Origin of the sequence: Methanoculleus sp. (assembly GCF_020696975.1) — an archaeon.
Taxonomy (GTDB): Archaea; Halobacteriota; Methanomicrobia; order Methanomicrobiales; family Methanoculleaceae; genus Methanoculleus.
In genome coordinates this window covers 1-56,283 of record NZ_JAJGBK010000024.1, presented here as the reverse complement: position 1 = coordinate 56,283, position 56,283 = coordinate 1, and the positions used below count along the sequence as shown (strand labels likewise).

Here is a 56,283-nt window from a genome sequence, read left to right as displayed (position 1 = left end):
CCCGGTCGCCCTTCTTGATGCCGTATTTGAGGAGGATGTTCGCGGCGCCGTTCGAGAGGTATCTGAGGTCCCGGAAGGAGTACTTCCGCTCATTTCCCTCCTGGTCCACCCAGATCATGGCAAGTTTGTTCCGGTCGGTCTCGGCCCACCGGTCGATCACGTCGTAGCCGAAGTTAAAGTGCTCGGGGACGTCGATCTTGAAGTTGGCGCAGGCGGCCTCGTAATCGGTCATGTTCGGCCCCAGAACACTTCCCGGCGGTGCCCCCACGGGGACCGCGGTCTGCACGCCGTTCCCGGATGCACCATCAAGATGGGTCATGCAGAGTTCGTTGAGCCATTCTGACCGCGACATCCCGCGGAATTCGCGCATCCTGTCGATCGCCTTCACGAGGTTGTCGTCCATCGTGACCGAATATCGCACCATGTATACACATTTGTGGTGCAGAATATCATCTTTTTGATTTGATGTGCATCACATCCCCGTGAATCGTGATCGGTCTGGTGCATTCGGCCCCTGCACGAGCCGGGAGATGGTCCGGCCGGGCGGAGGAGCGCACCGGCAACTCACCACCACGTTCAAATAGGGATGGTGCAGATCCGGGCCGCATATGGCAGAACAGACTATCCTCATTACGGGTTCGACGGACGGCATCGGGAAGGCGACCGCACGCACCCTGGCCGAGCAGGGTCATCGCGTGCTGCTCCACGGCAGGAACCAGGATAAGGGCCAAAGAGTCCTCGCGGAACTGGAGGAGGCCACCGGCTCGGACCGACTGAGCCTCTTCATCGCGGACCTCTCGGTCCAGGAACAGGTCCGGGGTCTTGCGAAAGAGGTCACCGGGGCGTACGATCGGCTTGACGTCCTCATCAACAACGCCGGGATCTTCCAGCCGGAGCGGGAGGTCGCGCCCGGCGGGGTTGAGATGACATTTGCCGTGAACTTCCTCGCGCAGATCCTGCTCACCCACGAACTCCTCCCCCTCCTCACCGGGAGCCCGTCGGCGAGGGTCGTGAACGTCGCGTCGATCGCCCACCGGAGCGTGCGATCGGTCGACTGGGAGAACCTCCCCGGGTTCCCGGACTACGATCCCTACGACGCATACGCCACATCGAAGGTCGGGGTCATCGCTTTCACCGCCCGGTTAGCCCGGACTCTCGAAGGGACGGGAGTGACGGCGAACTGCCTCCACCCGGGGGTGATCGACACGAAGCTCCTCCGGGCCTATACCCACGGCCGGGACGGCGGCGCCCCGCCGGAGCAGGGAGCAGAGGTGGAGGCGCATCTTGCCCTCTCCCCGGATGCCGGAGAGGTGAACGGCAGGTACTTCGAGGAGACCCGGTGGACCCGGCCGTCGTCCCTCACCCTCGATCCCGGAATTCAGGAGCGGTTCTGGGAGATGGGGCTCGACCTTGTCGGGATAGAGCGGTGGTGACGCGAAAGCATGATAACGGATGAAGGAGAGCGGTAACCCGCCCGGGTATCCGGGCAATCGAGCACCTGGAGGGAGAACCACATGAAACGCAAACTGAAAGGCGACGAGAAAGAGGAGACGAAGGAATACTGGTGCGAGATCTGCGGCGCGGCCTGCGACGAGATCACCGAAGAGAACTACCCCGACCTGGAGAAGGCCCGGACGCTCTGTCCCGACTGCAAGAAATCCTACGAAGAGTCCTGCAGGCTGCGGTGACCGGGAGTGGCGGGCTACCCCTGCATCCGGAACCGGGGTTGTGCCGGAGGGGCAGCACGCTATGAGCCGGGAGGGAGTTGTGCGGCCAGGATCCCCCGGTCAAGTTAGACAGAGTTGTATCTCTCATGACACCGACGACACCTGCAGGTGGGCATAAGACATTGCCATCAACCCTGGCGGAGGGCGACGGCATCCTCATCGTCGACGCCGACCTGACGATCGTGCAGGCCAACCTGCCAATGCAGAGCCTTCTACGTATGACGCCGGAGGAACTTCGCGGAGCAGACGCCTCCCGGGTGGTGCAACGGCATCTTGCGCCGCTGCTGCCGGAGGATGGGGCACCCGGGCAGATTGTTGCCCTCCTGGAGGACGGTCCGTGCCCGCCGCTCACCCTCGATCTCCTCATCCCGGGGCCCGGCGTCCGGCGGGTATCCGTCACGGCGAGCACGGTTGAGACAGCCACTCTCGCCCTCCGGCTCCTCGTCTTCCACGACACCGGCGAGGGGTATGCTGACCCTGCCCGGAGCACCCACGGGGAGTCCTCCATGGCCATCTTTGCCCAGGACCGTGACCTCCGTTACCTCCGCGTCTGCAATCCGGAAGGGCCCGCCCTCCTTCCGGATTTCGCTCCCGGCAAGACAGATGCTGATATCTTCTGCCCGGAGGAAGCCGCACGGCTGACCGGACTCAAACGCCGCGTCCTCGAGACCGGGAAGATCATGAAGGGGGAACTGCCCCTCACCGTCAACGGGGCCGTCCGCACCCTCGAACTGACGCTTATGCCGATGCGGGACAGCGATGGAGGGATATACGGCATCTGGGGGGTCCTGCTCGATGTCACCGACCGACGGCGGGCGATCGAGGCGCTCGCAACGAGTGAACGGCAGCTCGCAACCCTGATGAGCAACCTCCGGGGTATGGCCTATCGATGCTGGATAGACCGCGGCTGGACGATGGAGTTCGTCAGCGAGGGGGCGAAGAGGATCACCGGTTACGCCCCGGGGGACCTCGTCGGCAACCGCCGGGTCGCTTATGGCGACCTCATCCACCCCGACGACCGGGAGCGGGTCTGGCAGAAGGTCACCGCCGGGATCGCGGTGGGCAAGCCATTCCAGATGACCTACCGGCTCATCACCGCGTCCGGCGAGGAGAGATGGGTCTGGGAGCAGGGACGGGGGGTTCCCGGTCCCCGGGGCGGGGTCGCGGTGGCCGAGGGCTACATCACCGATATCACCGACCGTGTCAGAGCCGAAGCTGCCCTTGCAGAGAGCGAGGAGCGATTCCGGAGCATCTTCTCCACGAGCCACGCGGTCATGCTGATCATCGATCCCAAGACCGGCGCCATCGTCGACGCGAACCCTGCGGCGAGCGCCTACTACGGTTACCCGCTCGATACCCTCACCGCGATGCGGATCACCGATATCAACACCCTCGAACCGGATGAGGTGCTCCGCGAGATCCGAAAGGCCACGGACGGCGGGGAACGGCACTTCTCGTTCCGGCACCGGCTGGCGGACGGTCAGGTCCGCGACGTGGATGTCTTCAGCGGCCGGGTGGTCATTCACGACCGGGCGCTTCTGCATTCCATCATCCACGACGTCACCGAACGCCGGCGGGCCGAGGAGCAGTTCCGGGCGCTCCTGGACGCCACGCCAGACGCGGCCCTGCTCATCGACCACGGCGGGACCATCCTTGCCCTGAACGAGGTTATGGCGGCACGGTTCAACAAAAGCGTTGGCGAACTCCTCGGGGCGTGCATATACGATCTCCTCCCCCCGGAACTGGCAGCGGTCCGGCGGGACGCGGTCGAACAGGTCCTCACCACGGGTAAGCCTCTTCAGTGTGTCGATGAACGTGTGGGAATGGTCCTTGAGAACATCGTCTTCCCGATCTCCGGCGGGCGGGAGGATACCCGCCGGGTGGCGATCATATCCCGCGATGTCACCCGGCAGCGAGAGTTCGAGCAGATCCGGCAGGAGGCGTTCGACCGCATCGAACAGAATATCGAACAGTTCGCGATCCTCAGCGACCACATCCGCCAGCCGCTCCAGGTGATCCTCGGGATGACGTGCCTGCTCGAGGACGAGAAGGGGACCGGAGTGATCCAGGAGGAGGTCCGGCGGATCAACGAGTACATCCGGCAGCTCGATCAGGGCTGGATCGAGTCAAGGAAGATCCGGAAGTTCCTCCGGCGGCACGAACTGGTGTAGGACGACGTTTCGGGCTGGCGGTCGCGGAGATGTGCCTCGACGTCCAGGGCTGTGATGAGGAACCCGTGCGCCCCTGATTGGTCGAGCATCACGGCGGTCTCTTCATCATTCACACGCAGACGTCACTACAGCGTATCAGCCCCCCGGCATACGACTCGATGAGGGCCCGCTCTGCAAGACAGTCCAGCCACGCCTGCGGTATCGCGGACGCCCCGTAATACGCCCCGGCAAGCTGCCCGTAGATCGCCGCGGTGGTATCGGCGTCCTCCCCGAGGTTCACCGCGAGAAGGCATCCTTCTTCAAACGTGCTGCTCCTGCTGAACGCCCAGAGCGCCGCCTCAAGCGAGGCAACGGCGTAGCCCCGCCCCCGAATCTCGGGCGGTTCTTTGTGGAGGTAGGACCCCGCCGCGACCGCATCAACCTCGCCGGCGAGCGGGTGCTCCTCCCAGTAGCCCGGGAGCGGGGAGTAGCGTTCCGAAAGCAGCACCTCTCTCGGCGCACCGGCAAGGGCTCCGACGATCAGCCCCCCGAAGAACCGGCAGGCATCGACGACCACCCGGAGTGCGTGCGTCGTCCGCGAACTCTCCCCGGAGATCTCGATTGCCCGGGCGGGATCGGCGGCGTAGAACATCGGGACCGGGCAGAGCCGCATCAGGGACCCGTTGCCCGCCGATCGCTCGTCGGTCAGCCCCGGGAAGGGCTCCCGGGAGAGCATGAACCGCTCGAGCGCACTCCTGGTCGTCGTCCCGATATCAAAGCAGGTCCCCGTGCTCGAGAGGTGTCCCTCCCTGTACCAGCGCACGTAGCGCTCCAGCTGATCGACGGGGTCAAACCCCTTCTTCTCGATCAGGCTCTCGGCGAGGCAGAGGGCGAGGGACGTGTCGTCGGTCCACTCTCCGGGCTTGAGGTTATGGTATCCGCCGCCGACCATCCCGGTGACGGGCGCAAACGTCCCGGGCGGCCGGAACTCGACTGGTGTCCCGAGCGCGTCGCCGGCGGCGAGGCCGAGCAGGCAGCCGCGGTAGCGCTCGATCCTTTCCATGGTGTTCTTTCAGGCAGCCTTCGGCGAAGACAGTTCCGGTTTGTGCCGATCCAAATAACAACCCTCATCCCTCCTCCATCACCAATCTCTCACCAGGAGAGATTGCCGGATGTCCCCCGCCGTTTTATACCGCCAGTTGCCCGGAGAGGGTCTCGATGCGTTCGTCACAAAGTTTCAGAAAGCCGCTGCCTGCGACCCGTTCGGTACCCTCCTCATCGTCCCGACCTCCCACCTCGCCCGGTGGGTCGTCCGCCGTCTCGGCGAGGGGAGTGTCGCCATCGTCGGCGACACGATCACGACCCTCCAGGGGTTCGCCAGGAAGGTCTTTGACGATTATGCGGTTTCGGAGACGCTGATCTCCGGGACAGAGTCCCGGCTCATCCTCACCCGGCTGCTTGCCGCCGGCCGGTACCCGCTCCTTGACGGTCCCGGGACCGTCGAGGAACTTGCGACGCTCTTTTCCGTCCTCATTATGCGGAAGGTCAACTACCCGGCCGCCCTCGGCGACCTTGCAAGCGAAAAAAGCGCCGAGATCGCCCATCTCCTCGATACCTACCTCCGGTTCCTCGACGGGCATGGTCTTGTCGACGAGAGCACGCTCGTTGCCCGGGCAGTCCGGCTGCTCGCCGACGCGGGCGGGGGGTTCCGGACGGTCTATGTTTACGGGCTCTTCGAGCCGATGCCGCTTGAGCGGGACCTGCTCCTTGCCCTGCGGGATGGGGCGGAAGAGTTCCACTACTCGATGCCGTATGCCCCGAACCCTGCGGTCTTCTCGGACGACGGTGAATGGCTGCACCCGGATACGGTCATCTCCGGGGGTGCGGCAGACGACCGTCCTTCACGGCTTGCCGGGCTTTTCGCCCATCGGGAGCCCGTGGACTGCGGGGAGTTCATCCGCATCGCAGAACGGCGGGACCGGCTCGACGAGGTCCGGGCGATCGCCCAGGAGATCCACGACCTGTTTGTCGCCGGAGTCCGGCCGGACGAGATCGCGGTCGCGTTCCCCGACCCCGATACGGCGGCGCCCTATGTGGAGGAGGTCTTTCCCGACTTCGGGATCCCGTATGTTGCATCCGTCGGCCGGCCGCTCTCCGCATCGCCGCTCGTCCAGACACTTCTCTCGGCCCTCACCGTCCCGGCCCGCGGCTACCGACGGGAGGACGTCGTCGCCCTCACGACCTCTCCGTACCTGTTGAACGTCGGGGGCTGCGAGATTGATATCCTCTCCCGTGATGCCCGGATCACCGCCGGGGCGGCTGCCTGGGACGAGCGGTTCACGGCGCTCGCCCGCACCCTCGAAGAGGAGAGGGCAAGGCCGGATACGCCGGAAGCCGCGAGAGCCCGGCTGATAGCAAAGATCGCCGCCGTCGAGGCGACGCGGGACAGGGTCAGGGAGGTCATTGCTGATCTCTCGGCGCTCGAGGGAACCAGAACGATCCGGGAGCACCTCGCGGCCTACCGCTTGCTTCTTGACACGTGGCAGGCCCCGGCAATACCGACGGAAGGCGATCCCGAACTTCTCGAGGACGAGGCCCGTGACCTCCGGGGGTTTACGGAGACCCTCGCAGCTCTCGACCGCCTCGCCCCGCTGCTCCCGGATGAGAGGATGCCGCTTGCGGAGTTCTCCTCCCTTCTCGCGCTCCTCCTCACCGGGACCAGGACCGGACGGCGACGGCAGGCTAACGCCGTCCGGGTGGTCGGCATCCGTAAGATTGCACACCTCGCTGTCCCCTACCTCTTCATCGGCGGCCTCATCGAGGGCGCGATGCCCCGGCTCACCACCCGTCTCCCGTTCACCACCGATGCCGAGACCCGGCGCCTTCCGACGCGATCGAAAGAGGAGATTCTCAGAGAGGAGCGCTACCATTTCGTCGCGGCCCTCCTTGCCGGCCGGAGACGGCTCTACCTGAGTTACCCCACGGCCGACGGTGCGGCACCACTGGTCCGTTCCGGGTTCGTCGACGCCGTCCAGGGGACCTTCTCCCCGGCTGTGTGGGGGAGCGAAGACTTTTCGGCCTCGAAGGTCGCTTCCGCCCGGCGGGCCGGCGCCCTCCTCGCCTGCGGTGAAGTGCCGGCCGGGATGCCGCCGGGACTCACGGTCCGCGAGGCCATCCACCGGCTCAACATCGAGAACTACCACCGGAAGGGCGGCTACAACTCCCCGTATGACAGCATGCTCGACGGCGACCCGGCAATCGCTGCGGCGCTCGCAGAACAGTTCGGCGAAGGGGCCGTCTTCTCCCCGACGGCGCTCGAGACCTACGCTGACTGCCCGTTCCGGTTCTACCTGGAACGGGTCCTCGGGCTTGCGCCGCTCCCCGAGCCCGATCCCGACCTGACGGCACAGGAGCGGGGGGCTCTCGTCCACAGGATCGCCTACCGGTTCTACGCCGCCTGGAAGGGCGACGGCAACGGCCCGGTCACCGAGGCGTGCTACCCGGACGCCCTCCGGCGGATCCTCGACGGCGGCCGGGAGGAGGCAGACCGGTTCGGCTTCGAGAGCCCGGCATGGGTCGCGGATAAGGAGCACCTCCTCGGGTCGCCCGCGGCGGGCAGGGGCCTCCTTGAGCGGTTCCTCCGGCATGAGGCGGAGAACGCGGCTTCCCGCTTCGTCCCGCAGGCCTTCGAGGTCTCGTTCGGCCTCCCGGTGGTGCCAGGGGAGGTCGACCCCGTCTCGATACCCGACGCGGTCGCGATTCCGCTCGGTGACGGGATCCTGCGCCTGCGGGGCAGGGTCGACCGGGTCGACGTCATGCCTGACGGGCGGTTCATGATCACCGATTACAAGACAGGCACCTCTCACCACAAACTCAAGGATATTGTGGCGGGGAGAGCGCTCCAGCTCCCTCTCTATCTCAGGGCGGTCGAGACCCTGACCGGGATGGAGGGCGTTGGAGGTACCTACTACACCCTCCGGCGCGGGGAGGTCCGGAACCAGCCGGTCTTCTGGGACTCGGGGCTAAAGGACTGCTTCGCCTGCTTCCCGGGTTCGCAGAGAAACAGCGTCGAGGACGTCCAGGATCTGGTCAGGATCACTCTCTCCCGGGTGCAGGACTACCTCGCCGGGATACGCAGTGGATGCTTCCCGCCCCGGTCGGATGCAGGCCCCTGCCCGGCCTACTGCGGCTATAAGACAATCTGCCGGTTCGACGCCTTACGGCTGCTTGCCGCGGCCGAGGGGGTGATGCCCGATGGGACTGACTGAACGCCAGCGACAGGCAGCGCTCGACCACTCGGTGAGCAAATGTGTCACGGCAGGGGCGGGGACGGGAAAGACGCACGTCCTTGTGCAGAAGTACCTCAACCTGCTCGAGGCCCGCGTCGATGTCGGGAAGATCCTCGCTCTGACCTTCACCGAGAAGGCGGCCGGCGAGATGAAGGTACGGGTCCGCCAGGCTATCGCGGAGAAGGAGGGCGAACGGTGGGACACGATCCGCGACGAGTTCTTGTGGGCGAAGATATCGACCTTCCACTCCTTCTGCGCCTCCGTCCTCCGCGAGTTTCCCATTGAGGCCAATGTAGGACCGGCCTTCGCCGTCCTCGACGAACAGGAGGCATTCCGGCTCAGGGAGGAGGTGATAGAGAACCTCATCCACGGCAACCCGCCCGCAACGTGCCGGGACGCGGTGATCGGCGCCCTCCGGGCGGTCGGGCCTTACGAACTCAAGACCTATCTCGAACGGTTGTACTCGCGCCGGGAGGCTGCGGAGGCGTTCTTTGCCGCTCTCAAAGAGAACGAGGAAGAAGTGCTCGACGCCTGGCGGACGGCCGTGGAGCAGCACCGGGCGGAAGCCCTTGTGGCCTTCCTCAACCGTGCCGCCCCCTCGCTTGAGACGCTCCAGGACCTTGCCGCCCGCTACCCCGGAGAGCGTGACCCGGCAGGGGCCTACCTCCGCGCGATCGAGCCCTGCCTTGCCGGAACGGTCGCCGCGATTGCCGAGGTCCACAAAGACCCGCGATTCCGGGCGAACATGGGACGGAAGGCGAACTGGGTTGGGGACGACCTTGAGCGCCTCCGGGCGGCCTACCGGAACCTCGATGGGTGCATCAAAGACCGCGCCGGAGCCTGTACGCTCGCCATCGACCCGGCGGACCCCTTCACCCGGGCGACGCTCGACTTCCTCCGCGACCTGGGGGCGGTCTTCAGGGCCTTCCTGGAAGCGGTGGAGGCGGAGAAGAGGCGGCGAAATGCCCTCGACTTCGACGACCTGGTGAATCGGACCCATCGACTCTTCCGTGACCGCGAGGATATCCTCACGGCGCACTTCCGGGACCGATTCCGCTTCGTCCTTGTCGATGAGTTCCAGGACACCGATCCCGTCCAGATCGCCATCCTCCGCGCCGTCCTCGGCGACCCCGACCGGGATCCCGCGAATCTCTTTGTCGTCGGCGACCCGAAACAGTCCATCTACCTCTTCCGGGAGGCCGACGTGACGCAGTTTTCGTATACCCGCGACCTGATCGAGCAGGATCTCGGCGGGGAAACGATCGCGCTCGACGTCAACTTCCGCAGCACGCCCGAGATCGTCGGGTTCACGAACGCCATCTTCGGCGCACTGATGGCGGAGCCCGAATACCCGTGGGAGTTTCTGTATGAGCCGCTATCCGCGAACCGGCGCGATGATACCGGCTCGGTCGAACTCCTCCTCTGCCCGAGGATCAAAGAGCGGGCAGCTGGCCGCCGGGCGGAAGCGGAGATGGCGGCAAGAAAGATCCGCGCCGTCGTCGAGCGGGGGGAGAAGCGGGTTTATGAGAATGGAGAATCCCGGCCGGCCGGGTACGGCGACGTCGCCATCCTCCTCGAACGGCGGACGAACCTCGCCTACTACGAGTGGGCGCTCGAGCGCTACGGCGTCCCCTACCACGTCCACGCGGGCCTCGGGTTTTACGAGCGCCAGGAGGTCTACGACATCTACAACATCCTCCGGTTCCTCGTAAACGAACTGGACGATGCGGCGCTCTACGGCCTCTTGCGGTCACCCTATTTCGGGTTCTCCGACACCCGGCTTTACCATATCGCGCGGGCGCCGGGGACTTCCCTCTGGGAGCGGCTGCAGACCGCGGCGGAACCTGCGGCGGCAACCCTCAATGGCTGGCTCTCACTCTCCCGCAGGCTCCCGCCCGCCCGTCTCCTCCGCCGGATCGTCGATGAGTCAGGCATCTTCGTCGTCTTCGGCGGGATGGCCGGGGGCGAGCAGGCCGCGGCAAACATCGAGAAACTGATCGCCATCGCGAGGGAGGCCGATGGGCCCGGGCTCCCGGACTTTGTCACGGAACTCGGGCGCTCTATCGACGACGCGCAGCGGGAGGGGGACGCCCACCTCGAGATCGCATCTGCCGACGCCGTCTCGATCATGACGGTCCACGCCGCAAAGGGCCTCGAGTTCCCGATCATCGTCCTCCCCGACCTCGGAGAGACGCCGCGGTCTGATGGGAGCACGATCATGGTAGAGGACGGGCTGCTGCTCGGGGTCTCGATCCCGAACCAGGCAAACGATCACAAACGCGAGGAGACGCCCATCCTCCAGATCCTCAAGGACAACCACCGGCAGAAGGAGGAGGCGGAGCGCAAACGCCTCTTCTACGTCGCAGTCACCCGGGCAAAAGACCACCTCCTCCTCTGCGGGGAGATGCCGGCCGCCGTCCCGAAGACCCTCGCGGACGGGAAGACCCGGATGGCCTGGCTCGCGCTCTGCCTCGGCCTCTCCGAGGAGGCCTGCACCCGGGGCGAGACCGTGCTCGCCCTCCCTGATGGCAGGGCGCTCTCCATCCCGATCACCCTGGACCCCGCGGCGATTCCCGTCGACATGCAGGAGACCGCCCCGGTCTACCTCCCGTTGCCGGACGATGTCACCGTGGCGGCTGTTCCGGCGCGCGCTCTCCCGACCGCCGATGAGGAGTGCGTCTACTCGGCAAGCGAGGTCGAGGAGTACCTCTGCGGCACGGGTGAGGTACGGCCGACAGGGTTCGCCGCCGGCGAGGACACCCTGATCCGCGGCCTCGTCGTCCACGAGGTCTTCCGCGGCCGGGACCCTGCCGCGGTGCTACGGCGCTACGGCATGGATCCCGGCCGGGCAGGGGAGTACCGGGTGCTCTACGACCAGTTCCTTGCATCACCCCTGATGCAGGACGTCGTCAGCGACCACCGCGAGGTGCCGTTTTTGGCGCGGGTGAATGGGTTTACGTTCCAGGGAGCCATCGACCGGCTGATACAGCGGCCGGACGGCGTCTGGGTGCTCATCGACTACAAGACCGGGGCTGGTGGGAGCGTCGACGAGTATGCGGTCCAGATGACGATCTACCGTCACGCGGCCAGGCAGATCCTCGGCGAGCCGGTCGTTCCCTACCTCTACTTCGTCGATGCCGATAGCTGGGTGGAGGTCGACGTGGACGAAGAGCGGGTCTTTGCCGAGATCGCCCGTGCGGTCAAGAGAATTGAAGAAGGGAAGATCTGACGGCCGGGGTGGCCTCCGGTTTCCCGGACTCTCCGCTCAGTCGTAAAACCCCATCGCCAGGTAATCGTCGTCCGAGAGTTCGTCCCAGAGTTCGAGGACGACCGAACCGTCGTCCAGGACGTCGCCGGGGATCACCCAGTCGGAATCGAATTCCCTGATTTCTTCAACCCTCTCCGGGGTTCTCACGAGCACTTTCATGGTGGTGTCACCGTTCTATCGGTTGATACGGCTGACCGCTCCGCCCCTCATCCCGGGCAGGGCAGGCAAGTTCGCAGGCACGGCAGTGATCGATCCGTCCTCTCCCTGAAGTTTTATCGGCGTTCATCCGCGCCAGGCACCGCTCCCGGCTGTACCTGCCGGTGCTGAATGCGTCCATCGGGCAGGCATGGATGCAGCAGCCTTCACAGCCGGCACAGGGAAGGGTTTGCTCCGGGAGCGCCGGCTCGAGGCATTCCAGATCCACCCAGACCGCCCGGAACCGAACCCTCGGCCCGTAGCCCGGGACGAGGACGAGGTTGTTCTTTCCGATCCGCCCGACGCCCGCCAGAGAGGCTGCATCTTTGAGATAGATCCCGCCGTCCTCGAGCTGGTAGGGGACGACCCGGGCCCTGACCCCGTAGGTCTCATGCAGCCAGCGCCCGAGTACTCTCCCGATGTCTCTGAGAATCCGGTCCCCGGGCGTCCCCCGGCCCGCTTCCCAGAGATCGAGTTCGGGGTGCGCCGGGTCGTGGTAGAGACCGAGGATGATGTAGGTCCCCCGGTCCGTCTGCGATCCCCGGTAGCCGTCCGCGACTGCGGAAGGACAGGCGATGAGCCTCTTCGCAGGAACCGCACCCGCCACATCCGCCCCGAGTTCACGCGCTCTCCGGAGAGCCGCACTGATGATCTCCCTGTCGTCGGGCATTGGAGAGGGTATGGGGGCGAGGGGTGAAGAATGAACCGGTCATTCGCCGTTTTAAATTCGGGATATCGTTTCATCGCTGACGGGGCCGTGAACCCATTCTGATCAGCACCAGGGATGCAGACCGCCTGCGCACTACCGGGATCAGGGTCACGAAGCCGTGAGTGAGCGGCGCCACGCTGCCGGATGCACCTTGAGGTCCGGGGAACCGGGGAGGATTACAACCCCAGGTCGGAGAGGCCCGGATGATCGTCGGGGCGCCGTCCCGGCGGCCAGTGATACTTCCGCTCCCCCTCGGCGATCGGCAGGTCATTGATGCTGGCATAGCGGCGGCGCATCAGCCCATGCTCATCGAACTCCCAGTTCTCGTTTCCATAGGAGCGGAACCAGTTCCCTGAATCATCGTGCCACTCGTATGCGAACCGAACGGCGATACGGGCCTCGTGAAACGCCCAGACCTCCTTGATCAGGCGGTAGTCAAGCTCCTTCGCCCACTTCCGCTGCAGGAACCTGACAATCTCCTCGCGACCGTTCACAAACTCCGCTCTGTTGCGCCAGACGCTGTCAGGGCTGTACGCAAGCGAAACCCTCTCCGGATCACGGGAGTTCCAGGCGTCCTCGGCCATGCGAACTTTCTGTACCGCAGTCTCGTACGTGAACGGCGGTAACGGGGGTCGACTCTGCTCGGTCATACGCGTATCGATTCCCGCGGAGGTGATAAGAGTATGGTCGGACGGCATCAGCGCACCTCTCGTGCGGGCGATCGAACAGGGGGGCTGAAACGCTGACCTGCGGTATCGTACCAGGAAATCAATCACAAATCAGACTTAAATTGAAAATTGGGACGCCCCGGCCGGGATTCGAACCCGGGTCGAAAGCTCCGGAGGCTTTCAGGATATCCACTACCCTACCGAGACTGCCATATTATATTGTTTCCTATAGTATAAAAGGTCAGCGGAGAGAAGGGGTTCAGGCCCTCCGTGATTCATAGAGATGCCAGATCTTGCAGGCTCCTTCGTGGCTGACCATGCAGGGACCGACGGGGGTGCGCGGGGTGCAGACCTTCGAGAAGAGTCTGCAGTCGGAGGGCCGGGCGACGCCGCGCAGCACTTTGTCGCAGATGCAGGCGGAATGCTTGTCCACGTGCCGGATCGTGATATCGAACTTCTTCTGCGCGTCGTAGCCCTCGAACTCCGGCTTCAAACGGAGGCCCGAGGCCGGGATCACGGGGAACCCGCGCCACTCGACGTCGAACGGTTCAAAGACCTCGTACATCAGGCGCTTCGCCTTGACGTTCCCCTCCCGCGAGACCACGCGCGGGTAGGCGTTCTCCACCCGGTGCGCGCCCTCGCGGACCTGCTGCACCGCCATCAGAAGGCCGAGGAGAATATCCTCCGGCTCGAACCCCGCGACGACCTGCGGGACGGGGAAACGCTCGTACTCCTCGTAGCCCATCACCGCGCAGACGTGCCCGGGAAGTATGAACCCGTCAAGCGATGCCTCTCCCTGACCAAGGAGCCATGACATCGCGGGCGGAACAAGCCGGTGGCACGAGAGGATCGAGAAGTTCTCCGGCGGGCGGGAGAGGATCGTGGCGGCGACTGTCGGCGCGGTGGTCTCGAACCCGACCGATATGAAGACGACCTCCCGGTCAGGCTCTTTCTGCGCGATCTCGACCGCCTTGTGGACGCCCTGCACCACCCGGACGTCCCCGCCGCTCGACTCGAGCGAGCCCTTCGTCCCCGGGACGCGCAGCAGGTCACCGTAGGTAGCGATGGTGCAGCCCTTCTCCACAAGGTCGAGCGCGGCATCGATCTCGCCCTGTGGCGTGATGCAGACGGGGCAGCCCGGCCCCATCACGATCTTCAGCCTCTCAGGGAGGACGCTCCGGAGCCCGGCGCGCGCGATCGCCGCCTCGTGGGTGCCGCAGATGTGCATGAGCGTGATGTCCCGGTCAACGAGAGCGTGCAGCGTCTTGAGTATATCCTTACCGACCGCCATGGATCCTCATACAGATCTCTCGCCGGTAGGGCATATTCATGCCGGTGGCGATACCGGGCGGATTTACCTCACCCGGTAAAATATCCCTCTCTCCTTCTGCACGGGCTCGACCAGCCCGCGGGCCTCGAGGGCGCGGAGGTGCTTCGCGACCTCAGCCGGGCGGAGGGCCGTCAGGGCGGCAATATCGGCGGAGGTGCAGGGCCGGCGCCGGATGGTCGCAAGGATGACCTCACCGGCATTCTCGGCCTCTGGCGGCGACACCCGGCTCGTGCACGCCTCCCCGATCACCTCCCCGCCGAGCAACGACGCGATCCGTTCGAGGTTCAGGGGCGACGCCGGCCGAACCCGGATATCGGCGCCGGGTCGATCGAGGGTGTTCACCTGGACGCGGTCGGGAGCGATGGCGTCAACCGCGTCCCTCAGACGAGAGAGTTCTTCCTCTGTATCATTGAGACCGGGAACGATGAAGATCTCGAGCCAGACCTCGCCGGGAAACTCCCGGGCAAAGGCCACAATTCCTGCGAGCACCCTTCCGGCGGTAAGGCCGGGACAGGGGCGGTTGATCCGTGTAAAGACCTCTTCGGAGACCGCATCAAGCGACGGCACCACAAGGTCCGCCCGCATGAGGGCGGCACGAACATCGGGGTCGGGAAGGAGCGCGCTCCCCGTCAGGACCGCGACCCGGTAACGGGGGTAGCGGTCTTTAATGAAGGCGATGATCTCGCCAATCCCGGTATGAAGCGTCGGCTCTCCCGAGCCGGCAAACGTGACGTAGTCGAGGTCCGGCGCCGTCGCAAGGAAGGTGTCGACCTCCGTGATGACCCGGTCGGTCGGGACGTACTCGCGCCGCTCGCAGGTGAGATTGGTCGTCCGCCCGCACTCACAGTAGACGCAGTTGTAGGCGCAGGTCTTCTGCGGCACCAGGTCGATCCCGAGCGAGATGCCCAGGCGCCGGGAAGGGACCGGGCCGAAGAGGTAGCGGTATGCCATAGACGAGGTACCGTCTGGAGCGAGGGGGCATCAGGGTTCTCTTCGCGGCACCCTCACGTCTCTCCGATCTTGAGCATCCTCTTGCAGAAGTGGTCGATCGAGGTGAAGATCGCCCGGTTGACGCCGTCCGGACGCACTGTGGTCTCGGCGGTGGCGAACCCGAGCAGGTCGGAGTAGTAGTTCAGCGAGGGGTATTTTCTGCGGAACTCCTCAAGACAGAGGGCTGCCTGCCCTCGTCTCCCCCGGAGGAAGGCATATGCGTAGTCGATGAGGCAGAGGACATGGCCCGGCATCTTCCTCTCATCGGCAAGCCGCCGGAACTCGTTGAACTCTGCCTCGCGGGGGAGGTAGAGAGCGGTCCGGAGACCGTAGTAGACCGGCTCGGGGTCGTCGGGGAACTTCTGGAGCATGTCGCGGATGAGGCCCAGGGCATCGCCAAGGTCGCCCTGCTCGAACTTGAGGTGGTAGGCCTCCCGGTAGAAGAGGATATCGCCGGGGAACCGAATGAGGCCGATCTGCAGCATCTTCACCAGCGCCACGGTGTTGTTCTCCTGTTTGGCCCGCAGAATTCCGATTTCCAGGTACCAGCGGTTGTCGGGCATCCATTCGGTCGCAAGGAAGATCATCATCCAGAACGGCTCGGCAAGCCACGGGTCCTGCTCGAGTTCCCCTCTCGCCAGCCGCTGGAGCCCCGGCCGCAGCTGCCCGAGTTCCTCCATGTACTGGCGCGCGGACTTTAGGTAGTTCCACCGTTCCGCGACCGAGTAACCGGGCTCGTTCGAGCCATCTTTATAGAGGATGTAGTGACAGTAGGCGTACCAGCACCCCACAGCAGTGTCATGCTTGCGGTACGGCTGGAGGTAGGCCGCCGCCGCAAGCGGCATACCGATCTTCATTAACTTGGCAGCCGCCGCAAGGTGGACGCCGGCCTTCCGCTCTTTCTTCCGCTTCATCCCACAGGCGATGTCGCAGGCGCGGTTGAGAAACCTCACGTCCCCGGCCCGTTTGCTGACGGTAAAGACCCGGTAGACGATTGCATCGATAAACTCGTCATACACCTGATTGGTGATAGGGACGCCAGCACGGTCGAGGATCGTGACGACGTTGCCGAAGAAAGAGGCGAAGTTCTCGTCGATGGCTTCGGCATTGGACTCGATGTAGGAGAAGATCTCGGCCTTCGCTTTCTCAAGCCGGTTCGAGACAACAACCTCCGGGACGAAGCCATCAGCCATGGATACCTGTATGTGGCGCCGGTAGCATAAACCATGCGAAATGATCTTTCCCGCCGCCGGAGAAGTGCCCGGGCAGGGATACGAGCCGTGCGACCTGGAGGTCCCTGTTCCGAATCTATATCATCTCCGGGTCGGAACATTCTGTATGTTCGGCGTCTCCACTTACTGTCTTCATCACGAGCCGCTCGCGGTGGCACTCGAAAGACTTGCCCCCATAACCAGCTGTGTGGAAGTGATGGATGAGGGGCTGCACCACCTTGAGAGCGCAGAACCGCTGGAGAGTTACTCGTACCTCTACTTCATCCACGCGCCGGCCCGGGGGGTCAACATCGCAAGCATCCTGGAACCCATCCGGCGGGGGAGTGTCGAGGTCCTGACGCAGACGTTCGCCATCGCCGCGGAGGTCGGGGCGGACGTGGTCATCCACCCGGGCTACTACGCGTGGGTCGAGGAGCGGGACCGGGCGCTGGAGAGGTTCCGGCAATCGCTCGACGAACTGACGGCAGCGGCCGAGGACCTCTCGGTGACGTTCTTTGTGGAGAACATGGGCAACTGGGAGTACTTCTTCCTGCGCTCCTGCGAGGATCTGGCGCTCATCGACGGGATCGGGTTTGCGCTCGACGTCGGCCACGCGAATCTCAACGGATCCCTGGACTGCTTCCTTGCCCACCCAACAGCGCACTACCACCTGCACGACAACAGTGGTGACGAAGACACGCACTCCCCGGTCGGGGCCGGAACGATTGATTTTGCCGCCGTGATGGAGGCTGTGCGAAGGAACAACGTCATCCCCATCGTCGAGGTGGAGACTCTCGACGGGGTGACCGCCAGCATCGGCGCGCTGGAAGCGATCAATGCTGCCGCGCGGGGCGAATAAAGTTGGTCAGACCCGGTCCATCCCCCGGGATCAGCCGTAACCTTTTATAAGGAAAAACTCCAACATAATTGGTGCGTCACGCCTCAGTGGCTCAGCCGGTAGAGCGCGTCCTTGGTAAGGACGAGGTCGCGAGTTCGAATCTCGCCTGAGGCTTGGATATTACTTCTTTTCAAAGTTAAGGACCAATTTAAGCATATTTGTCGCGGAGAGGACCTCCTCTCTACTGGCAAAACCTCATATCTCGTGGTGGCAAAGAGATATCATCAGTAAATCCCGGGGGCGATCGATGATAAAAGGATATCAATCCGTCAAGCCCAAGGTCCTGGCCCTTCTTGAGCGTGAGCTCCCGACCCTCCGGGAGAAGTATGGTGTTGAAACAATCGGTATTTTCGGTTCCGTATCGCGCGAGGAGGACACGCCAAGATCGGACGTGGACATTGTATACTCGTTTCATCCGGAGATGGACACTTATGAAAATCTACTGGACTTAGGGGACTTTCTCGAGGATCTACTTCAAAGAAGAGTGGATCTGGTTTCCGTTGAGTGGATGAGTGAGAGATTCCGTACATGCGTGATGATGGAGGCTATTTTCTGCACGCGTGAGAGGGACGCAGCATGAGAGAGTTGCGGTTGCGATGCTATCTTACAGATATTTATGAGCAATCTGAGAATATCATGAAGGCAACCGAACGAATGAGTTACGAGGAATTTCTTGGAGATTCACTGTATAACGCGGGTGTCATCAGATTTTTCGAAATTATTGGCGAAGCTGCAAAACATGTTCCGGATGACTTCCGGGGTGAATATCCGGACATTCCATGGAGAAAAATCTCAGGACTTCGGGATAGGCTGATTCATGACTATCCAGGCGTGAATCTAAACTATGTCTGGACTCTGGCAACTGTGGAAATACCTGTTTTGCATCGGCAAATTGGAGATATTCTCACTGGTTGGGATAAATGACCTCTACAAATAAGATTTTCAACGGGCTCATTTAGAGGCATGCTCTGGAACTCCATCACATTTACAGTGAAATGGGGGCCCTGCCAGACAAACCGATCAGGCACCTGTGGCACCCGTACAAGACGGCGACACCCTCCTCCTGCACTTGACCAGCACCGGCCCCGATACCGAGGCTTTTGCGTATGCCCGGTCGGGCAAGCCGGGCCATTACGACCCCATCTCTGGAAACTACGTGTCTGGCAGCCTCGTCGCCGACGGCCAGCGGGCGACGGTGCATGCCGGGATCGCGTTCGTCACCATCGCTTCACTCCGGGTGGAGATAGCGGAGGAGAGCGCCACGTGGGGCGACCTTTATGCGGTGCAACCGTTCTCTTCGACTGTCCTCTCGATGACCATAGTGGGAGGCCAGGTCCGGGGCGTGCTGGAGCAGGAATGAGAGGCCCCCTTACCCGTATCCGAGCCTTCGTATACCTTCGACGAGAGAAAGCCCGCGGGCAGCAGGATCTTCGAGGTCCAGGTGGACGAACCCCGGCTGCCGCTTGAGTATTCCCCACTTGTCAGCCTGCACGGCGTAACTGAAACCGCAGAGCCCAGGGAGGATGAGACAGAACCGCCACCCCGGGGCTGCGCGCTTCTGATGTTATAACTCGTGCACGGCTTTCCACCGGGCTGCGCACCGGTCGATGCTTCTGCTCCGAACGTTCTGTTCGCCGCATATTACTACGCGCTGCCCCCGCCCTCTGGGGGCAGGGGTTACGAAGAAGAAACTCATGGGTTCTACTCTGTGAGAAGAGAAGGGCCTTCTACGATTGAGAAAGCAGGGATGAGCAACCGTCATCCGCCCACCCGCACCGGCGGCCAGGCACCCGTTGGATCCTGGAAGGGTTGCGCAACCCACGCCCCCAACCCATCCGCCCCGACATCGTGATGGTTAAAGCACTGCCCCGACAAACCAATCATGCACCCATGGCACCCGTAACAGACGGAGACACCCTCCTCCTGCACTTCACCAGCACCCGCCCCGACGGCGAGATCTTTGAGGATACCCGGTCAGGAGAGCCAGTCCGGGTCACCCTCGGAGCGAAGCAGATCAACCCCCTCTTTGAGGAGGCGCTGATGGGGAGAGAGCCGGGCGAGACGGTGACCGTGGTGCTGCCCCCGGAGAAGGCCTACGGGAAGTTCCACAGAAAACTCGTCGTCACGATAAAGCGCACGAAACTGAACCTCGACCACGAGCCGGTCACCGGCGAGTTTCTGAAGGTCGAGGTGATGGGCAAACCCTGCCGGGTGACCGTCGTCGACGTGGACGAGAAGAGGATCACCGTCGACGCGAACCATCCGCTCGCGGGAGAGACGATCACCTACACGATCACCGTCGCGGCAATCCTCCCCCGGGACGCATAAATCCCGCGCCAGAGTGGGCGTCATCCCGCATCCGCCGGCTAAACGCCCCGTTCTCCCTTCCCCGTCCGGAACTATTCCGGCTGGTATTTATCCCGCCCGAGGAGACCTCTTCTCATGGCAGCCGGTTCATCCACAGGCGGCAGATCGTCACGGCAACAGGCGTTCGTCGGCTTATGCGTACTCCTGATCGTCATTGTTGTCCCTATTGCACTCTCGGGTTACCCCTCCCCTGCACCGTCTCCGGCAACAGAACCGGTCCACGTCAGGATCCTCGCGGTCAACGACTTCCACGGACAACTGCCCGCCGGGCAGAAACTCGACGGCGAACCGGCCGGAAGCGCACCGGTGCTTGCGTCGTATCTCAAGTGCGCGACTGCGGATGCCGGTGAGGCAGCCACGTTCATCGCGCTCCCGGGGGACGTCGTCGGCGCGTCGCCGCCGGAGTCCGGGTTGCTGCTGGACGAGCCCACCCTGCTCTTCTTCAACAGCCTCGTGGACGACGGTCCGGAGGTGATCGCAACCTTCGGCAACCACGAGTTCGACCGGGGCACGGATGAACTCTTGCGGACGATCCACGGCGGGAACGGCGCGACAAACATCACCCACCTGGAGGATCCCTACCCGGGTGCAAGGGCTGAATACATCTCCTCGAACGTGGTCTGGAAGACGAACGGCACCCTCCTTGCCGCCCCCTATACCATCCGGGACGCCGGCGGCGTCGATATCGCGTTCATCGGTGCCACTACAGTGAAGACCCCCTCGATCCAGAGGCCGGTCAACGTCGAAGAATTCACCTTCAGAGACGAGATCGAGTCGATCAACAGTTACATCCCGGAGATCCAACAGAAGGGGGTACATGCGATCGTCGTCCTCCTCCACGAGGGCGGCGAGCAGGACCCCTACGACGGCCCGACCCGCGAAGAGGGCAACGTGACGGGCAGGGTCGCCGGGATCGTCGCCGGGCTCGATGCGGATGTGGATATCGTCCTCTCGGGCCACACCCACGCATTCACGAACGCCTACCTGGAGAACGCCGGCGGAAACCCGGTGCTGGTGACGCAGGCATACAGTTACAGCAGGGCGTTTGCCGACGTCGACCTCGTCGTCGATCCCGTCACCGGCGAGGTCACCCATACATCGGCACGGATCGTCCCGGCATACAGGGGCAGACCGCCGGGTATCGATCCCGATCCCGAGGTCTCGTCGTTACTCCGGATGAGCGAGGAAGCGGTCGGGCCGCTGGCGAACCGGGTCGTCGCGACCGCATCGGCAGATATTACGCGCGAAAAGACCGATGCCGGCGAATCAGCACTCGGCAACCTCGTCGCCGACGCCCAGCAGGCGGCGATGGGCGCCGATATCGGGTTTATCACCACCGGCTCGCTCCGGGCGGATATAGCGGAGGGCAACATCACATGGGGCGACCTTTACGCGGTACAGCCGTTCTCTTCGACCGTCCTCTCGATGACCATGACGGGAGGCCAGGTCAGGGACGTCCTGGAACAGCAGTGGGAGACCCCGCTGCCGCCCCACAACCTCGCCGTCTCCGGGTTGTCGTATGTCTTCGACGAGAGAAAGCCCGCGGGCGGCAAGGTTACCGAAGTCCGGGTGGGCGGCGTCGCGCTTGACCCGGACGCGGAGTACACGGCAGCCATGGTCGACTTCCTCGCGACCGGCGGTGACGGGTATACCGTCTTCACAAAAGGGACAAATATCGTCAACGGCCCGCTCGATGTCGATGCACTGGTCGCATATATGGAAGCCTTTTCGGAGCCGGTGGATGTGAAGGCGGAAGGGAGGATCACAGTGGCCGGATAAAAATGGGTTGCCTGTTCGCAGGCAGCCCGCCCGGGCAGCAACCGGCCCAACCTATAAATAACGCCCCGTCGCATGAGCCCCCGGAGGTCATTCGACATGCCCGAATTTGCGCAACCGTTCTCCGGGAACCACATGGAGCGGAAACTGGATCACGGAGAACTCATCCGGACGATCCGGTTCTCGATCGCCGCCGAGTACGAGGCGATACAGTTCTACGTCCAGATCGCTGAGTCGACCGACGATCCGCTGGTCCAGAAGGTGATGCGGGATATCGCGGACGAAGAGAGGGAGCATGCGGGAGAGTTCCTGCGTCTCCTGCGGGAGATTGAGCCCGCTGAGGAGGAGTTTTACCGGCACGGTTACGAGGAGGTCGAGGAGATGATCGAAGAGGTGAAGAAGGGCGGGAAATGAGTCCGTCCGCCCCTGATCGCTGTCGCTGTGATGACGGTTCCGGCCCCCTTATTCCGGAGGCAATCCGCTAACTCCGTTTACCGGGAGGGAGAAGACAAGGGTTCCGGCATCGGTTTGGGGCCCCGCCCGGGTGGCGATCGCTTCCATGATGCCGCACTTGAACTCGTTCGTTGTGAGGATCAGGATCAGGTCCTTCTCGGGCAGGATGGTCACCCCAAAGAACTTCTCCATGCCATCGAAATCGGTGCCCCGCGCCGGGATGACGGTTCCCCCCGTGGCCTTTGCACTCTTTGCCGCCTCCATCACAACATCCGAGAAACCCCGGTTTGCAACCGCTATAATCAGATCGTGACCCATATCCTGTTCCATACGACGTTCTCCATCCTCTTTCTCTGACGAACCTATCAGGTAATCCACCGTTCTTGCCCCGCACACGCTCCCCACAGGCAGCGTAAAGACGATGCCACGACCGAATTTGCCCGGGATCAGTCCGTTGCGCATCTTATCGAGCAGGACGTTTGACGGCTCCAGGGCCATCGTGCTGATAAGGATTGTCTTCTCGGTCTCGCCCAACCCCAGATAGTTCAGGATCTTCGAGTCCGCTGTGCCTTTTCCCCGGGTCAGGAGGTTGAACGTCACACCCTCACCCGTAACGAGGCTCATCACCGTTTCATCCTGCCCCCGGTCAAAGATGGCGATCATAACCACCAGCGGCCCACCTCCGGATGTCTCGTCCAGCATCCTTACCCCTCGCACCTTACAGGTCGATTATCTCTACATCATCCTTGTCAAAGGTTACTCTCCTTGCCGTGGCCCTGGCCCGTCGTACCTTCATCCTGTAGAATAATCCTATGATCTGTACGGTGATCAGCGGCATCATGGCCACCATGGCGATGATCCCGAAAGCGTCTGTCAGTATGTTGCCGCCCAGAGCTTCGGAGACCCCCATGGTGAGCGGGAGCAGGAATGCTGCCGCCATGGTGCCTGCGGCAATGCCGCCGGAGTCAAACGCGATTGCAGTAAAGAGCTGGGGCGAAAAAAACGTCAATGCCAGAGCAACAGCGTAGCCAGGCAGCAGGAAGAGCCAGATCTCAATGCCCGTCAGGATGCGGACCATGACAAGCGCCAGCGCTATTCCTACGCTTACGGAGAGGCTCAGCATCATGGCCCGGCGTGAGATTGCGCCGCGGGTGATCTCGTCGATCTGGGTAACGAGGATCTGCACGGCAGGCTCCGCGGCAACAATGAAAAAGCCGATGACGGCACCGAGCGGGATTAGAATCCAGTTGTACGGCAAAGACGTGAGGGCATGGCCGAGATACGTCCCGGCAGGCACAAAGCCTATGTTCACCCCAGTCAGAAAGACCGTGAGTCCAACGAGGATATAGATGATCCCCACGCCGATCCGGATCAGCCGGGTTCTGGAGAGTTTTAAGTTTATCACCTGATATATCCCGAAGATCACCACAATGGGCAGCAGAATGAGTGAGACTTCCCTGAAGAACTGGAGCAGCCCTTCAGCATACAGTCTCGCGAGTTCTGCCGTGCTGCTCACCGTGGTGGTAGGCTCGGAGGCGTAGCCAGTGCCTGCGGGGTCAAAGAGCAACCCCATAATCAGGACCGCGAGAATCGGCCCTATCGAGCAGATGGCGGTGAGCCCGAAACTGTCCTCAGACCTCTTCTCCCCGCGGACCGCCGAGATGCCGGCACCCAATGCAAGGATAAAGGGCACCGTGATGGAGCCCGTTGTAACACCGCTCGAATCGAAGGCCACAGCCAGATAATCCAGCCCGGTAAACGCAGCCAGGATAAAGGCCAGGGAATACAGGACGATAAACATATGGGAAAGCCGAATCCGGAAGAGGATCCGGAGCACGGCAAGGACCAGAAAGACACCCACACCAAAGGCGACTGTAGCCACAAAGACTGGATCGGGCACGGCAGGAACCTGCCGGGTCAGCACCTGCAGGTCGGGCTCCGCTGCCGTTAAGGCCGCGCCCAGCACAAAACTGGTGAGGACGATCAGCCGGAGATTCCGCGATTCGGTCAGTTTTGAACCTATCAACTCCCCCATCGGCATAACGGCCGTATCGGCACCGAGTGTGAAGACACTCATGCCCACGATAAGCAGAACGGCGCCTGTTGCGAAGAGCGCCAGCGTGCCGAGAGGCAGGGGAGTCAGGGTAAGATGGAGCAGAAAGACGATGCCGCAGATCGGGAGGACTGATTGTACTGACTCTTTGAATTTTTCAAGCAGAATGTGCCGCATCCCCTGCACCCCCTTTTAACTCGTCACGGATCAGAAGATCGAACCCGGCCAAGATGAACCTCCAGTCCGATAAACCCAACATATACCATTGGGTCACGGGGCCCGATACCCGGATATCAACCCCTTCGGGCTATTTTCCGGAACACATGGAGTGCAGCCCAAAAGGTGGTACGGGCGAGGAGATTGACCACGCCAGAGAGTTCCTGCGCGAGAGGGGGCGGGAAACGGGGCGATACTCGCTCATTCACATAGAGGAGTGTATCCTGTCCGTTAGATCTGCAGAGCGCCCTGATTAAAAACCGGAGCCCCTGCGTGTATCTAAATTATTTCTCCAATCACCCTACAGTAGAAATCCTGTAAAATAGGCTATCAGAGTTTTTTCTAGATCGATAGGTATATCCCACCAATCTATCAACTATGATCTATGCTCAGCATCGTCCCGGATATCGGCCCGGAGGCGTTCTCTCTGGTCATCGTCCCGGCATTTATCTTCTTTGCGCGGATCTGCGACGTTACCATCGGGACGATGCGGATCATCTTCGTCTCGCGGGGGATGAAGATGGTCGCTCCGGCCCTCGGGTTCGTCGAGGTCTTCATCTGGATCATCGCTGTCGGCCAGATCTTCCAGAACCTCACAAACCCCCTCAACTACTTCGCCTATGCGGCCGGGTTCGCCACGGGGAACTATGTCGGGATGCTCGTTGAGGAACGGCTGGCGATGGGGCTTGCCATCATCCGGATAATCACTCAGCGGGACGCGACCAACCTCATCGACTACCTCCGCGCCGCCGGTTACGGTGTGACGGTCCTGGACGCGCAGGGGAAAGTAGGCCCCGGCAAGGTCATCTTCTCCGTGGTCAAGAGAAAGAACATCAAGGACGTGGAGAACGCCATCCACGAGTTCAACCCCAAGGCGTTCTACTCGATCGAGGATGTCCGGCGGGCAGCAGAGGGGACGTTCCCGGTCGTTGTGCCGGGCCCGACCCCGTTCCCTTTCAAGAGAGTCATCCGGAAGGGGAAGTGACCCCGGGGTAGGTTATCTGGTAGACGGCGTTCGCCCGGTCGTCCGAGACGAGGAGCGACCCATCGTTTGCCGCCTCGACATCCACAGGCCGGCCCCACGCCGCCCGGCCCTGGAGCCAGCCCTCCGTGAAGACTTCGTAAGAGGCAGGCGTGCCGTTCTCAAGGCTGACCATCGTCACCCGGTACCCGATCGGCTCCAGCCGGTTCCAGGACCCGTGCTCGGCGATGAAGATCCGGCCACGGTACTCCTCCGGGAACTGGTCGCCATCATAGAACCGCATGCCGAGCGCGGCAACGTGCGGCCCGAGTTCCTGCTCCGGGGGCGTGAAGTTTGCGCACGCCTGCCCCGCTCCGAACTCGGGGTCGTGGATCGACCGTCCGTGGCAGAAGGGGAACCCAAAGTGCATCCCGCTCTCCGGCGCCCGGTTCAGTTCATCCGGCGGGACGTCATTGCCGAGCCAGTCCCGGCCGTTGTCCGTGAACCAGAGTTCATCGGTCTCCGGATGCCAGTCGAATCCCACCGTGTTCCGGATGCCCCGGGCGTAGACCTCGAGATCGGTCCCGTCAGGGTTCATCCGGAGGATGGTGCCGAACCGCTCGTCTTCGGGGTCGCAGACGTTGCAGGGCACGCCTACCGGGACATAGAGCTTCCCGTCGGGCCCGAAAGCGATGAACTTCCAGCCGTGCAGCGCATCACCCGGGAAGGCGGTGCTCACGACCGCTGGTTCCGGTGGATCCTCCAGGTTCGCCTCGATATCATCGTAGCGCAGGACGCGCCCGATCTCGGCGACATAGAGGGAGCCGTTGTGGAACGCGACACCGTTCGGGGAGTCAAGGCCACTCGCAACCACGATCACCGCATCGCCCCTTCCGTCGCCGTCGCGGTCGGGGATGGCGTAGACGTTCCCGGGGCCGCGGCTCCCGACAAAGAGCGTCCCGTTCGGTGATATGGTCATCGACCGTGCCCCGGTGACGTTCCCTGCATAGAGATCGATCTCAAACCCTGCAGGCAGGGTGATTGTATCGAGCGGCAGGGGGCCGGCGCCCCCACCCGGCGGCAGCACGACGGCAACGACAATACCGAGAAGGGCGAACACCGCAACGGCGGCAAGAATGATAACAGTCCGGCGTGACACAGGTCATCTCCGGAGCCCGGGATGGCCGGGAGCGTATATAGGCATTACTCTGCAGGTATCACCCGACCCCGCCCTTCACCGCCTGAACCGCTCCCCGGTGTTCATATAGGCAATCCCTCCGACGATGACCACCGCAAAGAGGATCCACGATACGCCGGCCAGTTCGTCCGGTGCACCTGCAACTGTTGGGAGCAGCCCGCCGGCGAGGAGGACTGCGGATGCAACAACCAGGAGGTTTCCCACGAACCGGGTCAGCGCTACTTCATCGTATTTTGCCCGTTCCTTGAGGGGTGCGGTATTGTAACCCGCAATGAGGCAGCTCGCGTTGAAGGCCCGGATGATGATGCCGAGGAAGAGTGTGACCACTCCGGCAAGGAGGTTTGCAATCCACATAATCTGCCGGGATCATGTCGGCTCCTGGACGCTATACTCTTCCGGTGCTCTCCGGGCGCGCAGGCTGTCCCACCCGCACAGCACCGATCCTGCCGCCGGGGCCGGTCGCGCCTGATCGTCCGCGCTGCTTGACGGGGCCGTGGCGGTCCCGGCGCCCGCAGAAAGCCACCCGGACGGATGCGTAAGTTTATCAACTCTCCCGGACGATTCACACGTGTTGCCGACCGGCATTGGGAGATAATCGGATGATAACCATTGTTGCCAAATGCACTGCACAACCGGGCAAGGCAGACGAACTCGTGAACCATGCCCGGGACCTGGTCCAGGCCAGCAGAAGCGAGACGGGAAACGTCTCCTACGACTTTTATACAGACATCGGGAACCCCGCAAAGTTCACGTTCATCGAGGTCTGGAAAGACCAGGCCGCGATCGAGTTCCACAACAACACCCCCCACTTCCTAGGTTTTGTGGAGAAAGCCGGACCGCTATTTGACGGTCCGCTGGACATCGCCCTGTACCAGAAACTCACCTAGATGGTGGGTATCCCTTCACTTTCTTTCCGCCGGATCATACATCCGGCACCTGCCTGGGTGTTGCGGCCCGCCACATCCCGGGGGATGCTACATCCAGGTTAAGTTTCCCGGCAATTCCGCGCACCTGCTCCGGCACCTCGGTTATCTCTTTCTCGTCCCCGTGGACCACGGAGTAGACCTCCGAGAGCTTCAGGAGAAGCCCATGCGGCGAGAGGTATGCGGAAAGGCCGGCCTGCCGGATCCTGTTTTGGATGCGGCAATAGAGGTAGAAGCAGAGGAACCCGACGAAGACGTGGCCCAGGACCGCCGTTGTGTCGCGGAGGTAGGGCTTGTCCTCCAGGATCAGGTTCTTGAATACGGCGAAATGATCCTCGATAGCGTTCCGCGACTTGTACAACTCGTAGATCTCCTGCGGCCGCGCCGTGATCGAGGAGAGGAGCAGGATCCTGCCGGCACGCTTTATGCGCTGGTTGAGGGTCTCCCTGTCGATCTGGCCCTTCTCCAGCAGGCGGTAGAGGGTCTTCTTCTCTTCCACGGCAAGGTCGGCGTCCTCATAGAGATAGAGCATCAGCCCGTCAACCTCGCGTCTCCCGGCACGGATGAGCTGTTTGTGGTAGAAGAAGTGATCGGTGAGGTGGATCCGGGTTGTATACCGGGCGCTGTTGCGGCGCTGGAGAGCAACGAACGGGATCTTCGCCTCGCGGAGGAGGGCCTCGTTCGCCTCCGTGATGAACCTCCGGTCGAGGATGAGGGTCGTCCTCGCGGTATCCATCCCGGCGAGGGACCCTATGAGGGCGGCGACATCCTGGACGGAGCCCGGCAGTGCCCGGACCATCACAGGAAGGCCGGTCTCTTTCCCACAGGAGAGCATGATGATGACCTGCCGCATCCAGACGTTATCGGTATTCTCGGCAAAGTCGGCAATGTTGAGGGTGTCGGAGTGGGAGAAGTGGAACGAGAGGTCGTAGATGAACTGGTGTTCCGGCGATGGGAGGTGCTGGAAGACTGCCTGCTGGGCGGCAGGGTCGCTGCCGACCGTAGCGAGCACCCCGGAGAGGGTGCCAGGGTCACAGTCCGGGGCAAGCGTGAGGATGTTGTCGAGTTTCCCCCAGGCGTCTTCGACCCGGGAGAGCGGGGTAAACCCGGCAATCCGGGTAAAGACGAGTGCGACAATCTCCTGCCAGCAGGTGGGGAATGCCTGTTTGAGCACGGGAAGCACCTCGTTGAACTCCTCCGCCATCAGGGCGGCATTCCCGTACTCGTACACGTTGCGGGGCGGTATCAGGGAACTTGATGTTTTTCTCCCTTTGGCGATGAAGCCGTGCTCTCTCGTGAGCCGCCCGAGGTAGGTGCTCACCTTCTTCGGGGATCGGGTCGTCCGGTCGTAGACGCTCGTCGAACGGTAAACGTAGGGTTTACCCTGGATCTCCTTGATCTCAAGACATTTCGCACCCTTCCGCCGCTGCTCTTTCAGCCACGCACGGACCCACTCTTCCATACCAGGGGTTTTTAGGGATTATATTTTAAATAGATGTTCCCCTTCTGCACTGGCAGTTCCATCATCTGCCGGCAAAATGAAAAATATATTCCCTAACATATCGGGAACCTGGTTTCACATCAGGCACCGCCCCATACGAAAATAGAGAATCATTGAGCGGTTATTGTGCAAAAGCACCAGAATGCTTCGGGTGAAATCAGTATACTCCAAATAAGAAATTATATATGGGTGGGCCGGATATTGGACTATCATGTCGGTTGTACATCCGGTCGTGGTTCAGTTGTCGATCGGAAGCGTACCGATCGGCACAGGTCCATGAGCAACGCTCATGAGGCCCGCGTGAGCCAGAGGCTCACGGACAGACAAATGGATGGACATACCATGGCAAAAACAATTAAAGGACTTGCGATGCGCAAGATCGGCGAGATCGGATGGATCGAGAAGGAAGCACCCAAGTGCGGTCCGCTGGATGCACTGGTTAAGCCGCTTGCAGCTGCACCGTGCAGCTCTGATATCCACACCGTGTGGGAGGGAGCAATCGGGGAACGCACTGACATGATTCTGGGCCATGAAGCCGTCGGAGAAGTCGTTGAAGTCGGTTCAATGGTGAAAGACTTCAAACCCGGCGACCGCGTTATCGTCCCGGCAATCACTCCCGACTGGATGACCATTGAAGCGCAGGCAGGATTCGCGACGCACTCCGGTGGCATGCTTGCCGGCTGGAAGTTCTCGAACTTCAAGGACGGTGTCTTTGGCGAGCTCTTCCACGTCAACGAGGCGGATGGAAACCTCGCGAAGCTCCCGGACTCCATCCCGGTAGCAGAAGCGACCATGATCACCGACATGGTTCCGACCGGGTTCCACGCAGCAGAACTTGCTGACATCAAACTCGGCGACACCGTCTGCTGTATCGGTATCGGCCCTGTCGGACTGATGAGTGTTGCCGGTGCAAACCTGATGGGTGCGTCCCACATCCTTGCGGTCGGCAGCAGGCCGGACTGTGCAACCGCAGCACGAGGCTACGGCGCGACCGATATCATCAACTACAAGAACGGTGACATCGTCGAGCAGGTTCTCGAGAAGACCGACGGCAAGGGCGTCGACAAGGTCTGTATCGCCGGCGGCGACGTGAAGACCATGGGCGAGGCGGTCCGCATGGTCAAGCCCGGCGGAAAGATCGGAAACGTCAACTACCTCGGCTCGGGCGAGAACGTCCTTGTTCCGCGTGTCGAGTGGGGCTGCGGTATGAGCCACAAGTTCATCCACTGCGGTCTGATGCCCGGCGGCAGGCTGCGGATGGAGAAACTCGCAAGCCTCGTTGAGACCGGCAAGCTCAACCTCTCTCCGATGCTGACTCACAGGTTCAAGGGCTTTGAGAACCTCGAGAAGGCTCTGCTCCTGATGAAGGACAAGCCGCGCGACCTCATCAAGCCTGTCGTTGTGATCGAAGAGTAAATACTACCACAATCTTTTTTGAAGCGCGCCCAGAAACGAGGACGGTCCAGAACATCCACGGTACACACCGCGCTCGTCGCATCATGCGCTCTCACGCAAACCGCCGGATGCCGGCAAGCGGCGGAAGGACCACCGCCTCGCCGTCGACCTCCACCACCGGCTGCAGAGCACCCACGTCCACGCGGCGGAGGATGGGCGAGAGGAAGTCTCGGCCCCGCGCATAGTTGATCATGACGCCGGGCGAGAGGGGGTTATAGGCCGGCATCACGACGAGGTCTTGCCCGGAAACCACGCCCCGCCCGTAGAGGAAGCAGGGGAACCGGGCGAGATCGATCTCGATCGCCGGGTGGTCGTGGCCGATGACGAGCGTCCCGTGGTCATCGACCTCCCTATCGCCGTGGACTACCGTGTAGCCGCCGTGGTCGTAACGGTCGACCGTCCCAGCAACCAGAGGAAGCATGGTATCGTGCGACCCACGCACAAGGACGACCTCGCATTCGGCCCGGAGGGTCGCAAGGATCGCCGAGAACGTCTCCTTTACGTCCCGGCTCACCCGGTCGAAGGCGTGGAAGATATCTCCGTCGAGGACAAAGATCGCGGGCCGGAATCGGTCGAGGATAGCCTCGAACCGTTCGAGCAGCGTCTCCCCTTCATGGAGGGGGAAGTGAAGCCCCTGCCGGTAGAGGGTCTCCGCAAGCCCGATGTGGACGTCGGAGACGACGCAGAGGGAGAGGGCCCGAATGTGGAGGGCGCCCTTATAGAACCCGAATCGGCTGAGGAGGTCGGCCTCACTGACTGCGGTCATGCCACCGCCCCGTCCCCGATGCTGTCCATCACCCGGCGCTGGAACTCGCGAAGCATCGAGAGCCGGTCCTGGACGTAGACCGCATCGGAGACCCCGAGCGTCGCGATCCCGAACGCGAGCGGGCTTGGGGACGCGGCGCGGGTCAGGACAACCTCGATAGCGCCTGTGCCAATCCCGTCGACGATCCGCCTGATATTCTCCGCCTCGAACCGGTCCTCGATCACCTCGCGGTAGGTCTCCCGCATCACCGCGAACCCATCAAGTCGTTTTGCGAACGAGATCAGCATATCGGCGCTCACCTGCTGGCGGCGCGCACTCCTCTTTCGCCCCATGTAGTTTCTGAGAATCATGAACGACCGGGCCGCATTGATCCGGAAGACCCTCTTTTCGAGCTGGGTATTCCCGACGGCCTCCCTGAGGACCTCCCCGCACTCGTCAGCCCGGATGCCCTGGAGGATCCGGACGGGGTCAGCCTGTTTCTCGAGGGGAATCGAGACCAGAAACCCGGTATCGCTGATCCCGACCGAGACGTTAACTGTCACGTCGCGTGCAATCATATAGGCGACGATCCGGGAGAACCCATCGTTGAACCGCAGCCCATAGTTGGTCATGAAGAAGTAGAGCCGCCGGTGATTCTCCTGGTCGACCTGCTCCTCGACAACGATTCGGCCCGGCGTCGGGATGGCCTCGCCGCCCAGGTAGCGCACCTGCTGCTCGAAGATAGCACAGATGCTCCGGGCACTGTTCTCGTCGATCGGGTACCGGGCAAGGAGCGCATCGACAATCTCCTCCGCCCCCATCGTCTGCATCGCGTGAAGCATCCTCTCCTTGAACCTGAGGACGTGCAGCCCGATGTCAAACGAGAGCGGGAGTTTCTCCGAGAACCAGCTCGGGATCGTCGGCCGGTCAGTCGTCCTGTCAACGTAGAGTTTCCCGCCCCGGCGGTAGGCGAACTTGTAGCGGCGCCCGCCGAGGACGAAGACATCGCCCTTGTTCATCCGCTCAAGGTACTTCTCGTCCAGGTTGCCGGCAAACGTCCCGTCCCGGGTGAGGACGTCGCAGGAGAACTCGTCCGGAATCGTCCCGGAGTTTAAGAAGTAGATCATCCGGGCGTTCCGTCCCCGCTTCTGGATCGTCCCGGTCGCCGGGTCGTGCCAGATCTTCGCGTAGATATGCCGCTCCTCAAGCCCCGCGTACTCACCGGCAAGGTAGCGGATGACACTCATGAGGTCTTCCTCATCGAGGTTTCGGTAACAGTGGGACCGGCGGACGACCTCGAGTATCCCGTCGACCTGCTGCGGCCCGAGAAGCGCCATCCCCAGGACGTGCTGCGCGAGGACGTCAAGACAGTTCTCCGGTATGTGGATCCGGTCCACGAACCCGTTCTGCCCCTCGCGGAGCATCACCGCGCACTCCACGAGCTCGTCGCGGTCGAGGACGACGATCCGGCCTTTCACCACCTCGCCAAGACGGTGGCCGGCACGCCCGACCCGCTGGAGGAGCGCTGCGACAGACTTCGGGGACCCCACCTGGAGGACGAGGTCGACATAGGGCATATCGACCCCGAGCTCGAGCGACGTTGAGGTCGTCACCACCTTCACCCTGCCGGCTTTGAGTCTCTCCTCGACGAGGAGCCTTCCCTCCGTCCCCATCGAGCCGTGATGGCATCCCGTGTTCTCCTCCGTATAGTGCCCGGGATAACGGACCCGGAGGTTCTGGAGGATCCGCTCGGCACCGTTTCTCGTATTCGTGAAGATGAGCGTGTTCCTGTGCTCCTCCACGAGGCGGTGGATCGTTGCGTAGAGATGCCGCGAGAGGTCTTCAGGGGTGGTCTCAATGAGGTCGGGGACCGGGCAGAGGAGTTGCAAGTCGAACTCCCGCGCGAACCGGGTATCGACGATCTCAATCTCGCGCCCGGCGCCGACGAGGAACCGGCCGACCTCCGCGAGAGGCTCGATCGTCGCCGAGCACCCGATCCGCGTAAAGCCGCCCCCGGCCTCCTTCACCAGATCCTCCAGGCGCTCGAGGCTCACCGAGAGGTGGACGCCGCGTTTGGAGCCTGCAAGGGAGTGGATCTCGTCAACGACAACCCACCGGACGGTCCGGAGGCTTTCGCGGAACTTCGGGGAGTTCAAGAGGATCCCGAGGGTCTCAGGGGTGATGTTGAGGATATGTGGCGGCCGTCGCGCCATCTTCGCCTTATCGGCCCGCGAGACATCGCCGTGACGGATGGCATGCCGGATGGGGGTGTGTTCGACCCCGCGCTCGCGGGCGATCTCCTCTATCCCATCGAGCGGCACGCTGAGATTCTTGTGGATGTCGTTTGCGAGCGACTTGAGCGGCGATATATAGAGGCAGTAGACGCTGTCCTGGAGCCCTTCGTTTTGCGCCCGGACGAAGAGATCGTCGATGATAGCAAGGAACGCCGCAAGGGTTTTTCCGGACCCGGTCGGTGAGCAGATGAGGACGTTATTTCTCTCGTGGATGAGCGGGACCGCCATCCTCTGCGGCGGCGTGAACCGTCCCTCCAATCTTCGTATGCACCATCCCCGTACGCTCTCATCGAGGAGTCCGAGGATCTCCTTGTCCGAATGCCCTTCCTGCTTCGCCGATCGTTTCTCCATCTTCCTTCACCTGCTGTTATCCCTGAGTATCCTCGTGCGCCGTCCCGCATTGCGATGCAGAGAGCGGCAGTCCCACGTCATCCCTGTTCCGCCCTCCGATAGGGGGAATTTATCAACATCGGACCAATCCGGTGATGTATGATGAAAATAATGCTTTAATTTTCGACATTAACCGCAATTCTCCGTCAGGTGCGCCAGGAACCCCGCACTGAAATTTGAATATATTCTGCTGCAATTATAAATATTCTTTTTGCCGCAAAGAGCGATTAGGCAGAAGGTCAGGACAATAATTTCCGACGTTGCGCTACCAATTCAACATTTGGACGATAATTGCACCGAATGTGGATCCCGGCAGAAATCGACCGCACAGGCAGCCCCTCCCCCGGGCGAGAACGATTGCACCGGACTTTTCGCCATCCTCTTACGCCGGATTCCGGCTGATCCGGGAGCCTCGTGAATTGCGTCACATATGAGCGCGTTTGAGATATTCTAATGTATGATCTCGTGAAATGTACCAGAGGAACTACGATGACAAATCACCCGGTTAAAAATATGATGCGACTGATGGCGACCAAGATCCGGACCATTGCGGACGTGATGTCCGACGACCAGATCGACTCGTTATTGAGCGAGATCCTGAACGCCAACCGCATCTACACCATGGGCGCCGGGCGCTCTGGACTGGTTGCAAAATCATTTGCCATGCGCCTGATGCACCTCGGCCTCACCGCCTTCGTCGTCGGGGAGACAGTGACCCCGGCCATGAAGCCGGGAGACGTCATTATCGTCTTCTCCGGTTCCGGCGCGACCAAGACAGTTGCGGATATCTCCGAGACCGCAAAGGAGATCGGCGGGAGAGTCTGTCTCATCACCTCAAAGAAGGAGTCGAGGATCGGCCGGATCGCCGACTGCATCGTCATCATCGAGAGCCAGCGGGACAAAGTTGCCGACGAATCGGCGGAGTTCGAGATCCGGCAGATGATGGGCGAGCACAAGTCGTTTGCACCGCTCGGCACCATCTTCGAGACGACGGCCATGGTCTTTGCGGACGCGATCATCTCCCGGCTGATGGAGATCACCCAGTGCAGGCCTGAAGACCTCCAGTGCCGGCACGCAAACATCGAGTGAGAGATAGCCATGAACGAGCACAGGTACGCCGCCCGGGTCCGCGGGGTGGAGATGTCGGGGATTCGGAAGCTCTTCGAGGCCGGGGGACCGGACGCGATCAACCTCGGCATCGGGCAGCCGGACTTCGATACGCCGGACCACATCAAGATGGCCGCGATCACGGCGATCGAGGAGGGCAAGACCGGCTACACTCCGAACGCCGGCATTCCCGAACTCCGGGAGGCGATCTGCGAGAAGTTTGCGCGGGAGAACAGTCTCGCCTACCGGCCGGAGCAGATCCTGGTCACGGCAGGGGGGAGCGAGGCGCTCCATCTCGCGATGGAAGCCCTCGTGGACCCGGGCGACCGCGTCCTCTTCACCGACCCGGGATTCGTCTCCTACGCCGCGCTTGCGGCGTTCGCCGGCGGGCGGCCCGAAGGTGTCCCGCTCGATGCGACCCTGCACATCGACGTCGAGCAAGCGAAGGAGCAGATGGACGGAGCGCGGATCTTCGTTCTGAACTCCCCCGCAAACCCGACGGGAGCCGTCGAGAGCGAGGAGTCGATCCGCGCCCTCGTCGAGTATGCAAACGACCAAAAGGTCACCGTCATCTCCGACGAGGTCTACGAGCACTTCGTCTACGAGAAAGAACATGTCAGCGCAGCCCGTTTCGGCGAGGACGTCATCACCGTCAACGCCGCAAGCAAGACCTACGCCATGACCGGCTGGCGGGTCGGCTACCTCGCGGCACCCGAAGACTACATCCCCGAGTTCCTCAAGGTCCACCAGTACGCCCAGGCGTGCGCGACATCGATATCACAGTATGCCGCGCTCGCCGCGTACACCGGCGACCAGAGGCCGGTTGAGCAGATGCGCCAGGAGTACCGCGCCCGGCGGGATCTCCTTTATGCGGGGCTCACCGATCTGGGGCTCAACTTCCCCCGGCCGGAAGGCGCGTTCTACATGTTTGTCCCAATGGGGCAAGCCCTTATCCAGAGGGCCGTCGATGCGGGTGTCATCATCGTGCCGGGCGGAGCCTTCGGCTCACGGGCACCTGACCACGCACGTTTCAGCTACGCGACCTCACGCGAGAACCTCTCGCGGGCAATCGCGAGGCTCAAGGCATTGATGGAGTGAGAAGATATGGTGAAAGAGTTACTCAGAAGGCTCTCGGACGCCCACGGCGTCTCGAGCGGCGAAGGAAGCATTCGGGAGATCATCCGGGCCGAACTTGAAGGGGTCGTCGACGAGATCCGCGAGGACACGATGGGGAACCTGATCGCCGTCAAGCGTGGCGACGACTTCTCCATCATGCTCGCCGCCCACATGGACGAGATCGGCCTGATGGTCCAGTATATCGACGAGAGGGGTTTCATACGGGTCGTCCCCATCGGCGGGTGGTATGGGCCGGTGCTCTACTGCCAGCGGGTAGTCCTGCACGGGAAGAACGGGCCGGTCATGGGCGTCCTCGGCGCAAAGCCCCCTCACGTCATGAAGGAGGAGGAGCGCAAGAAGGAGATCAAGATCGAGAATATGTTCGTCGACGTGGGGGCAACAAGCGAGGAGGAAGTGAAGAACCTCGGGATCGAGATCGGCACCCCGATCACCATCGACCGCGAGTTCGCGGAGCTCGCCGGCACCCGGATCACCGGGAAGGCATTCGACAACCGGGTCGGTGTCGTGATGCTCATCCGGGCCCTCCAGCAGACGGACTCACCCCACACGATCTACGGTGTATTCACGGTCCAGGAGGAGCTGGGGCTGAAGGGCGCGAAGGTGAGCGCCTACTCCTTAAACCCCGACTGCGCGATCGCGACCGACGTCACCATCCCTGGCGACCACCCGGGGATCGAGAAGAAGGACGCGAGCGTCGAGATGGGCAAGGGACCGGTCCTCGTCATCGTCAGCGCGAGCGGCCGGGGGCTCATGGCTGATCCAAGAATGACCGCGTGGCTCCGGGAGACTGCCGAGAAGAACGATATTCCCTGCCAGCTCGAGGTCGGGACCGGCGGCAACACCGACGCGACGATCATCCACCTCGAGAGGGGCGGCATCCCCAGCATCCCGCTCTCGATCCCGGCCCGTTACATCCACTCGCCGGTCGAGGTGGTCGACACCGTCGATATCGAGGCCGGGATCCGGCTCCTCGTCGAGGCGCTGAAGAGCCGGCCCGCACTCTAAAATCTTTTTCCCTCTATAAGTCCTGCAGATAAACGCCATACCACTCCCTGAGCACTGCGGAGGTATGAGTAACGGATAGCGCCTCTGGTGAACCCACCTTCCGGGTCCTGATCATGGCATCTTCGCCCGCGTGACCCTTTCCGGCCGCACCTCAAGGGAGACGGACACTCTCGTCGACGAATGCTTCTGTGCGGGACGATGATAGAGAACACTTACCAATGTGGCGGGGGACCCGCCGGTGAAAAGATGTGCCCGGGAGACGGGCCGTTACCCGGGCGCATTCCAGTCCATGGATGCAGTCTATTTTTGGTGTTCACAGGCCTTAACCGCCTTGGCCTGCGGACTGCTGCATCATGCCGATGCACCTTCGCACTGATCCCTATCCCAGGCAAACTTCCCTCTGGATCTGAGAGAATATAGATTTTATCCAGCCATGAGAATAACTATAATTTTGGCTCTATTCCGAACAAATCACTCCAATCATCTCACTCCTCGACAAAGATGACCGTAACCGGGCACGAGTCGGCAGCCTCCACGGTGCAATCGGCAAAGTCCTCGGGGACCTCGCCCTCCGCAGGGTTGCCGTCGACCCGGTACTGCTCTGCAACCTCTGATAGGCCGTCGTCAGGATTCTGTTCGAAGATATCAGGGCAGAGCGTCCAGCAGTTCTCGCAGCTGATGCATCCTGGCCTGTCGATGGTAACCTTCACCACGCTCCATACCTCCACGTTGACGTGACCCGGAAGGGCGCTCTTCCATGTTAAACGTGACGGAAGTGGGGTCATCCAGACGCTCTGGAGGCAAGGTATAACACCCGACCGACCAGATATAAGAGGACTCATGCAGAATACGGCCTGGATAACTCTCTTCTTCGCAGGGCTTCTGGAGGCCGGCTGGGCGCTCGGACTGAAGTATACCGAAGGGTTCACCAAGGTCGGGCCGTCGGTGGCGACCCTCGTTCTGATGGGGGGCAGCATCTACCTCCTCTCGCGTTCACTCTCCGGCCTCCCGCTCGGGACGGCGTATGCCGTCTGGACGGGGATCGGGGCGGTCGGGACGGTCATCGCCGGGATCGTTCTCTTCGACGAGTCACGGAGCGTTGCCCGCCTCCTCTGTATTTTTCTGATCGTGGCGGGGATCGTGGGGCTGCGGTTCTGCTCGGACACGTGAAGAATATGGCCGGGATTCGCCGGAAAAAAGGGAGCCGGCCTTGGCTCAGGGCAGTTCTACCGGCGGCACGAGCGTTTCTACCGCCGGCACCCAGGCCGGCGGCACGTCCCAGGTGACGAACGCCGGGCGCTCTGCCGGCGCTTCGCCCCGGATGAAGACCCCGATGCCGTAGTACTTCGGCGACTCCGGTCCGACGGGGAGCTCGGCCTCGTAGTCGTGCCAGGACTGCACGAACTCGTCGCGGTCCATGACGACCCTCGTCCCGAGGATGGCGGGGTCTTCGAGGTAGACGGAGCGGTCGTCCACCCCGATCACGACCATGTAGTGGCCCGTCGCCCAGGATTCCTCCCAGGTCTTGTTCGCCTCCTTGAAGCGCTGGCCGTCGATGATGACCGGGACGCCGTCGCGAATCGAGGCCTCGAGGTCGGCGATGGTGAGGTTATCCTTCCACTCCGCCTCAAAGCCGAGGGATCTGGCGACCCGGACCATGTCCCAGGGGTAGGTCCCGTGGACGGGGGTCGTGTTGAGATAGGCGCGGAGATCCGTCTCGAAGGCGTCGAGGCCCCAGTAGTTGAGCACCGCCTGCATCGATGATGCGCCGCAGGAGTAGTACTCCGCCTGACGGACGTCAGGAACTCCGGCGAGGATGGTCGGCTCCTCAGGAGACGGGGGTGCGATCGCGAGGTAGACGGCACCGCCGGATATGAGTGCTCCGATGAGAAAAGAAGCAATGATGCGGGTATCCATAGTAAAAATATTCCCGTATAATCTTTAAGCATTCCTTTACTTGGAGAATAGAGAGAACTTCCTTGTTATCCGGGAGATCTTTCTGCAATCACGAATCTGGCGGGATTCGGGCGCCTATCTCGTCGTCCGGGGCTTCGATGAAAAAACAAGGAATGCATGCCCTCCAGGCGCTCTTTTCCGTCTCTTTATCCATGACACACGTCTGTTTTCCAGGGGCAGAATACGGTTCTCTTTCCATCGGCCGCGCTCCGGGGCTCATGCCGCCACCGCCGGGCAGTCCGGATGATAAACATCCGGCGGGCCGGCTGCCACGAGTACGCCGTCACCGTCAAGCGGGGCCGGCGATGAGCTGATCTACGATCGTGGAATGAATGAAAAACCAAAATGCAAAATCGAAAACGCCCCGGCCGGGATTTGAACCCGGGTCAAAAGCTCCGCAGGCTTCTAGGATATCCACTACCCTACCGGGACACGAGAATAAGTGTCTTACCCCTAATTACTATGCTGTTCGGGTTAAAAAGGATTGCCCCCGGGAGGGAGAGCGCTCTCCGGAGAGGGCTTGAGGATCCGACACCCATCAGTGCTCCAACCGGGCTGAAAGCCGATATCGGGCATGCCCCAGGGGAGATTCCCGGGGAGAGAGGGGAGCCGCGGGCCTACACGCCTCCTGCGCGCATCACCACATGCACCTTCACATCATTCCCGGAGAGCTGGATCAGGTAATCTCCCAGCCGGCGCACGGAGACCCGTTTATGGGTATCCGCACTGTAGCGTTTTCCGAACCCGTCCTGAGCCGCAATCTCACCGGACTCGCGGTCCCTGACCGTCACCTCAAACCAGGAATCTTCGCTCGGATAGGTTTGCTTGAAGACCCCATCAGCCTTCTTCCCGTAGTCGCTGGTGCCGAGTTTCTCACGCGTGATCATCTTCGGCTCCACCTTAAAGTCAATGATGAGCGGAGGCATGGCCAGGTTGAAGGCAAAGGCGTCAACCGTATGACTGAGATTAAACTGTGTTGTCCGGTTGTATATGATCACGTAGGGATCCGGTGTCGGCGCAGTCTCCGGCGGCCTGCTGAGCGTGGGGCCGGCCACACCGCCCGTTGCGGTGGGATATGGGGTAGCCGGGATCAGGTATCCCGGGTCGGGACCCGGCGCGCCCGGGGTCTCCTGCGGCGCCTCTCCCGAAAGGAGGCCGGACCAGCCGGATTCACCGCCCGGCGGCAGCTCCGCGCACCCGGCGGATGCAAGTGCCAGAACCATCACTGCAACTACAAAGAATGATTTATACACCCTGGTCACCGTAGTGGGATTATGCGAAGGGGTATTTATGTTTTTACTCTCGAATTCATGAAGAAATATTATATGCAATAGATATTACCCGGCAGAAATATAATTAGAATCAAACCTGTCTTCGCGGCATACTTTTTAGAAAAACATAGATCGATTAAGAACCGGAGGCTCCACGAGACACTGCCAAGAGAGGTTTGCCGTACATTTTCGAAATCCTGCACAGCATAGGAACCTTTTTATCAGCCATTTGTATCTCTATCGCTAGGTTGATGACAATACTGGAAGGGAGGGAGAGAAAACCAATTGACTCTGGCTTACCTATTCAAGATGGCAGCACCAATCTTGATGAAAGCGCGAACACCAGGCAGGTTACTTCAGTAAACGACCCAGCGCCCCAGGATTATAGTGGGCATCTCCTGATCCTCATCGGTCTGACCGGCATCGGCGCTTTACTACGGCTTTATAACCTCGCCGGGAACTCGCTCTGGCTCGACGAGGCCGCAACCCTCTCGTTCTCCCGGCATTCAATCGTCGGCATCTGGGAGATTGTCGCCGGAGGAGAGTTCAACCCGCCGCTCTTCTACTGGCTGGAGCACGGGATGCTCTTCTTCGGGGAGAGTGAGTCCGTGCTCCGGTTCCTCCCCGCACTCCTTGGCGTTCTGACGATCCCGATAGTATATCTCATCGGGAAGGAGTTCCGGGACAGAAACGTCGGGCTCATTGCCGCCGCCCTCCTTGCGTTCTCACCCTTCCATATATACTACTCCCAGGAAGCCCGGGCATACGCCCCGATGCTCTTCTTCTTCTCCCTCGCACTGCTCTTCTACGTGCGGGCCAATAGATCCAATGAGGTCCGCTCCTGGGCCCTCTTCGGCATCTTCTCCGCAGTCGCCTTCTGGATGCACTTCTACGCGATCGTCCCGGTCGCCGTCCTCATCCTCCACGCCCTCATCATCCGGGTCGGGGAGATCCGAAGCGACATCCGGAACGTGAGAGCACCGGCCCTCGCACTTATTGCCTTCATCATCACAACCCTCCCCCTGCTCATCGTCACGGTCAACCTCTTCCTCGCGAGGACATCGGCCGCCCCGACCTTCGGGATGCAGGGGCTTGATGTCATTTACCAGACCCTCCTCCAGATCTCGGGGTTCAGTGACCTCATCCTCGTGCCGTTCCTCATCCTCTTCGTGCTCGGCGTCGCCTGCACCTGGCGTGAGGACCGGAACGGAGCGCTCCTCCTCGTCTTCATGATGATCCTCCCTCTGGCAGGAAGCCTTATCCTCTCTTCGAGGATGCCGATGATCCCACGCCACCTGATTTTCCTCCTCCCGCTCTACTTCATCGGGATCGCGTCTGCATATCCCGGACTCTACGCTCTTGTCAAGGACAAGAGAGCAGTCTACATCGCTGTCGCGGCGGCGTTTCTCATCAGCACTCCCTTCCTTGCAACCTACTACACGACCCCCCAGAAGAACGACTGGCGGGGGTTCTCCGCGGAACTCAGTGGGATGACCGGGGAAGGCGATCTCATCGTCTTGTTACCATCCTACATGGCGCTGCCGCTCGACTACTACTATAGCAACGCGACCGACGGGACAATCGAACTCGGGGCAACTACAGGCAACGACCTTGAGGCAATCAGGAACAGCCATCCCGGAAACCGGACGTTTTATGTGGTGACCTGGGATATTCTCGCCGTGGATCCCACCGGGGACGCGTTAGGTTGGCTCAATGAGAATACGCAGTTTGCCGGACAGCGCATGGGGATACATCTCTTCAGGTCAGCCTGAAGAGGGCATAATGGCTACATCGGTTTGTACAAGTAATTCTGACCAGCATGAACAGTGAAGTGACCTTAATATCGCCCCTCACAGTAACGGATGGCAGATACACCTGACAACATCCGGGCCGATTTCAGGAACCACAACCATGCGTATAAACTGGCACCTTTAGCAAGTCATGATCCTGCATAAACAAATTCACAAAAATGTCCCGATCAACCCCAATTCCCTTTGAGAATTCGGATTTTAGAGATATTAGTCAACAGTCGCATATGGTTCTTTATTTCCTTTTTAACATCAATCTTTGACTCGCCGTGCCGGCGGGTATGGAGTTTGACCGGGATCTCTACAACCGATTTGCCGTTCAGGATTAACTTTGCCAGGATCTCAGCGTTGATCTCAAAATTATCACTCCGAATGCGCATTCCATCAAGGGCATTCTTTTCGTAGAGCCGGAAGATAGGGCTTACGCATGTGATATTCGCACCAAGCAGGACACGATACAAACTGTTTACTGTTTTACTGAGCAGATACCGGAAGAAGGTGACCTCTTCCATCAATCCCCGTTCAAGATACGGCGATCCCGAGACGCAAGCAGGGTGTGATCTCCGATAGGCATCAATCAGGCCCCTGACATCCTCAGGGCGAAACGTAAGGTCCGAGTCCATTGTTATAATAAGATCTCCCTCACAATGCTGCAGGCCATGCTTTATCGCCGCGCCCATGCCCTTGTTTTTCCTGTTTGTCAATGCGATAACGTCAGTCCTCTCACGGGCGAGGTTCTGGAGCAGGGAATAAGTATCATCCTGACTTCCATCATCAACCAGGATATATTGAAAAGATTCCCCCGTAGTTGCAGCAATCCTATCGATCTCCGGAAATAGTTCCTCCCTATAAGTCAGTATATTTTCCCTCTCGTTATAGAGTGGAATGACTATGGAGATCATCAGACACCACCATGAAATCCCAGGATAAATTACCATCGCATCCAGAGTTAATGAGAAAGATCAGGCGGCTAAACCGGCTCCACGTGGAAGAATACTGTTGTATATCGAAAACGAGGTCTGCAACAAACATTTAGGCAGGTTTGGTCTCCCGTAAAGCGCTTACCAGATGAGCGTCACTTTCATTAAATTGCCCCACATCTCCGATAGTGCTGAGGATAGAATGAAACTTCGCGTAACCTGTCAGGGATTCATCCAGTTCCTGCTACTCTCGATTGGTCTCAGTATCCTGGCCCACTTCATCTCACAATCAGGCATTATCGATAACCTCTGGATAATCACAACAGTTGATATTCCCCTGTTGATCCTGGCGTTTGGGCTCTCTCTCGCAAACATCGGATCAAAAGTCTACCGCTGGAAGTACCTCAGCAACTATTATTACCGGGAGATCTCATGGCACGATGCTTCTCTCGTAAGTGTATCAAGCCTGTTCTTCGCAAATATCACACCCGGGAAGATTGGCGATCTGTATAAAGCTTACTTCATGAAACGCAGATATGGTGTGCAGTTCCTGGATGGGGTATCCATGATCTTTTACGAGCGCTTCTTTGAGCTAACCATCCTATTTCTGGTTGCTGCCGGGATTGCCATGATCCAGCTCAGGGCCATAACCGTAATTGCACTGGAGTTCACCCTGCTCGTACTCTTCCTGTTGCTGGTCTTTTACTATAAGGCAGACTTCTTCATAGGACTAGCACAGAGAGTTCTGGTGAAGTTGCCGACCGAAAAGATAGATCCGGGCCGCGACCTGCGCATACGTAAGATGCCATTTCTTAACATCACTGTGGTCTTTCTGATCACAGTCATTTCATTAGTCCTAGAATTTGTTCGGCTCTGGGTTGTAGCGCTGGCGTTCGGCTTCCTCTTAAACCCGATCCAACTATCGATATTCATGAGCCTTGCCTTCATCATCGGTCTCGTTTCGCAGATCCCTCTCGGTGTAGGGGCTATGGAGGGGTCCCTGAACTATTTTGTCGCATCCATGGGAGTTCCTTCGGTGACGGCGATTGCCATCGTCCTCGTCGACCGCACGATCTCGATGTATTTTGCTCTGGTACTTGGCTTTATCTTCTCGAAGTTCTCTTTAGACGCACTGAAAGACGCCGTAACCTGAGAGAGGCACGGCAGGGATCGAAGCGGATATCATACAAAAAGTTAGGGCGTGTCAGGAAACTCAGACGGTTACGTTTGGACTCTGCATCACAAGGACGTCGCTCTTCATCCAGAGTAAGCCCGAATAACCCCCCTATACACATCCACCGCCTTCTCAAGCTGCCTTATCCCGACCCGCTCGTCCACAGCGTGCAGCGTCGGGATCTCCCCCGGCCCGTACTCTAATACGTCGAACCCCTTATCGCGGAGGTACTTCGCGTCGCTTGCAGCCCACTGGAGGAACGGGACCGCCGGTGTCCCATAGACCCGCTCCACCTCCTGGCAGACGGTCCGGACAATCCGGGCATCCGGGGGCGTCAGGGTCGGTTCGGCCACATCCGTCTCGCGGATCGTCGCGTCCGGTGCGTGTTCGGCGATGCCTCTCCGGAGGCTCTCAAGTGAGCAGCCCCACGGCACCCGGATATCGAGCTCCATCCGGCACTGCTCCGCCACGATATTCGCCTTCTCCCCGCCCTCGATACGCCCCGGGTTGAACATCACCCTTGTGAGGATCTCGTCTCCTCCCTCGATGCCGAAGACGTCGCGAAAGACCCGGGCAGACTGGGCGATGAGAGGCTCCAGGTCTCTTCCGGGGGGGAACGGGTGCGCGTGGACCTCCCGCAAGTAGCCTATGAGATCAAACGCCGCCATGACGGCACTCTTCCCGACGATCGGGTAGAGCGAACTGTGGCCGGGTCTGCCACGGAAGGAGAGGTCGACCCGGTAGAGGCCTTTCTGTCCAATCGCCGGGCTCAGGACCGGAGTCGGTTCGGCGATCAGGCAGTCGCGGGGTTCGAGCAGATCCTGAGCAAGCAGCGACCGGATCCCGTGCTCCCCGCCGGTCTCTTCGTCGCAGACGAAGGCGAACTGCACCTTCGGCTCCACCCCCCTCTCGATGAGGTCGCGGTAAGCGGCAAGAAGGGCGGCGCACCCTCCTTTCATATCGGTCGCACCCCGTCCCCAGACGTAGCCGTCGGCGACCTCCCCGCTCCAGGGGTCGTGCGTCCAGTCGTCGGGGATGGCGGGGACCACGTCGACGTGGCCGCAGAGGAGGAGCCGGGGGTCCGGTTCGGTCGTGATGATGTCGTCACGCCCGCCCGGGTGCGAGACGATGCGGTTCTTCACCCCGAGCGCATCAAGGAACTCCCCGATGAACGCGACGATGTCAGCCGTGCTTCCCGGCGGGTTCTCACTCCGGATCCGGACGAGCGATGAGGTGAGACGGGCGACATCCATAGGCAGTCTCCTTACGCAGATCTACTCTTTGCAAACTCATCAAAGAGGCGGGCGAGTGCTGAGGTCTTATAGAGTTGTTTGACGAACTTCGGGTCGAAGAACTCGTCAACGAACATCGAGAGGTACTCGGCCGGGATCGCCTTCTTGTCGTCGGGATTGAGCACGATGCGGAAACTCCGGTACTGGGCAGGGTCGTCGCGGTCGTAGATGCCCGACCAGAGCATCGGGAGTTCCTCGAACGTCTCCGGGTGCTCCGCTTTGAGCCAGTTGACGAACTCGGGGAAGTATGCCCGCTCGCCGATCTTCGCCTCGTCCACACGCCATCGCATATACTCCATGCTCATGATGTTTCTGGGTGACATGTAGTTATAGGCGAGAATGCTGAGGGTGAAATCGATGTGGGCAAGGGCATCAGTGAAGTAAAAGTACAGGACCGGGTGAAACTCTGCGGGATTCTCCAGGATCAGCGATTTACCGTACAGTTTCTGCATGACGCGAGCATACTCGTTCATTTCCAGCATACTCTCTCCTATTGGGGAGAGTGGTACAAAAAGTACTCCTTCAATGCAGGGATGGGAGCGGAAATCTCGGGCAAGGGGCATGGAGACACCCGCTGCCTGCCTGCAAGATGGGGTTCTGGTGTTGTCCGGACCTGGACTCACAGGACCTTGATCTCCGCCTGCCGCTTCGGGGCGCGTCCATTCGGAGTCTGGCAGCTTATCACGCTCCAGACTCGCAGCCTCACGGTGCCCATGCTCCGACTCTTCGGGTCATCGCACCCATCAGCCGGTCGCACTTCAAGAGCGTTCTGGGTCTTCGCAGGCTTCGTTAGCCCGGGGTGCCGCGTTCTGTCACGTGAAGAACGGCTTACGCCTGCTGACGGCTTCCCTGAACGCGTCCTCGAGATCTTTGCCGTGTTTTCCTCTGATATCGATCAGGTTGTCGCTCCGAAGGAGGCAGGGCTTGAGTTTGCCGTCCGATGTCACGCGCAGGCGGTTGCAGAATGCGCAAAACTCCGTGTTGTGGAGGGGCCGGACCACCTCGACCTCGGCACCATCGAGGCAGTACTTTTTGCGGTGGTGCATCCTGCGGGTGACGACCTGGGTTGCCCGCTCGTTCAACTCCTGCTCGACGCTGTCGACGTCCCCGTGGAACTTGCACTCGTTGAACTCCATCAGCTCGATGACCTGCAGGATGAGGTCGCGCCTGTCCCGGACGAACGCCATGAAGTCGTCCACCTCGTCCTCGTTGATGCCCTCAAGGAGCACCATGTTGAGTTTGACCGGGGTGAGTCCGACCTCGATCGCCGCGTCGATCCCGTCGAGGACATCCGCGAGGCAGTCCTTCCCCGTGATCTGGCGGTAGCGTTCGGGACGGAGGGTATCGAGGCTGACGTTCACCCGGGCAAGCCCGGCCTCTTTGAGTTCGGCAGCCTTTGCCGCAAGCAGCGTCCCGTTCGTCGTCAGGGAGGACTCGACGCCCGGCGGCACCGAGCGGATGATCTCTACAAGATCACGGCGAAGCAGGGGCTCACCACCGGTGAACTTGATGCTCTTGATGCCGAACTGTACGCCCACCCGCATCAACTCGGCAATATCCTCAGCGCTCATCTGCTCCTTCGGGCTTACCTCACCCTCGGCGTGGCAGTAGATGCACCGCAGGTTGCACCGGGAGGTCAGGCTGATCCGGAGGTTGGTCACGGTTCGGTTATAAGGGTCCTTCAGCACCATCACATGTTCCCTTGAAATTCTTTGCAATAATGTAGGTCTCGGCACTCCCTCTCCGCGATGCCTTCGTCCGATACCCCCGAACAGAATAGAAGTGTTTTCTTACCTCGGCAATCAGTTCCCCGAAGAGCTCGCCCTGGAACGACTTGATCACCATGTTGCCGCCCGGCTTTAAGATCGTGCACGCAAACGCCAGGGCATCCTCGCCAAGCCCGATCGCACGGGCCTGGTCGTAGCTCTTCTGGCCTGAGAGTTTCGGTGAGGCGTCGGAGACCACGACGTTGACGACACCGCCCACCTCCTCGCGGATGCGTTCCTGGACAAGTGGGTCGGTGAAGTCCCCGACGATGGTGGTGACACCTTCCATAGGAGCAATCGGGTTGAGATCCACGCCGATGATCTTCCCTTTCGTCAGGTCGCGGAGCACCTGCAGCCAGCTCCCCGGCGCCGCCCCGAGGTCGACGATGTTGTCGTCTGGCCTGATGATCCCGTTACGCTGCTGGATCTCCAGCAGTTTATAAGCGGCCCGCGCCCGGTATCCGGCCTTCATCGCCTTTCTATAGACGCTATCTTTTGTCCATTGAGAACCCATCGAAAGATATCCCCCATTTTGGGCTGGCAGACAGTTGTCTGTACCATCAAGATGATCGGAAGATTATGTATAATGTATGATGCAGCTAATCATGAAAGCAATGGTTCCGCCCGGTCGCGGAGCACAAAGCAATTGGCGCATATCGTAAAGCACTATAATGAATAGTGCGATTATATACTCTAGACGAGATTTTGATAAGGGGTCACAATGTTAAAGGCAACGATTGATGCAGATATATTTCGGGAATCCATCGACGCGATCGCCGCACTGGTGACGGAATGCCGGCTGCACACGGCCGACGACCACACCTGGACACGAGCCGTCGATACCGCAAACGTGGCCATGGTCTCCCTGGACCTCCGGAGCACGGCGTTCAACTCCTTCTCGGCAACACCCGGAGAACTGGGTCTGGATATCGCAAAGATGAAGAACATCCTCGGCATGATGGGGAAAAGCGACGCGCTGACGCTCAACCTGCTCGACGAGGAGCGGAAACTTGAACTGAGTTTTGGCGGCTACCGCTACTCGGTCACGCTGCTTGATGTCAACACCATCCGGAAAGATCCAAACCCGCCGGGGATCGAACTTCCCGGTAAGGCGGTCCTCTCGGGCGATGCGCTGAACAACGCCATCAAAGCGGCTGCCGTCATCTCCGACAAGATTGCGCTCGGGATCGACCCGGATAGTATGACCTTCTACATGGAGGCGGAGGGAGACAGCGACCATATCAAACTTGCACTCGGCGAAGACGAACTTGTCGCCTTGAACCCGGTGCGGGCGCGCTCCCTCTTCTCGATCGATTACCTGAAGGATATGGGCCGGGTCATGGCACGCGCGGACGAGGTGGAGGTCTACCTCGGCATCGATCACCCGGTACGGTTTGCCTTTGACATTGCGGGCGGCAACGGCCGCGTCGAGTACCTCCTTGCTCCTCGGATCGAGGCTGATTGATGGACGTTGTACTGGACCAGAAAGAACTCATCAAATACCCGTTTTTAAAAGAGTCACAGCAACTGGCCCGCCGGCACGTTGAGTCGCTCGAAGAATTCCTTACAAGCAGCCCGGGAAGTATGGCACTTGAACGGGCAAAGGAACGGGTCATCGCTGCGCTGGCCTCAAAGAGAGAATTCCAAGACGAGACCACACAGAATATCAGGCCCGAGTTTGAGATCGCAAGTTACGCCCTTGCCCGGATGCTGGTCTCCTGCATTGGTGACCGATCCCTCATCGACCGGCTTGCCCGCTACGAAGCAGAACGCGCTTCATACTTCCTGGAGAACGAAGACCCGGAGATCCGGCAGTTCGTCGCCTGGAGCATCGGGATCAGTACCGGAACAACGACCCTGCCGGTCACTGATTACGTGGAATTGGTCTCCCGCATGCGCGACCGACGGTGGCGGCTCGTCAACAGGGACGTGCGGCAGGGTGCGGTCCGCCTTGAGCCGGGCGATATCGACGAACTTATCCGGGAACGGATCCGGGCCATCCTCGTCGATCAACTGCCGCTTCGGATCCCGCCCGCGATCTGCGAGCGCCTTCGCAAGACAGCGGATGAGATCTCCGCGCTGCTGCAGCAGCAGGTCCTCGAACAGTTCGGCGAGATCAAGGAGGAGGCGTTCCCGCCCTGTATCAGTGCGCTCATCCAGGCGATCACCGCAGGGACAAACCTGACGCATATGGGCCGGTTCGCCATCACGTCGTTCCTCCATACGATCGGGATGAACACCACCGGTATTGCGGAGATCTTTTCGCGCGCGCCCGACTTCGACCTGGACATGACGATGTACCAGGTGGAGCATATATCCGGCCGCGGCGGGACCGAGTATACACCGCCGTCATGCGCCACAATGCGCACCTTCGGGCTCTGCACCAACCGCAACAAAGACTGCGAGCGGGTCAACCACCCCTTGAGTTACTACCGGCTCAGGAAGAATATCAAAAAGAAAGGAAAGTAATCGATTTTATGGGCAGTTACTGCTCAGCGATCCAGTGCCGGGCGATGAATTCCCGCACGACCTGCGCCGCCACCGCCGCCGTCTGCCCGGCATCGAACGGCGCGACCTCCACGTAATCGAACCCGGCGGCGTACGGCGCAAGGGTCCGCACGACCTCCCGTATATCGAGCGGCGTCATCCCGAACGGCTCGGGCGTCCCGAGGCCCGGGGTGAGGCAGCAGTCGATCGCGTCGGCATCGATCGAGAGGTAGATTCTTCTCCCCCCAACATGCTCCCGGACTTCCCGGAGAACGGCATTGAGGCCCAGATCGCGCACCGTGTCGGCGGTATACAGCCGGGTCCTCTCCGCTGCAATCTCGAACTGCTCGCGGTCGCCGCTCCGGGCGCCGATGATGACGACGTCCTCGACCGTATCGAGGACGCGCCGGGTGACGCACCCATGGCTGTAGGGCGTCCCGCCGAGTTCCTCCCGGAGATCCAGGTGCGCGTCGCAGACGACGTAGACTTCCGGTTGGACGGCTCTCACCGCGCCGATTGTGGCCGTATGCTCGCCGCCAAGCATCACCGGCACCTTCCCTTCGCTAACGATATCCCCCGCAACGTCCGCCACCTGGTCAACCAGATCCTCCGGGAGCCGGGAGACCTCAAGGTCGCCAAGGTCCGCGACCGGAACCTCAAAGAAGTCTATCCCGGTCGACGGCTCATAGGACTCGAAGTTGAACGACACCTCGCGGATCGCCCGGGGTCCAAACCGCGTCCCCGGCCGATACGACGTCGTGCCGTCATAGGGGACGCCGAAGACAGCGTAGCGGGCGTCCTCATAGGACGCGTCCGCATCCGCGAAATGGAGATGGGCAAGTTCGTGCATGCCCGTCTTTGCAAGCCAGAACAGATTACTCAAGTTTCTTCTTACCCAGGGATGAGATGTAGGCGATCTCCTGGCCGGGTTCGACACTGCCGGCCTGCTCCTCACTCACCGTAAGTTCGAACATCTCAAAGTCCTTGACGTCCATAAGCTGGAGGGTTGTGCCGGCGATCGAGATGACCTGCGCCATCTTCCGCTCTACGACGGGAACGTAGGTCTTTGCCGAGACCGGCTGGACGATCGAGCGCTTGACACCGTCGAAGATGCCGATACAGTCGATCCTGGATTTTGCTGCCCCGTGCTTCCCGGGTTTGGAGATAGCGATGGAGACAATCCTGCAAGGCTCATCTTCGACGACGACATAGCGTCCCTCTTTCAGCTTCCCAACTTCTGTTTGTTCCTTCATATTGTCTCACTCAATAAACGCGTGATTAATGTATCTGGATTACATTACATAAATACACCGTAGAACGAGGGAAGGGCACGAGGGTTTTTATGGAGTTCATCCGCGCATGTGACGACCTGGCCGGGGGCGTCAGAGATGCAGTGGCCGGCATGGTCGGAACGCCGGAAGCAGGGGAATACGTCAGGATGGGCGCGGACGGCACGCCCACCAAGAAGATAGACCAGGTTGCAGAAGATATCGTCGTCGATTACTTTACATGTCATCCGTTCTGCCGGCACCTGATCAGCGAGGAACTCGGGTGCGCCAGGATGGGCGGAGAGAAGGGCACCATCTACCTCGACCCGGTCGACGGCACCCACAACGCCGTGGTCGGGATCCCGTTTTATGCCCTCTCTATCGCGTACGCGGAAGAAGGGGTCGTCCAGGCAGGATACGTCCAGAACCTCGCCACGGGGGAGACGTTCCACGCCATCCGGGGCCAGGGCGCCTGCCTTGATAGGCACCCCATCCATGTATCGAGAACGTCGCTCCTTGAAGAGAGCGCCATGAGCATCTACGGCCGGAAGTTCGACCCGACCCGCATGTTCGGGATCGCCCGAAAGATCCGGCGGTTGCGCCTCCTGGGTGCATCGGCGCTTGAACTCTGCTATGTCGGGTGCGGCCGCCTCGACGGGTTTGTGGATGTGCGGGGGACGCTCCGCGTCACGGACGCCGCGGCAGGGATGCTGATCTGCGAGGAGGCCGGCGGGACGGTCTCCGACCCTGAGGGGAACACCCTGATCTTCCCCGACGAGGTCTCCGCCGGGCGGAGCCTCGTCGCCACGAACAGCGTCGTGCATAACAAGGTCATCGAGTATCTGAGGTAAGGTGCGTATGAAGATCGTGCTGGTATCACGCATTGACGACACGAACGCGCTCCGTTACACCGCGGAGCTTGCCCGGGATCTCGGGGGCCTGGGACACGAGATCGTTCTTGAGGAGGGGACGGCAAGAGAGCTCGGGCAGGAGGGTATCCCCTTTGAGGAGATTGCCGGCGACCTGGTCGTGGTCGTCGGTGGCGACGGGTCGGTCCTCCTCACCGTCCACCAGATGAAGCAGCAGGTTCCGGTCCTCGGGATCAACTGGGGCGAGGTTGGGTTCCTCGCGGACCTGGAACCCAACGAGGCACGCGCGTTCTTCGCCGCAAACCGGAATGAGTTCCAGGTCGAGCGCCGGATGCGGATCAGCCTCTCCGTCGATGGGAAGCAGTTTGGAGATGCCCTCAACGAGGCGGTCATCGTCACCGACCGGCCGGCGAAGATGCTCCGGTTCGCCGTCTACGTCGACGGTACACCTGCCGAGAGGGTCAGGGCCGACGGCCTGCTCATATCGACCCCGACCGGGTCGACCGCCTACGCCATGAGCGCGGGAGGACCGATCATCGACCCGCAGATCGAGGGGATCCTGATCATACCGCTCGCGCCCTATATGCTCTCGTCCCGCCCCCACCTCATCAGCACCGGAAGGGACCTTGAGATCACCCTCGATACCGAGAAACCGGCTCACCTTGTCATCGACGGCCAGAGCACGTTCGAACTCGAAAAAAAGGCCACCGTTACGGTCAGAAGGTCAGACCAGCCGGCTCTATTCGTCCATACGGGCAAACCTTTCTTTGAGAAGGTGAACCACAAATTGCGCAACCTCTGACCCTGCCGATACCTCAAACAGAGATTTTATGAGTGACCGCGGGGACTATCTCCACAGAGGAGTGAGCACGGATATGGAAGACCAGATGCGCACGAAGATCCCCTACGCGGAGATTGCAGAGACGCTGAAGAGCACCCTCGACCTGCGGGGCTCACCGGTCGCGGTCAAATTTGCAAAAAACCCTGAGGGCATCCCCGAAGGGGTCGGGCCGATCGAGGAGACGGTCCGCCACTGCCAGATGGTCAGCAGGGCCCGATTGGGCGGCGAGATCTTCTACGCGACCGCCGATAAACACGTCTGCATGGGGGGCGGCTGGGCCCTCGGGCTGAAGGAACTCACCCAGAGCCTCCGCAGCGGGGAGTTCTACTACAAACTCGGGAAGTTCGAGAGCTGGGCCGCCTGCATGCGGACTATCCAGCAGGTGCCGCACGTCCCCGAACTCGAGACCTACGCGACGGTCTATGCGCCGCTTGAAAAAACCCCGTTTGACCCGCACGTCGTCATCATCATCGCCGAACCCCGCTCGATGCTGAAACTCGCCCAGGCCACGCTCTACCAGCTTGGCGGCAGGATCGAGTCCACGATGTCGGGGATCCAGTCGGTCTGTGCGGACGCGACCGCACAGCCCTACCTTACCGGCAGGATCAACTACTCTCTCGGCTGCGACGGATCGCGCCGGTTCTCCGGGATCGAGGATGGCGAGCTCGTCATGGGTATTCCTGCCGAGATCCTCCCGGAGTTTGCCCGGGCCCTCTCGATCGTCACCGGTGCGCCCGGGTCGGTGTAGTGACGGGGCCGGGTCCCCGCCATTTTTGGGGCCCGCTCCCCGTCGATAGGCCCATTGCAGGGTAAAAGGCTTATCTTCCCGGCAGGTCAACTATTCAGCAGGTGGTTTTTTTTGCAGGTATCCATGAAGCTCGAGATGAAGGATCAGCCCGGACAGCTGGTCGCGGCCCTCAAACCGATCTCGGCCGTCGGGGGAAACATCATCGCGGTCATCCACCAGCGGGAGACATCGGCGGCTGCAGAGACTCTTGACGTCCAGATCGTGCTGGAACTCCCTGAAGGGCGTCTTGACACCCTTCTTGAACTGTTCCGGGAACAGGGCGTCAGCGTCGTGCGTATCGGCGAGGAACGCCTCCTCTACGAGTGCACGCTGATCATGATCGGCCACTTGATGCACACGGACCTCTCCGATACAGTCGACCAGATCGACAGGACCGGTTCGGCAGAGGTGACGGAACTCTCCCTCGTCATGCCGGCGATCGACTCCCCCTCTTCCGCCCGTATCACCATCCGTTCGACCACCCGGGCAGAGGCAAAGAAGGCGATCGGGATCCTGCGCGGCGTTGCGGAGCGAAAAGACCTCCTCATCATCGAGCCACTGGAGGATGCATAATGCGGATTGCGCTCCTTGGATTCGGCTCCGTCGGCCGGGGGATCGCCCGGGCGATCCTTGCAAAAGACCTCAGTATCACCGTCACCGGGCTTGCCGACTCACGAAGCGGTCTCATCGATCCTGACGGGATCGACCTTGCGGCGGCGCTTGCCCGGAAGGGGAACGGCGACCCCTGCGGGCTCCCGGACACCAGTCCCGCGGACGTGGTGGCGAAGGCAGACTACGATGTCCTCGTTGAGGTGACCCCGACGAACGTCGAGACCGCCGAGCCGGCACTGGGACACATCCGGGAGGCCCTCAGGCGACATAAACACGTCGTCACCTCAAACAAAGGCCCGATCGCCATCGCCTATCCCGAACTCCGGGCTCTTGCAGAGGCAAACGGCGTCTTCCTGAAGTACGAGGCGACGGTCTGCGGGGCGATCCCGCTCATCCATGCCCTGCAGGAGGGGCTCGCAGGGAACACCATCTCCCGGCTGTACGGGGTCTTCAACGGTACCTGCAACTACATCCTCACCCGGATGGCCGCGGAGGGCCTCACCTACGAGCAGGCCCTTGCCGAGGCCCGGGAACTCGGGTATGCCGAGGCGGACCCGACCTACGATGTCGAAGGGATCGATGCAGCAATCAAACTGGTCATCCTGGCAAACACCATCCTTGGCATGCAGACCACGCTTGCTGACGTGGAGAGGACGGGGATCACCCTCCTGACCCCCGACGCCCTGCAACTCGCAGAAGACCAGGACTGCACCATCCGGCTCATCGGCGAGATCGTCCCGGAGGCCGGGGCGCTCCGCGTCTCACCGCGGCTCATCCCGGAAGTCCACCCACTCGTCGTCGAAGGAACACTCAACGCCGTCTCGGTGGAGACGGACCTCGCCGGGGAGCTCACGTTCATCGGGAAGGGTGCGGGCTCCACGGAGACCGCGAGTGCTGTGATCGGCGATCTCCTCTATATCCAGAGCAGGCATGTCCAGGGTTCTTGAACGAAGGATTGAGTACCTGCGGCTGATGCGTCAGGCGACGCTTGAGAGAGGCTCCTTTACGGTGGTCGATATCGCCGAGGCCACCGACACCCCCCGGAGCACCGTCCAGGACTGGGTGAACCGCCTCATCGAGGAGGGGTGCGTCGTCCTCACGGAGGAGCAGCGAGGACGGCACGCGGCCAGGTATGCCGCAAGCAGCGTGATCCCGGAGAGCGCCTGCAGGCGGGTCTTCACCACCGTCGACGGTGACGAGGTCGAGATCTACCACGAGTGCATGAGCGGGGGGTGCGCAGCCTTCTGTGAGTTCCACCACACCCGAGCCGGCGGCGCCCTGCAATCGGTCCGCCGGGACGGGACCCTGCTCCGGGAGAGGGCGGTCATCGGGCGGCGAGAGGTCGCCGTCGGGCTCGACCCGGCTCCTGCGGTCGGGATCGTCGGCGTCTCCCACGATGGCGGTTACATCCGTCAGCAGATCCGGTGCATCGGGGGCCCGGCATACTCGCTTACCGATATGATGTCCCTTGCCGAGGGCGTCTGCGACGTCACTGTCCGCCGCGAGGGGCAGGTGGTCGAGGGCGAGGTGGTCACCCGGGCGCTCGCCTACGTCGCCATCGGGATCGACGATACCGATACCGAGACCGAGGGCGCGACGTTCGCCCTCGCCCTTGCCCTCCTCCAGCACCTCGCGAAACTCGACGGTGTCATGCCGATCGGGCACCGGGTGGCGATGCTCAATCCCCGGCTTGAGGCCCGGACCGCCGGAAACTCGTGCAGTTATATCGAGATCGCTGTGGAGCCCGACGTTGTGCCGCAGATCGAGGAGGCTGCCGTGCGGTTCGTCGCCGACGAGGCGGCATCCCCGGAATGGGGCATCGCCGTCCGGCAGGGGTTCAGGGTGCCCGGCGGGCTGCGGGCCTACGGCAGGAGTGCGAGGGAGTCGTTCCTCACCCGCGAAGCAGCCGAGGCGACCGCCGAGCGGTTCGGGGCACATCTCCACGGCGGTCGCGGCGTCATCGGGGCGCTTGCGGCGGTCGCACTCATCGGGCTCCCGCACGACGTCCTCCTCGACCCCGGACGGGACGTCTGCACCGGGTGGGAACCGGCGGGGTGAGAGCGGCGGTGGTCTTCGGTCTTCGATTTTTGAGATGCTCATTTTTTAGTGATTTGCGCCTTACGATGTGCCTGTTCTTTGATTTATTGTCGCATATCCGCGGACTCGAATTCCCATGGGCTATCGCCATACAGGAAGGTGGGGACAGGGGAGGGGGG

At 61.3% G+C, this 56,283-nt stretch carries 55 protein-coding genes and 3 tRNA genes (1 of these 58 only partly in view); 30 read left to right on the top strand and 28 right to left on the bottom strand.

Features of this window, described 5'->3' with window-relative positions; genetic code table 11:
* Positions 1-424, bottom strand: partial view of an AMP-binding protein gene (locus QZ650_RS07560; RefSeq protein ID WP_292521343.1) — the start only. Its footprint begins 1,415 nt before the window's first position; 424 of the gene's 1,839 nt are visible here — the first part of the coding sequence; it begins with the start codon at positions 422-424; the stop codon falls past the left edge of the window.
* 184 nt (positions 425-608) lie between these two features.
* On the opposite strand from QZ650_RS07560, the gene QZ650_RS07555 reads away from it, so the two are divergent.
* The 3 genes from QZ650_RS07555 (at position 609) to QZ650_RS07545 (ending at position 3,898) form a co-directional block, all read left to right on the top strand.
* Positions 609-1,433 carry an SDR family NAD(P)-dependent oxidoreductase gene (locus QZ650_RS07555; RefSeq protein ID WP_292521341.1) on the top strand — a complete coding sequence of 275 codons (825 nt, stop codon included), beginning with the start codon at positions 609-611 and terminating at the stop codon, positions 1,431-1,433.
* 81 nt (positions 1,434-1,514) lie between these two features.
* A complete protein-coding gene (locus QZ650_RS07550) occupies positions 1,515-1,688 on the top strand; it encodes a hypothetical protein (protein ID WP_292521339.1) in 174 nt (57 codons plus the stop codon).
* 161 nt (positions 1,689-1,849) lie between these two features.
* A complete protein-coding gene (locus QZ650_RS07545; protein ID WP_292521337.1) occupies positions 1,850-3,898 on the top strand; it encodes a PAS domain S-box protein in 2,049 nt (682 codons plus the stop codon).
* On the opposite strand, the gene QZ650_RS07540 is transcribed toward QZ650_RS07545, so the two are convergent.
* Positions 3,838-4,011 (bottom strand): hypothetical protein, encoded by a 174-nt coding sequence (locus QZ650_RS07540; RefSeq protein ID WP_292521335.1) that lies wholly within the window; start codon positions 4,009-4,011, stop codon positions 3,838-3,840. The genes QZ650_RS07545 and QZ650_RS07540 overlap by 61 nt on opposite strands.
* On the bottom strand, positions 4,008-4,940 hold the full coding sequence (locus tag QZ650_RS07535) for an ADP-ribosylglycohydrolase family protein (protein WP_292521333.1): 933 nt from the start codon (positions 4,938-4,940) through the stop codon (positions 4,008-4,010). The genes QZ650_RS07540 and QZ650_RS07535 overlap by 4 nt, the downstream gene beginning before the upstream one ends.
* 136 nt (positions 4,941-5,076) lie before the next feature.
* On the opposite strand from QZ650_RS07535, the gene QZ650_RS07530 reads away from it, so the two are divergent.
* Entirely contained in the window at positions 5,077-8,145 is a 3,069-nt protein-coding gene (locus QZ650_RS07530) for a PD-(D/E)XK nuclease family protein (RefSeq protein ID WP_292521330.1), read from the top strand.
* Positions 8,132-11,395: an exodeoxyribonuclease V subunit beta gene (locus QZ650_RS07525; protein ID WP_292521328.1), complete on the top strand. Its 3,264-nt coding sequence runs from the start codon at positions 8,132-8,134 to the stop codon at positions 11,393-11,395. Before QZ650_RS07530 ends, QZ650_RS07525 begins: the two co-directional genes overlap by 14 nt.
* 36 nt (positions 11,396-11,431) lie before the next feature.
* Here the strand turns inward: QZ650_RS07525 and QZ650_RS07520 are convergent, their stop codons facing one another.
* The 7 genes from QZ650_RS07520 to QZ650_RS07490 form a co-directional block, all read right to left on the bottom strand.
* Positions 11,432-11,593 (bottom strand): hypothetical protein, encoded by a 162-nt coding sequence (locus QZ650_RS07520; protein ID WP_292521326.1) that lies wholly within the window; start codon positions 11,591-11,593, stop codon positions 11,432-11,434.
* 7 nt (positions 11,594-11,600) lie between these two features.
* Positions 11,601-12,299, bottom strand: coding sequence for a hypothetical protein (locus QZ650_RS07515; RefSeq protein WP_292521325.1), 699 nt, complete (start codon positions 12,297-12,299; stop codon positions 11,601-11,603).
* A gap of 215 nt (positions 12,300-12,514) precedes the next feature.
* Positions 12,515-12,988 (bottom strand): nuclear transport factor 2 family protein, encoded by a 474-nt coding sequence (locus QZ650_RS07510; protein WP_292521323.1) that lies wholly within the window; start codon positions 12,986-12,988, stop codon positions 12,515-12,517.
* A gap of 153 nt (positions 12,989-13,141) precedes the next feature.
* A tRNA-Arg gene (locus tag QZ650_RS07505) sits at positions 13,142-13,213 on the bottom strand.
* A gap of 52 nt (positions 13,214-13,265) precedes the next feature.
* Complete coding sequence (hypD, locus tag QZ650_RS07500) at positions 13,266-14,297, bottom strand: hydrogenase formation protein HypD (RefSeq protein WP_292521321.1); 1,032 nt, start codon at positions 14,295-14,297, stop codon at positions 13,266-13,268.
* Positions 14,298-14,360: 63 nt separating this feature from the next.
* The gene (locus tag QZ650_RS07495; RefSeq protein WP_292521319.1) at positions 14,361-15,287 is read right to left on the bottom strand and encodes a radical SAM protein; all 927 of its coding nucleotides are present in this window, start codon (positions 15,285-15,287) and stop codon (positions 14,361-14,363) included.
* 53 nt (positions 15,288-15,340) lie between these two features.
* Positions 15,341-16,519, bottom strand: a complete 1,179-nt coding sequence (locus QZ650_RS07490; RefSeq protein WP_292521316.1) for a hypothetical protein — start codon at positions 16,517-16,519, stop codon at positions 15,341-15,343.
* Between the two features lie 145 nt (positions 16,520-16,664).
* On the opposite strand from QZ650_RS07490, the gene QZ650_RS07485 reads away from it, so the two are divergent.
* The 8 genes from QZ650_RS07485 (at position 16,665) to QZ650_RS07450 (ending at position 21,992) form a co-directional block, all read left to right on the top strand.
* Positions 16,665-17,396 carry a sugar phosphate isomerase/epimerase family protein gene (locus tag QZ650_RS07485; protein ID WP_292521314.1) on the top strand — a complete coding sequence of 244 codons (732 nt, stop codon included), beginning with the start codon at positions 16,665-16,667 and terminating at the stop codon, positions 17,394-17,396.
* A gap of 80 nt (positions 17,397-17,476) precedes the next feature.
* Positions 17,477-17,549 (top strand) — tRNA-Thr (locus QZ650_RS07480).
* A gap of 133 nt (positions 17,550-17,682) precedes the next feature.
* A complete protein-coding gene (locus tag QZ650_RS07475; RefSeq protein ID WP_292521312.1) occupies positions 17,683-18,015 on the top strand; it encodes a nucleotidyltransferase domain-containing protein in 333 nt (110 codons plus the stop codon).
* The gene (locus QZ650_RS07470) at positions 18,012-18,359 is read left to right on the top strand and encodes a DUF86 domain-containing protein (RefSeq protein ID WP_292521310.1); all 348 of its coding nucleotides are present in this window, start codon (positions 18,012-18,014) and stop codon (positions 18,357-18,359) included. The genes QZ650_RS07475 and QZ650_RS07470 overlap by 4 nt, the downstream gene beginning before the upstream one ends.
* A 106-nt stretch (positions 18,360-18,465) precedes the next feature.
* Positions 18,466-18,795: a 5'-nucleotidase C-terminal domain-containing protein gene (locus tag QZ650_RS07465; RefSeq protein WP_292521308.1), complete on the top strand. Its 330-nt coding sequence runs from the start codon at positions 18,466-18,468 to the stop codon at positions 18,793-18,795.
* A 530-nt stretch (positions 18,796-19,325) separates the two neighbouring features.
* Positions 19,326-19,763 (top strand): FKBP-type peptidyl-prolyl cis-trans isomerase, encoded by a 438-nt coding sequence (locus QZ650_RS07460; protein WP_292521304.1) that lies wholly within the window; start codon positions 19,326-19,328, stop codon positions 19,761-19,763.
* 114 nt (positions 19,764-19,877) lie between these two features.
* Positions 19,878-21,581 (top strand): bifunctional metallophosphatase/5'-nucleotidase, encoded by a 1,704-nt coding sequence (locus QZ650_RS07455; protein WP_292521302.1) that lies wholly within the window; start codon positions 19,878-19,880, stop codon positions 21,579-21,581.
* Between the two features lie 96 nt (positions 21,582-21,677).
* Entirely contained in the window at positions 21,678-21,992 is a 315-nt protein-coding gene (locus QZ650_RS07450) for a ferritin family protein (RefSeq protein WP_292521300.1), read from the top strand.
* Between the two features lie 48 nt (positions 21,993-22,040).
* Here the strand turns inward: QZ650_RS07450 and QZ650_RS07445 are convergent, their stop codons facing one another.
* Together QZ650_RS07445 and QZ650_RS07440 are read right to left on the bottom strand one after the other, a co-directional pair.
* The gene (locus tag QZ650_RS07445; protein WP_292521298.1) at positions 22,041-22,733 is read right to left on the bottom strand and encodes a hypothetical protein; all 693 of its coding nucleotides are present in this window, start codon (positions 22,731-22,733) and stop codon (positions 22,041-22,043) included.
* 16 nt (positions 22,734-22,749) lie between these two features.
* Positions 22,750-24,261, bottom strand: a complete 1,512-nt coding sequence (locus tag QZ650_RS07440) for a DUF1538 domain-containing protein (RefSeq protein WP_292521296.1) — start codon at positions 24,259-24,261, stop codon at positions 22,750-22,752.
* A gap of 424 nt (positions 24,262-24,685) precedes the next feature.
* On the opposite strand from QZ650_RS07440, the gene QZ650_RS07435 reads away from it, so the two are divergent.
* Positions 24,686-25,285 (top strand): DUF2179 domain-containing protein, encoded by a 600-nt coding sequence (locus QZ650_RS07435; RefSeq protein ID WP_292521293.1) that lies wholly within the window; start codon positions 24,686-24,688, stop codon positions 25,283-25,285.
* Here the strand turns inward: QZ650_RS07435 and QZ650_RS07430 are convergent.
* Both QZ650_RS07430 and QZ650_RS07425 read right to left on the bottom strand, forming a co-directional pair.
* On the bottom strand, positions 25,266-26,420 hold the full coding sequence (locus QZ650_RS07430) for a PQQ-dependent sugar dehydrogenase (protein WP_292521292.1): 1,155 nt from the start codon (positions 26,418-26,420) through the stop codon (positions 25,266-25,268). The two genes, QZ650_RS07435 and QZ650_RS07430, sit on opposite strands and share 20 nt — an antisense overlap.
* Positions 26,421-26,495: 75 nt before the next feature.
* Complete coding sequence (locus QZ650_RS07425; protein ID WP_292521290.1) at positions 26,496-26,813, bottom strand: DUF3784 domain-containing protein; 318 nt, start codon at positions 26,811-26,813, stop codon at positions 26,496-26,498.
* A 245-nt stretch (positions 26,814-27,058) separates the two neighbouring features.
* Between QZ650_RS07425 and QZ650_RS07420 the strand changes: the two genes are divergently transcribed.
* On the top strand, positions 27,059-27,346 hold the full coding sequence (locus QZ650_RS07420) for a putative quinol monooxygenase (protein ID WP_292521288.1): 288 nt from the start codon (positions 27,059-27,061) through the stop codon (positions 27,344-27,346).
* A gap of 34 nt (positions 27,347-27,380) precedes the next feature.
* Here QZ650_RS07420 and QZ650_RS07415 read toward each other — a convergent pair whose 3' ends face one another.
* The gene (locus tag QZ650_RS07415) at positions 27,381-28,844 is read right to left on the bottom strand and encodes a transposase (RefSeq protein WP_292521286.1); all 1,464 of its coding nucleotides are present in this window, start codon (positions 28,842-28,844) and stop codon (positions 27,381-27,383) included.
* Positions 28,845-29,225: 381 nt separating this feature from the next.
* Here QZ650_RS07415 and QZ650_RS07410 point away from each other — a divergent pair, with 381 nt between their 5' ends.
* Positions 29,226-30,299, top strand: a complete 1,074-nt coding sequence (locus QZ650_RS07410; RefSeq protein WP_292521284.1) for an NAD(P)-dependent alcohol dehydrogenase — start codon at positions 29,226-29,228, stop codon at positions 30,297-30,299.
* A gap of 91 nt (positions 30,300-30,390) precedes the next feature.
* Here the strand turns inward: QZ650_RS07410 and QZ650_RS07405 are convergent, their stop codons facing one another.
* Together QZ650_RS07405 and QZ650_RS07400 are read right to left on the bottom strand one after the other, a co-directional pair.
* Positions 30,391-31,104: a metallophosphoesterase gene (locus QZ650_RS07405; RefSeq protein WP_292521282.1), complete on the bottom strand. Its 714-nt coding sequence runs from the start codon at positions 31,102-31,104 to the stop codon at positions 30,391-30,393.
* Positions 31,101-33,728 carry an ATP-dependent helicase gene (locus QZ650_RS07400; RefSeq protein ID WP_292521281.1) on the bottom strand — a complete coding sequence of 876 codons (2,628 nt, stop codon included), beginning with the start codon at positions 33,726-33,728 and terminating at the stop codon, positions 31,101-31,103. Before QZ650_RS07400 ends, QZ650_RS07405 begins: the two co-directional genes overlap by 4 nt.
* 528 nt (positions 33,729-34,256) lie before the next feature.
* Between QZ650_RS07400 and hxlB the strand changes: the two genes are divergently transcribed.
* The 3 genes from hxlB to QZ650_RS07385 are packed head-to-tail and all read left to right on the top strand — an operon-like array spanning position 34,257 to position 37,016.
* Complete coding sequence (gene hxlB, locus QZ650_RS07395; RefSeq protein WP_292521279.1) at positions 34,257-34,856, top strand: 6-phospho-3-hexuloisomerase; 600 nt, start codon at positions 34,257-34,259, stop codon at positions 34,854-34,856.
* 9 nt (positions 34,857-34,865) lie between these two features.
* Positions 34,866-35,972: a pyridoxal phosphate-dependent aminotransferase gene (locus QZ650_RS07390; protein ID WP_292521277.1), complete on the top strand. Its 1,107-nt coding sequence runs from the start codon at positions 34,866-34,868 to the stop codon at positions 35,970-35,972.
* A 6-nt stretch (positions 35,973-35,978) separates the two neighbouring features.
* Positions 35,979-37,016, top strand: a complete 1,038-nt coding sequence (locus QZ650_RS07385) for a M42 family metallopeptidase (protein ID WP_292521275.1) — start codon at positions 35,979-35,981, stop codon at positions 37,014-37,016.
* A 485-nt stretch (positions 37,017-37,501) separates the two neighbouring features.
* Here the strand turns inward: QZ650_RS07385 and QZ650_RS07380 are convergent, their stop codons facing one another.
* Positions 37,502-37,729 carry a ferredoxin gene (locus QZ650_RS07380; RefSeq protein WP_292521273.1) on the bottom strand — a complete coding sequence of 76 codons (228 nt, stop codon included), beginning with the start codon at positions 37,727-37,729 and terminating at the stop codon, positions 37,502-37,504.
* Positions 37,730-37,856: 127 nt separating this feature from the next.
* Between QZ650_RS07380 and QZ650_RS07375 the strand changes: the two genes are divergently transcribed.
* On the top strand, positions 37,857-38,186 hold the full coding sequence (locus QZ650_RS07375; protein WP_292521271.1) for a multidrug efflux SMR transporter: 330 nt from the start codon (positions 37,857-37,859) through the stop codon (positions 38,184-38,186).
* A 45-nt stretch (positions 38,187-38,231) separates the two neighbouring features.
* Here QZ650_RS07375 and QZ650_RS07370 read toward each other — a convergent pair whose 3' ends face one another.
* From QZ650_RS07370 to QZ650_RS07360, 3 genes are all read right to left on the bottom strand, one after another.
* On the bottom strand, positions 38,232-38,933 hold the full coding sequence (locus QZ650_RS07370; RefSeq protein WP_292521269.1) for a C39 family peptidase: 702 nt from the start codon (positions 38,931-38,933) through the stop codon (positions 38,232-38,234).
* A 399-nt stretch (positions 38,934-39,332) separates the two neighbouring features.
* A tRNA-Arg gene (locus tag QZ650_RS07365) sits at positions 39,333-39,404 on the bottom strand.
* 185 nt (positions 39,405-39,589) lie between these two features.
* On the bottom strand, positions 39,590-40,195 hold the full coding sequence (locus QZ650_RS07360; protein ID WP_292521267.1) for a hypothetical protein: 606 nt from the start codon (positions 40,193-40,195) through the stop codon (positions 39,590-39,592).
* A 299-nt stretch (positions 40,196-40,494) separates the two neighbouring features.
* Here QZ650_RS07360 and QZ650_RS07355 point away from each other — a divergent pair, with 299 nt between their 5' ends.
* Complete coding sequence (locus QZ650_RS07355) at positions 40,495-42,015, top strand: glycosyltransferase family 39 protein (protein ID WP_292521265.1); 1,521 nt, start codon at positions 40,495-40,497, stop codon at positions 42,013-42,015.
* A gap of 206 nt (positions 42,016-42,221) precedes the next feature.
* On the opposite strand, the gene QZ650_RS07350 is transcribed toward QZ650_RS07355, so the two are convergent.
* Positions 42,222-42,953, bottom strand: a complete 732-nt coding sequence (locus tag QZ650_RS07350; RefSeq protein WP_292521263.1) for a glycosyltransferase family 2 protein — start codon at positions 42,951-42,953, stop codon at positions 42,222-42,224.
* A gap of 166 nt (positions 42,954-43,119) precedes the next feature.
* Here QZ650_RS07350 and QZ650_RS07345 point away from each other — a divergent pair, with 166 nt between their 5' ends.
* Positions 43,120-44,124, top strand: a complete 1,005-nt coding sequence (locus QZ650_RS07345; RefSeq protein ID WP_292522481.1) for a lysylphosphatidylglycerol synthase transmembrane domain-containing protein — start codon at positions 43,120-43,122, stop codon at positions 44,122-44,124.
* 104 nt (positions 44,125-44,228) lie between these two features.
* Here QZ650_RS07345 and QZ650_RS07340 read toward each other — a convergent pair whose 3' ends face one another.
* From QZ650_RS07340 to QZ650_RS07325, 4 genes are all read right to left on the bottom strand, one after another.
* Positions 44,229-45,398, bottom strand: a complete 1,170-nt coding sequence (locus tag QZ650_RS07340; protein WP_292521258.1) for a M20/M25/M40 family metallo-hydrolase — start codon at positions 45,396-45,398, stop codon at positions 44,229-44,231.
* An 11-nt stretch (positions 45,399-45,409) separates the two neighbouring features.
* Complete coding sequence (locus tag QZ650_RS07335) at positions 45,410-45,919, bottom strand: hypothetical protein (RefSeq protein WP_292521256.1); 510 nt, start codon at positions 45,917-45,919, stop codon at positions 45,410-45,412.
* A 330-nt stretch (positions 45,920-46,249) separates the two neighbouring features.
* Positions 46,250-47,128 (bottom strand): GTP 3',8-cyclase MoaA, encoded by an 879-nt coding sequence (moaA, locus tag QZ650_RS07330; RefSeq protein WP_292521254.1) that lies wholly within the window; start codon positions 47,126-47,128, stop codon positions 46,250-46,252.
* Entirely contained in the window at positions 47,106-47,717 is a 612-nt protein-coding gene (locus QZ650_RS07325) for an RlmE family RNA methyltransferase (protein ID WP_292521251.1), read from the bottom strand. Before QZ650_RS07325 ends, moaA begins: the two co-directional genes overlap by 23 nt.
* A 207-nt stretch (positions 47,718-47,924) precedes the next feature.
* Here QZ650_RS07325 and QZ650_RS07320 point away from each other — a divergent pair, with 207 nt between their 5' ends.
* Entirely contained in the window at positions 47,925-48,668 is a 744-nt protein-coding gene (locus tag QZ650_RS07320; RefSeq protein ID WP_292521249.1) for a DNA polymerase sliding clamp, read from the top strand.
* Positions 48,668-49,672 carry a DNA primase regulatory subunit PriL gene (gene priL, locus QZ650_RS07315; RefSeq protein ID WP_292521248.1) on the top strand — a complete coding sequence of 335 codons (1,005 nt, stop codon included), beginning with the start codon at positions 48,668-48,670 and terminating at the stop codon, positions 49,670-49,672. The genes QZ650_RS07320 and priL overlap by 1 nt, the downstream gene beginning before the upstream one ends.
* Positions 49,673-49,688: 16 nt before the next feature.
* Here priL and speB read toward each other — a convergent pair whose 3' ends face one another.
* Entirely contained in the window at positions 49,689-50,573 is an 885-nt protein-coding gene (gene speB / locus QZ650_RS07310; RefSeq protein ID WP_366830514.1) for an agmatinase, read from the bottom strand.
* A complete protein-coding gene (locus QZ650_RS07305) occupies positions 50,566-50,943 on the bottom strand; it encodes a translation initiation factor IF-5A (protein ID WP_292521246.1) in 378 nt (125 codons plus the stop codon). The genes speB and QZ650_RS07305 overlap by 8 nt, the downstream gene beginning before the upstream one ends.
* Positions 50,944-51,032: 89 nt before the next feature.
* On the opposite strand from QZ650_RS07305, the gene QZ650_RS07300 reads away from it, so the two are divergent.
* From QZ650_RS07300 to QZ650_RS07275, 6 genes are all read left to right on the top strand, one after another.
* Positions 51,033-51,809 carry a bifunctional fructose-bisphosphatase/inositol-phosphate phosphatase gene (locus QZ650_RS07300; protein ID WP_292521244.1) on the top strand — a complete coding sequence of 259 codons (777 nt, stop codon included), beginning with the start codon at positions 51,033-51,035 and terminating at the stop codon, positions 51,807-51,809.
* 7 nt (positions 51,810-51,816) lie between these two features.
* Positions 51,817-52,629 (top strand): NAD(+)/NADH kinase, encoded by an 813-nt coding sequence (locus tag QZ650_RS07295; RefSeq protein WP_292521242.1) that lies wholly within the window; start codon positions 51,817-51,819, stop codon positions 52,627-52,629.
* A gap of 73 nt (positions 52,630-52,702) precedes the next feature.
* Entirely contained in the window at positions 52,703-53,416 is a 714-nt protein-coding gene (locus tag QZ650_RS07290) for a DUF169 domain-containing protein (protein ID WP_292521240.1), read from the top strand.
* A gap of 123 nt (positions 53,417-53,539) precedes the next feature.
* Complete coding sequence (locus QZ650_RS07285) at positions 53,540-54,028, top strand: amino acid-binding protein (protein ID WP_292521238.1); 489 nt, start codon at positions 53,540-53,542, stop codon at positions 54,026-54,028.
* Positions 54,028-55,014, top strand: a complete 987-nt coding sequence (locus tag QZ650_RS07280) for a homoserine dehydrogenase (RefSeq protein WP_292521236.1) — start codon at positions 54,028-54,030, stop codon at positions 55,012-55,014. The genes QZ650_RS07285 and QZ650_RS07280 overlap by 1 nt, the downstream gene beginning before the upstream one ends.
* The gene (locus QZ650_RS07275) at positions 54,998-56,125 is read left to right on the top strand and encodes a helix-turn-helix domain-containing protein (RefSeq protein WP_292521234.1); all 1,128 of its coding nucleotides are present in this window, start codon (positions 54,998-55,000) and stop codon (positions 56,123-56,125) included. Before QZ650_RS07280 ends, QZ650_RS07275 begins: the two co-directional genes overlap by 17 nt.
* Positions 56,126-56,283 lie beyond the last annotated feature (158 nt).

Coding starts and splice junctions, on each gene's coding strand:
- QZ650_RS07555 (WP_292521341.1), top strand. CDS start 609: ATGGCAGAACAGACTATCCTCATTACGGGTTCGACGGACGGCATCGGG.
- QZ650_RS07550 (WP_292521339.1), top strand. CDS start 1,515: ATGAAACGCAAACTGAAAGGCGACGAGAAAGAGGAGACGAAGGAATAC.
- QZ650_RS07535 (WP_292521333.1), bottom strand. CDS start 4,940: ATGGAAAGGATCGAGCGCTACCGCGGCTGCCTGCTCGGCCTCGCCGCC.
- QZ650_RS07525 (WP_292521328.1), top strand. CDS start 8,132: ATGGGACTGACTGAACGCCAGCGACAGGCAGCGCTCGACCACTCGGTG.
- QZ650_RS07520 (WP_292521326.1), bottom strand. CDS start 11,593: ATGAAAGTGCTCGTGAGAACCCCGGAGAGGGTTGAAGAAATCAGGGAA.
- QZ650_RS07515 (WP_292521325.1), bottom strand. CDS start 12,299: ATGCCCGACGACAGGGAGATCATCAGTGCGGCTCTCCGGAGAGCGCGT.
- QZ650_RS07510 (WP_292521323.1), bottom strand. CDS start 12,988: ATGACCGAGCAGAGTCGACCCCCGTTACCGCCGTTCACGTACGAGACT.
- hypD (WP_292521321.1), bottom strand. CDS start 14,297: ATGGCGGTCGGTAAGGATATACTCAAGACGCTGCACGCTCTCGTTGAC.
- QZ650_RS07495 (WP_292521319.1), bottom strand. CDS start 15,287: ATGGCATACCGCTACCTCTTCGGCCCGGTCCCTTCCCGGCGCCTGGGC.
- QZ650_RS07490 (WP_292521316.1), bottom strand. CDS start 16,519: ATGGCTGATGGCTTCGTCCCGGAGGTTGTTGTCTCGAACCGGCTTGAG.
- QZ650_RS07485 (WP_292521314.1), top strand. CDS start 16,665: ATGTTCGGCGTCTCCACTTACTGTCTTCATCACGAGCCGCTCGCGGTG.
- QZ650_RS07475 (WP_292521312.1), top strand. CDS start 17,683: ATGATAAAAGGATATCAATCCGTCAAGCCCAAGGTCCTGGCCCTTCTT.
- QZ650_RS07470 (WP_292521310.1), top strand. CDS start 18,012: ATGAGAGAGTTGCGGTTGCGATGCTATCTTACAGATATTTATGAGCAA.
- QZ650_RS07460 (WP_292521304.1), top strand. CDS start 19,326: ATGGCACCCGTAACAGACGGAGACACCCTCCTCCTGCACTTCACCAGC.
- QZ650_RS07455 (WP_292521302.1), top strand. CDS start 19,878: ATGGCAGCCGGTTCATCCACAGGCGGCAGATCGTCACGGCAACAGGCG.
- QZ650_RS07450 (WP_292521300.1), top strand. CDS start 21,678: ATGCCCGAATTTGCGCAACCGTTCTCCGGGAACCACATGGAGCGGAAA.
- QZ650_RS07445 (WP_292521298.1), bottom strand. CDS start 22,733: ATGCTGGACGAGACATCCGGAGGTGGGCCGCTGGTGGTTATGATCGCC.
- QZ650_RS07440 (WP_292521296.1), bottom strand. CDS start 24,261: ATGCGGCACATTCTGCTTGAAAAATTCAAAGAGTCAGTACAATCAGTC.
- QZ650_RS07435 (WP_292521293.1), top strand. CDS start 24,686: ATGCTCAGCATCGTCCCGGATATCGGCCCGGAGGCGTTCTCTCTGGTC.
- QZ650_RS07425 (WP_292521290.1), bottom strand. CDS start 26,813: ATGTGGATTGCAAACCTCCTTGCCGGAGTGGTCACACTCTTCCTCGGC.
- QZ650_RS07420 (WP_292521288.1), top strand. CDS start 27,059: ATGATAACCATTGTTGCCAAATGCACTGCACAACCGGGCAAGGCAGAC.
- QZ650_RS07415 (WP_292521286.1), bottom strand. CDS start 28,844: ATGGAAGAGTGGGTCCGTGCGTGGCTGAAAGAGCAGCGGCGGAAGGGT.
- QZ650_RS07410 (WP_292521284.1), top strand. CDS start 29,226: ATGGCAAAAACAATTAAAGGACTTGCGATGCGCAAGATCGGCGAGATC.
- QZ650_RS07405 (WP_292521282.1), bottom strand. CDS start 31,104: ATGACCGCAGTCAGTGAGGCCGACCTCCTCAGCCGATTCGGGTTCTAT.
- QZ650_RS07400 (WP_292521281.1), bottom strand. CDS start 33,728: ATGGAGAAACGATCGGCGAAGCAGGAAGGGCATTCGGACAAGGAGATC.
- hxlB (WP_292521279.1), top strand. CDS start 34,257: ATGACAAATCACCCGGTTAAAAATATGATGCGACTGATGGCGACCAAG.
- QZ650_RS07390 (WP_292521277.1), top strand. CDS start 34,866: ATGAACGAGCACAGGTACGCCGCCCGGGTCCGCGGGGTGGAGATGTCG.
- QZ650_RS07385 (WP_292521275.1), top strand. CDS start 35,979: ATGGTGAAAGAGTTACTCAGAAGGCTCTCGGACGCCCACGGCGTCTCG.
- QZ650_RS07375 (WP_292521271.1), top strand. CDS start 37,857: ATGCAGAATACGGCCTGGATAACTCTCTTCTTCGCAGGGCTTCTGGAG.
- QZ650_RS07370 (WP_292521269.1), bottom strand. CDS start 38,933: ATGGATACCCGCATCATTGCTTCTTTTCTCATCGGAGCACTCATATCC.
- QZ650_RS07360 (WP_292521267.1), bottom strand. CDS start 40,195: ATGGTTCTGGCACTTGCATCCGCCGGGTGCGCGGAGCTGCCGCCGGGC.
- QZ650_RS07355 (WP_292521265.1), top strand. CDS start 40,495: ATGACAATACTGGAAGGGAGGGAGAGAAAACCAATTGACTCTGGCTTA.
- QZ650_RS07350 (WP_292521263.1), bottom strand. CDS start 42,953: ATGATCTCCATAGTCATTCCACTCTATAACGAGAGGGAAAATATACTG.
- QZ650_RS07345 (WP_292522481.1), top strand. CDS start 43,120: ATGAGCGTCACTTTCATTAAATTGCCCCACATCTCCGATAGTGCTGAG.
- QZ650_RS07340 (WP_292521258.1), bottom strand. CDS start 45,398: ATGGATGTCGCCCGTCTCACCTCATCGCTCGTCCGGATCCGGAGTGAG.
- QZ650_RS07335 (WP_292521256.1), bottom strand. CDS start 45,919: ATGCTGGAAATGAACGAGTATGCTCGCGTCATGCAGAAACTGTACGGT.
- moaA (WP_292521254.1), bottom strand. CDS start 47,128: ATGGTGCTGAAGGACCCTTATAACCGAACCGTGACCAACCTCCGGATC.
- QZ650_RS07325 (WP_292521251.1), bottom strand. CDS start 47,717: ATGGGTTCTCAATGGACAAAAGATAGCGTCTATAGAAAGGCGATGAAG.
- QZ650_RS07320 (WP_292521249.1), top strand. CDS start 47,925: ATGTTAAAGGCAACGATTGATGCAGATATATTTCGGGAATCCATCGAC.
- priL (WP_292521248.1), top strand. CDS start 48,668: ATGGACGTTGTACTGGACCAGAAAGAACTCATCAAATACCCGTTTTTA.
- QZ650_RS07305 (WP_292521246.1), bottom strand. CDS start 50,943: ATGAAGGAACAAACAGAAGTTGGGAAGCTGAAAGAGGGACGCTATGTC.
- QZ650_RS07300 (WP_292521244.1), top strand. CDS start 51,033: ATGGAGTTCATCCGCGCATGTGACGACCTGGCCGGGGGCGTCAGAGAT.
- QZ650_RS07295 (WP_292521242.1), top strand. CDS start 51,817: ATGAAGATCGTGCTGGTATCACGCATTGACGACACGAACGCGCTCCGT.
- QZ650_RS07290 (WP_292521240.1), top strand. CDS start 52,703: ATGGAAGACCAGATGCGCACGAAGATCCCCTACGCGGAGATTGCAGAG.
- QZ650_RS07285 (WP_292521238.1), top strand. CDS start 53,540: ATGAAGCTCGAGATGAAGGATCAGCCCGGACAGCTGGTCGCGGCCCTC.
- QZ650_RS07280 (WP_292521236.1), top strand. CDS start 54,028: ATGCGGATTGCGCTCCTTGGATTCGGCTCCGTCGGCCGGGGGATCGCC.
- QZ650_RS07275 (WP_292521234.1), top strand. CDS start 54,998: ATGTCCAGGGTTCTTGAACGAAGGATTGAGTACCTGCGGCTGATGCGT.